This window comes from Kitasatospora sp. NPDC034035 (assembly GCF_055575755.1).
The window spans coordinates 1-55,322 of the sequence record NZ_JBVISA010000042.1; the positions used below are offsets into that span (position 1 = coordinate 1).

Here is a 55,322-nt window from a genome sequence, read left to right on the forward strand (position 1 = left end):
AGTTCTCACGCCGCGTGATGTGCACGTCGTAGCCCATAGCGAGCCAGAGTAGACCGCGAGACCGACATGATCGCGAAGTCACACTGGAGTACTAGTTGAGGACGTTCGGGTAGTACACCCGGGCGTCGACGTTGCCGTTGCCCTGCAGGGCGCCGATGTTCCCGCCGTTGCCGGTCACGGCGAGGCCGTTGTTCTGGTTGCTCGCGCCCGAACCGGTGGCCGTCTGCTGGGTGTTGACCACGTTGCCGTGGACGTTGCCGATGATGTTGTTGGAGCCGACGTTGTTCACGACGCTGCCGTTGGAGTGGTCGATCGCGCCGGCGCTGTTGTCGGCGTGCGCGGTGGCGGCACCGACGCCGACGAGGAGGAACGCCCCGAGGGCGGTGACGGCGGCGGCTGCGCGAATACGGGACACGCTGGTCTCCCTGACTGGAAGTGCGAATTGTGGCGCGCTTCGGAGTGGCCGCTCCGAGGCGCCGTTGCCTGACGTCGCCCGCTCAGCATTCACCAGCGATGTGGACGAACTCCATCGAATGGGTGGCAATTCCTCCGATGGTGGAGGCCTGGTCAATTGGGGTTGACCGCAGTTCGTCAGTCCGGAAGGCCGGCCGTCCGTCAGCCCGGAAGTCGGTCAAGAAGAAAGAAATGGTGGGCAGATTGTCGCACTGGCACACTGGGGACCCATGTCTGAAGGTGCCCCGCTCGAGCCCACCCCCGTCGAGGAACTGCGGACGACCGAGGTCGATCTCGGCGGCCTGGTGAACGTCCTCGCCACCCACCTCTACTCCACCCCGCTGGTCGCCCTGCGCGAACTCGTCCAGAACGCGCACGACTCGCACACCCGCCGGCTCCTGGAGGACCCGGAGGGCGACCACCGCCCGCTGATCCGGGTGCGTGCCGACGCCGCCCGGCGCACCGTCTCCATCGAGGACACCGGGGCCGGACTCACCGAGCCCGAGATCCACTCCTACCTCGCCACCGTCGGCACCGGCTACACCCGCATGCTGCGCGAACTGACCGGCAATCAGGAGCTGATCGGCGCCTTCGGGCTGGGCTTCCTGTCCGCCTTCTCCATCGCCGACGAGGTCACCGTCACCACCACCTCGCACCGCGAGCCGCGGCTCGGCCACCGCTACCGCAGCCGCGGCGGCGAGCAGTACCGGGTCGAGCCGGTGCCCGCCCGGCCCCGCCCGGGCACCGTGGTCGAGCTGGCGCTCAAGGCCGAGCAGGCCCACCTCGCCGACGAGCCCACGCTGCGCGAAGTCCTCGCCCGGTACTGCGTGCTGCTCCCGATCCCGGTCTACGTCGGCGACGACGAGCAGCCCGTCAACTCCGTCGAGGTGCCCTGGCGCCAACGGGTGGAGGGCGACCGGCACGCCGCCCGGATGCGCTTCGCCACCGCCTTCGGCCGCCGCTTCGAGCCGCTCACCGCCTTCCCGGTCCAGCCGGTCGACGGCGGCACCGACGCGATCGGCCTGCTCTGGGTCCAGGACGGCGGTACCTACGGCAGCAGCGACAACCGCGACCTCGCCGTCTACCTGCGCGGCATGCTGCTCGCCGAGGACGCCCGCGACCTGCTGCCCAGCTGGGCCGGGTTCATCGGCGGGGTGGTCGAGTCCAGCCGGCTCACCCCCACCGCCAGCCGCGAGGACCTCCAACGCGACGAGCACTACCGCGCGCTCCAGAAGGCCCTCACCGACGCCATCGTGGACGGCCTGTACGAGACGGCCCGGCTGCGACCCGCCGCCTGGCGCCGCATCCTCACCCGGCACGGCCAGGACCTGCTCGGCGCCGCGCTCTGCGACGAGCGGCTGTTCACCCTGCTCGCCGACGACGTCCCGGTGCCCACCTCGCAGGGCGACCTCACCGCCGGAGCGCTGCGCGCCGCCGGAGGGGGAGCGGTGCACGTCGCGCTCGGCAGCGGCGGCGGCTTCGAGGAGATGCTGTACCGGGCCATGCGGGTGCCGATCGCGCGCGGCGACCGCTACGCCGTGCTGCCCTTCCTGCGCCGCTACGCGCAGCTGCGCGGCTGCCGGCTGGTCGAGCTGGGCAGCGAGCAGGGCAACCGCGAGCTGTTCCGCGACCCGGAGCGGCCGCTGCCGGAGGGGGAGGCGGCCTGGCTGGCCGGCGCCCTCGCCGACCAGGGCGAGCAGCTCGTCCCGGCCCGCTTCGACCCGCCCGGCCTGCCGCTGGTGCTGGTCCCGGACCGCGAGGCCGAGCTGAAGGCCCGGATCGAGGACGACCAGGCGGACGCCCGGATCCCGTCCGCCGCGCTGCGGCTGGCCCGCGCCTTCACCGCCCGCACCGACGGCGAGGTCAGGGCCCGGCTCTACCTCAACCTGGCGTGCCCGGCCGTCCAGGACCTGCTCACCGCCTACCGCACCGGACACACCGGCAGCGCCACCGCCGCCGGGCTGCTCCGCTCGCTCAAGGTGATCATGGCCGCGGCCTCCTCCGGTCCCGCCGAGGGCGACCTCACCGCCGCGCTGACCGGCGTCGGCACCGCGGTGTCCGCCCTGACCGCCGCCGTCCCGGCCGGGCTGCCGGACGTCCCGGACAGCCCCGGCGCCCTGTCGGACGAAGCGTGACCGGCGAAGCCTGACGGACGAAGCCTGACCGGCGAAGCAAGACCGGCGAAGCAAGACCGGCGAAGCGTGACGGACGGATTGTCAGTGGTCCGCGGTAGACAACTCATCAGCACGACGCAGAGGGAAGAAGCATGACCACCGACATCTGGTCCTGGGTGCGCGACGCCCACCGGCAGTTGGTCGAGGCCGGTCACCACCGGCTGGCCGAGGCCATCGTCGACCTGCCCGAGCACGCCACCGAGGGCCGCAACGACCAGCTGGACGCGCTCTACCCGGAGGCCCTCGCCGCCGCGCGGTCGCTCGACCTGCCCTGGGTCGAGGTCTACCTGCGGCACTGGCGGATGCAGAACCTGCTGAACAAGCGCCAGCAGGGCGAGGCGGTCATGCCCGAGGCGATCGACCTGCTGGAGTTCGCCCACCGGGAGGAGACCGTCGGCTGCCCGCAGTCCGTCTGCGTGGTGCAGGACTTCGCGATCTGCCACGCCCGGGTCGACGGGCCCGGGTACGTGACGGAGCGGCTCGAGGTGGTCGGCGAGACGCTCGACCGGATCGAGCCCGGCCGCGCCTGCTACGACTGCCTCTCCCGCGAGTACTCCGACGCCCTGGAGGACGACGGCCGGGCGGCCGAGGCGCTCGACCACCTGGACACCGCCGCCAACCGGATGCGCGCGGCCGGTCAGCGGATCTCGCTCCGCTTCCACCAGGCCCGGGCCGGCACCCTGCACCTGCTGGGCCGGTACGAGGAGGTGCTGGAGCTGCTGGACACCGCCGAGCGGGCCGAGCAGGCGCAGGGGCACCGGCTCGACGAGCGCGACCAGCGCTGGGGCGCCCTGCTGCGGGCCCGCGCGCTCGCCGCGCTCGGCCGGACGGAGGAGGCGCTCGCCCTGCTCCCCGACCGGGCCGAGGCCGAGCTCCACGCCGACCTGCGGCCCGCCTGGACACAGACGGTCGAGCTGCTGGTCGCGGCCGGCGCATGGGAGAACGACGCCGACCTGGGCGCCGTGCTGGCCGGCTGGGTCGGCTACCTGGACGGCGCCGGCGCGCACCGTCCGTGCGTGGACCTGCTGCTGGCGGCGGGCCGGCTCGCCCTCGCCCGCGGCGCCCGCACGGTGGCGCTGACCCTCGCCGCGACCGGGGCGCGCAAGCTCACCCGGCTGCGCCGCACCGACGGTGTGGCCGAGGAGATCGCCGCCCTGCGCGCGGCCGCCGAGGCGCTGCCGGAGCCCGCGCTGCCCGTCCCGCCGGGCGAACTGACGGCGTACCTGGCCGAGGCCGAGGTGCCCTTCGAGGTCGGCGCCGACCTGCTCTCCGTCGCCCTGGACCGGTACCGGGATGAGCCGGCCGGCGCCACCGGGCTGACGGTGCTCCTGGCCACCGTGCTGGGCGGGCTCGGCCACGCCCGGGCCGCGGCCGACCTGCTGTGGCGGCGGCTGGAGGCCGACCCGGGGGCCGGCGAGCTGACCGGCACGCTCGGCGAGCTGCTGATCGACGCCCGGGACGCCGAGGGCGTGCGCCGCCTCGCCGACCGGCTGTCTCTCACGGCCCCGGCCGACGGGCACTGGATACGCGCCCGCTGGGCCGCCGCCGAGAGCCGCTGGAGCGAGGTGCTGGAGCAGTGCGAGGCGATCCTCGCGCTCGACGACGAGGTGCTCAACACCCGCCGCCTCGCCGCCCGCGCCGCCACCGAGCTGGGCGACCACGCCACCGCGCAGCGGCTCTACCAGGAGCTGCTGGAGCGCGCGCTGCCCGCCGAGCCCACTCCGGACGAGGAGGGCCCGGAGGCCGCGACCCCGGCCGCGAAGGCCTCGGACGAGGAGGACCATCGGACGGTCCGGGAACCCGACCTCTGGCACCTGATCACCGCGGCCAGCGCCAACCGGGACTGGGCGGTGGTCCGCTCCACCGGCGCGCTGCTCGGCATCGAGTTCGACGAGCCCGAGGGCCCGGTGGACGAGGAGTGGCAGCTGGTCACCATCCGGGCCACCCGCACCAACGGCGCGACGGCCGACCTGCCCGCCATCCGGACCGGACCGGCCACCGCCCGCGTCCTGCCGGTGCTCGGCGACGACCTGACGCTCAACCACGGCGACGTGGTGGTCTTCTCCCCGGCGCTGCTGGAGGGCCCGCCGGCCGAGGACGCCCCCGAGGAGGAGCGGCGGCGCTGGCGACCGGTGTTCGAAATGCTCACCCTGCTCGACCCGGCGGGGTACACCACCTACTGGATCGACGGCGGCTGGCCCGGCGACGAACCGTGGGGCACCCTGCGCGAGCGGCTGCAGGAGGCCGGCTACGCGGTCTGGGCGTACAGCGGGGAGCAGTACCGGATCACCGACCCGGCCGACGAGGACGAGACGCTGCCCGGCATCTACGCGGCCCTCGGGGTGCCGCCGGTCGCCTCGGCCGCCGAGGCGGACGCGCTGCTGCACCGGCTGACCGGCGGCTGGCCGCACCCGCTCGCCTGGCCGGCCCTGGCCGAGGCCGCCGGCGCGGACCTCGCCCGACACGAGGAGATCGTGGAGCGCTACGGCCTCTGACCGCTCCGGTACGACCGCCCCCGGCCCGACGCGGGCCGGGGGAACCTTTCCACTCCCGGTCGAGTCTTTGTCAATGCTTTACTTTTTCATGACCGAGACTCGACCTCCGGGAGTGCCCGCACCGTGACCAGCCTCGCCCTCGGCCCGTCCTGGCTCGACCCGACCGCCCTGATCTCCACCTTCGGTCCGCTCGGCATCCTGGCCATCGTCTTCGCCGAGTCCGGCCTGTTGATCGGCTTCTTCCTGCCCGGCGACTCGCTGCTGTTCACCACCGGCCTGCTGGTGGCCGGCGGCACCTACCTGCACCAGCCGCTCTGGGTGGTCTGCGCGCTGATCGTGGCCGCGGCGGTGGCGGGGGACCAGGTCGGCTACCTCTTCGGCCGCAAGGTCGGGCCGGGCCTGTTCCGCCGCCCCGACTCCCGGATCTTCCGGCAGGAGAACGTCGAGAAGGCCGCCGCCTTCTTCGACCGGCACGGGCCCAAGGCGATCGTGCTGGCCCGCTTCGTGCCGATCGTGCGGACCTTCACGCCGATCGTCGCCGGCGTGAGCAGGATGAACTACCGCACCTTCGTGGTGTTCAACCTGGTCGGCGGCGTGCTGTGGGGCGGCGGGGTCACCGTGCTCGGCTACTTCCTGGGGCAGATCCCGTTCGTCCGGGACAACATCGAGGCGATCCTGGTCGCCATCGTGCTGGTCTCGGTGATCCCGGTGGTGGTCGAACTGCTGCGGGCCCGCCGGTCCGGCGAGGTTCCCGCCACCCGCAACCGCGCCGGGTAGGCGCCCGCCGCCCAGGCCGTGGGACGTCGCGTACATGTGCGTCAGGCTGTTCGATCAGGCATGGTGTAACCCGAGATCGAGCGGTGGCCGGCGGCCACCAGGGGCGGCAAGGAGCGGAAGTGCCTAAGCGGGGCCGACCGGGTGCGGGCAAGCGGGCGAGGGGAGGCCGGGCAGTCCGCCGGGTGCGGCAGACACCCCCGAAGCCGGTGCACCCCTCCGAGGCCCCGCCCACCGAGGGCCTGCTCGGGCACCCCGCCCCGCCCGTCGATCCCACCATCGTCGTCCCGTTCGTCCTGCCCGTCCCGGAGACCAAGGGCCTGCTGACGCCCGAGCCCGAGCCGCTCCCCGAGCCCGAGCCGTTCCCGGAGCCCGAGCCGCTCCCCGAGCCCCGGACCGAGCCGCACCCCGAGCTCACCGTCGACGCGCGTCCTCAGGACGCGGGCCCTCAGGACGCGGGCCCCCGGGACGCGGGCACCGGGAGCGTCCGCCCGGCCCGTCGCCGTTCGGTCGCCGAGGACACCCTCACCCCCGAGGAGTGGCGGGCGGCCGGCTACACCCCGCCCGCCGGCATCCCGGTCGCGGACCTGACCCCCGGCGCCCCCGGCGAGGCGCCGTGGCCGGACCGCATGCGCACCCTGCTGCGCACCCCGATGTTCGAGCGCCCCGCGTTCGAGCGGACCGCCCGCGAGATGCACCCCTCCGCCGGTGCCGCCCGCAACGTCCCCCGCATCCTCGACCTGACCCTGCGCATCGGCGAGCTGCTGCTGGCCAGCGGCGAAGCCGCCGAGGACGTCGAGGCGGCGATGCTCGGCATCGCGCACGCCTACCGGCTGGACCGCTGCGAGCCGCAGGTGACCTTCACCCTGATCGGCATCTCGCACCAGCCCTCGCTGGTCGAGCCGCCGGTCACCGCCGACCGCGTGGTGCGCCGCCGCACCTCCGACTACACCCGGCTGAACGCGGTGTACGAGCTGGTCGCGGACATCACCGCGGAGAAGGTGTCGGTCAACGACGCCTACCGCCGGCTCGCCCTGATCCGCCGCAACCGGCACCCGTACCCGGCCTGGCTGCTCGCCCTGACCACCGGTCTGCTGGCCGGCGCGGCGACCTTCCTGGTCGGCGGGCAGATCGACGACAAGGCCTGGCTGGTCTTCGCCAGCGCCTTCATCGCGGCCGTCCTCGGCGACCGGCTGGCCTCCGGGCTGGCCCGGCGCCGACTGCCGGAGTTCTACCAGTTCGTGGCGGCCGCGATGCCGGCCGCCGCCTCCGGGATCATCCTGTCCTTCAACGACTTGGGCCTGCGCGGCTCGGTCGTGATCACCGGCGGCCTGTTCGCCCTGCTGCCCGGGCGTGCCCTGGTGGCCGCCGTCCAGGACGGCCTGACCGGCTTCTACATCACCGCCGCGGCCCGCCTGCTGGAAGTGATCTACCTGGTCGCGGGCATCGTGATAGGCGTCATGGTGATCCTCTACCTGGGCGTCGGCGCCGAGGCGAAGCTGCGGCCGGACGAGAGCCTGGCGGGGACCAGTACCCCGCCGGTCCAGCTGGTCGCCGCGATGCTGCTGACCCTGGCCTTCGCGACGCTGCTGCAGACCGACCGCCGCACGCTCGCCCTGGTCACGGCGAACAGCGGCATCGGCTGGGCCAGCTACGGCGCGCTGGTCTACAACGCGGGCGTCAACCCGATCGCGGCGACCGGGGTGGCGGCCGGCCTGGTCGGCCTCTTCGGCCAGCTGATGGCGCGCTTCCGCAACGGTTCGGCGCTGCCGTACGTGACCGCCGCGATCGGCCCGCTGATGCCGGGTTCGGCGCTCTACCTCGGGATGCTCGCCTTCGCCCAGGGGCATTCCAGCGCCGGCCTGGTGTCGGTCTTCCGGGCGGCGGCGATCGCGATGGCGCTGGCGGTCGGGGTGAACCTCGGTGGGGAGATAGCCCGGCTGTTCCTGAAGCTGCCGGTCGGTGCCGAGCTCCCGTCGCTCTACCCGGCGGTGCCGCGCCGGGCGGCCAAGCGCACCCGAGGGTTCTGACCGCGCGTTGACCCGTGTTGGACCCGTATTGGGCCCCGGGCCATGTCACGGCAGGCTGCACGCAGGACCAGGAACGAAGGTAAGACGCATGACCACACTGCTGGACAGCTACCGCGAGCACATCGTCAACGCGCAGAAGCAACCGCTGTTCCTGCTGCTGGTCGGCTTCATCACGTCCTTCGTCTTCATCCGGTTCAGCGTCCGGATGATCCGCGCCCAGGTGCGCTGGTGGCCCGGCAACGTGACCCCCGGCGGCCTGCACATCCACCACATGGTGTTCGGCCTGGGCTTCCTGCTGCTCGGCGGCATCGGGGTGTTCGCCACCTACGGCGGCCAGCCGTGGATGGACTGGTTCGGGCTGGCCTTCGGTATCGGCTGCGGCCTGGTGCTGGACGAGTTCGCGCTGATCCTGCACCTGGACGACGTGTACTGGGGCGAGCAGGGCCGCAAGTCGGTGGATGCGGTGATCTTCGGGATCCTGTTCACCGCCCTGCTGCTGATCGGGTACGTGCCGTTCGGCGCGCTGCCCGGCGAGGAGACCAGGTGGGGCCTGATCACGGTGATCTCGGTGAACGCGCTGGCCTCGGTGATCACCCTGCTCAAGGGCAAGGTGTGGACCGGGCTGCTCGGAATCATGGTTCCCGGCCTGTCCTGGATCGGCGCGATCCGGCTGGCCCGCCCGAGCAGCCCCTGGGCCCGCTGGCGCTACTCCACGCGCCCCCGGCGCCGGGCGCGTGCGCTGCGGCGCGAGCGCCTGCTGCACCGGCGCGCCGACCGGGCCCGCACCTGGCTCTTCGACCTGATCGCCGGCGCCCCCGACAAGGTGCCCGCCAACCATCCCGCCGCCCACCGGGTCGCCGAGCGGATGGCCGCCCGGGCCAGCGCCCACCTCGACGCGCACGCCGCCCGGGCGCTGGCCCGCCGTCAGGCCCGGCTGGCCGACCGCCGCTCGGCGGCCGCCGCCGGGGCGACGGCCAAGTCCACGACCGCGGCCGGCCCGGCGTACGCGGCCGGCCCGGGCCGCTCCCACCGGGCGCGGCAGCGCCGCCGTACGGTCCGGGCCGGGCGCAGCCGGACCTATGCCGTCGGCCCGACCGGGCTGGAGCGCCGGCCCGAGCGACACCCCCGGCTGCGGACGCACACCCGCCGGATCCACCGGTAGTTCGCATACCGCCTGCATCCGGCCGGAGCTGAATCCTGGTCGGATCATCTGATGATCACTCGACCGGCGGAGCGCTTTCCGGGTCTGAAGGCCGCCGGAATTGAGAATATGAGCGTCATGTGACCGTTCTGTCATGTGATGGGATGATTCGTCCGGACTTCCTGCCGCCCGGCCACCGCCTGCCCGTGCGCCGCGCGCCGTCCGCCGCCGTCCCCTCCGGACCCGTGAGAAGGGATGTCGCGTGGCGCGCAGGCTCCTGCCGACCCTCCTGTTGTCGCTCACCGCCCTGCTCGGGCTGCTCCCCGCCGCCCAAGCCGCCCAGGCCGCCCCGTCGACCGGCGAACCGCTGGGCGGCGAACCGGCGACGACCGAACAAGCCGGCCGCGAACCGGCCGGCCGCGGACCGGCTGTCGGTGAACCGGCGCTCGGCCGGACCCGCGGCGAGGAGCCGTACCCGAGCACCGAGGACATCGACCGCGCCCGGGCCGAGGCCGAGCGGAAGGCCTCCTCGACCGCCGCCCTGGAAGCCGCGCTCACCGCCGCCCGGACCGAGCTGGACCGGGCCGGACGCGGCGCCGAACAGGCCGTCGAGGCCTACAACGGCGCCCAGCTCGCCCTCACCCGGGCCCGCGCCGAGGAGGGCGCCGCCGTGCGGCGCGCCACCACCGCCGAGGCCGAACGGTCGGCCGCCGCCGAGGACGCGGCCCGGCTCGCCGCCGAAACGTACCGCCAGGGCGCGGGCGCCGAACTGTCCGCGCTCAACGCGCTGCTCGGCGCCCACGGCCCGCGCGAGGCGGGCGACCGCGCCGCCGCGGTCCGCCAGGTCAGCGAGCGCACCCGGCAGATCCTGGACGCCGCCACCTCCACCGCCGCCGCCGCCCGCACCGCCTCCGCGGCCGCCCGCACCGCCACCGGGACCGCCGAGAAGGCCGCCGCCGAAGTCGGTGCGGCCAGGGCACGGGCCGAGCAGCGGCTGGCCGCCCAGCAGGGCGAGGTGGCCGCCGCCACCCGGCACCGCGAGCAACTGCTCACCGAACTGGCCGCCGCCCGGAACACCACCGTCGAGCTGGAGCGCAAGCGCCGCGAGGCCCTGGAGGCGATCGCCGCCCGCGAGGCCGAGGCCGCCGCCCGCGCCGCCGCCGAGCAGGCCGCCCGGGAGGCCGAGGCCGCCGAAGCCGCGGCGGCCTCCGCCCAGGCCGCCGCCGTACCGCCCGCCGCGCGCCCGTGGTCCGCCGAGGGCGCGGCCGCCGCGGTCGCCTTCGCCAAGTCCAAGATCGGCCTGCCCTACATCTGGGGCGGCGAGGGCCCGGCCGGCTACGACTGCTCGGGGCTGACCATGATGGCCTGGCGCGAGGGCGGCCGGCCGCTCAACCACTTCGCCGCCGACCAGTACGCCCAGAGCACCCGGATCGGCTACCGCCAGCTGCGCCCCGGGGACCTGGTGTTCTGGACGGACACCGGACGCGCCGCCGACATCTACCACGTCGGGCTCTACATCGGCGACGACCAGATGATCGAGGCCCCGCGCGCGGGCATGCCGATCAAGCAGGCCAGCCTCTGGATCATGGGCACCCCGGACTTCTACGCCCGGCCGTGAGGCCCGGCCGGGTGCTCGGGTCGTGAGGGCCGGTCGCGAACTCGGGTCGTGAGGGCCGGCCGTGAACTCGGGTCGTGAGGGCCGGCCGTGAGCCCCGGCCGCCCGCAGGCTACCGGTCGAGCAGGGCGTCCGGTTCCTTCCGGCGGGCGCGCAGTCCCACGCAGGTCCAGATCCAGGCGGTGCAGAGCGGGAGCGTCAGGATGGCGACCGCGACCGCCTCGCCGATCCGGCCGATGACCTGGGAGTCGCAGACCTCCCGCAGGTGGAAGCCGGGCGGCTCGTAGAAGGCCGGCGAGCCGCAGTCCCCGCCGACCCGGGCGAGGATCAGCCAGGCCGCCCAGGCCCAGCCGAGGACCGTCAGCATGCCCAGCACCATCGCCGTGGTGCTCCGGGCCCCGTGCTCCTTCGACACTCGGAGTTGTTCGTCCTCCATGGCTCCCCCCGGGAGATCGTCCGTACCTGAACCGGCACGAGGATGGTGGCAGGAAGGGCGCCCCCACACCAGTGTCGGTGGTCGGCGTTAGCGTGGACGCTCGACCGTGGTGAGCCGACCGTACTGAGGAGGCGTCATGCTGTTGCGCGATGTTCGGGCAGGGGATGTCGAGGCGTACGTCCGGATGCGCTGCGACCCGGTGATGATGGCCGAGTTGGGCGGGCCGCTGCCCCGGGAGCGGGTGGAGGAGCGGCTGCGCAAGGACGTGGTCGAGGCGGCGGCGGACCGCTACTGGGCCAGGATGATCGTCCCGGACGGCACCGAGGACGGCGAGGTCGCGGGCACGGTCAACCTCTGGTCGGGCGAGGAGGACGGCCGGACGGTCTCCGAGATCGGCTGGATGGTGCTGCCCGAGTACCAGGGCCGCGGGCTGGCCAAGGCGGCCGTCCGCCGGGTGCTGGACGCCGCCGCCGAGGACGGCCGCTGGGGCGAGGTGCACGCCAACCCGGGGACGGGCAACGGCCCGTCCAACGGGATCTGCCGGGCGCTCGGCTTCCGGCTGCTCGGCGAGCGGGACCTGGGCTTCGCGGGCCGCGTCCTGCGGACCAACCACTGGGTGGTGGTCCCGGGGAAGCACCTCGGGGCGGGCACGGACTGACGTCGGGTACGGATCAGCGTCGGGTACGGATTAATCAGGTGCCGCTGCCGGAGGGCCGCCGTACGGTGGCCCCATGGGCAACAGCATCGATCACACGGCCGTCGACACCGTGAACGGGCTTCGGGTACGGGCGGTTGCCGAGGACGAGGTGGCGGCCTGGGACCGCGCGCTGACCTGTGGCTTCCTGCGTCCGCACGTGGCCAGCGCGGCGGAGGTGCGCCGCCGGCAGTGGGAGCCGGGCCGGATGCTGGCCGGCTTCGACGGCGACCGCCAGATCGCCACCTTCCGCAGCTACGACGCCGAGTTGACCGTCCCAGGCGGGGCCGTGATCACGGCCGACGCCATCAGCCACGTCACGGTCAGCGCCACCCACCGGCGCCGGGGCCTGCTCAGCACGATGATCCGCCGGGACCTCGCGGCCGCCGCCGAACGCGGCACGGCCGTCGCCATCCTGATCGCCGCCGAGTACGGCATCTACGGCCGGTTCGGCTTCGGCCCGGCCACCCGGTGCGCACGCCTGCGCGTCGACCTGCGCCGCGCCCGGGGCCTGCGCGAGGGGCTGCCGGGCGTGCCCGGCGGCCGGATCGACCTCGTGACGATGGCGGAGGTGCGCGAGCTCGGGCCCGGCCTGCACGAGCGCTGGCGGCGCACCCAACCGGGCGCGATCGACCGCGACAAGCTGTGGTGGCAGCGCGCCACCGGTGAGGTCCAGGTGCCGGGCTTCGACTTCAAGGAGCCGTTCGCGGCCGTCCACCGGGACGCCGACGGCACGGTCACCGGCCTGGTGGCCTACCGGATCGACGGCAAGTGGGACGGTGACTACCCCGACTCCACACTCACCGTCGAGGAGTTCACCGCTCTCGACCTGCCCACCACGATCGAGCTCTGGCGCTTCCTGCTGTCCGTCGACTGGGTGGCCAGGATCGCGATGCCCAACGCCTCCCCGGACGAGCCGCTGCCGCTGCTGCTCCGGGACCGGCGCGCGGTCACCCCGCACGAGGAGAGCTCCGACTTCACCTGGCTGCGGGTGCTGGACGTCGAGGCCGCGTTCGGCGCCCGGACGTACGGCGCCCCCGGCCGGGTGGTGCTGGAGGTCGATGACAAGCTCGGCTTCGCGTCCGGCCGTTGGGCGCTCGAGGTCGCCGCGGACGGCACCGGCCGCTGCACCCGCACCGGGGAAGACGCCGACCTCGCCCTCGGAGCCTCGGAGTTGGGCTCGCTCTACCTCGGCACGGAGACCGCCCCGAGGCTGGCTGCGGCCGCACTGGTCACCGAGCTGCGCCCGGGTGCGGCGGCCGCCGCGGACCTGCTGCTGCGCGCCCCGCTGCAGGCCTGGAACCCGGACATCTTCTGAGCCACGCGAACCTGCCTGGCTCTGCCTGGCTCCGCCCGGACGCGCCGGAGGCCGGCCCCACTGCGGGGCCGGCCTCCGGCGCGTCCGAGTCGCTTCCCTCGGGCGCTACTTGACCGCCGTCTTGCCGATGGTCGGCAGGATGAAGTCCTGGATCAGACCCTTGGCGTCGCGGACGATCGGCCGGAAGACCCGGTAGCGCGACAGGTTGATCACCCGGGCCGCCAGCGGCGTCGAGCGCCGCACGAACTCCCTGGTCCGCTCGGTGTCCGGGGTGCGGTCGAAGACCCAGTAGAGCACCACGATCATCAGGTGCAGCCACAGCACGTCGGGCAGCAGCTCGACCAGTTCGGCGTCCAGCTTGGGCGCCAGTTCCGAGCCCTGCAGGACCTCGCGGAACAGTTCGACGGCCGTCGCCCGCGCCGGGTGGGACTCGTTGGAGAACGGGCTCAACGAGCTGGTCGGATCGGCGGCGGTGCGGAAGAACTGCGCGGAGAACTCGTGGTACGGCGCGGCCGTGTCGAGCCAGGAGTCCAGCGCGATCTGCAGCCGCTCGGAGAAGTCCCGGGTGTGGGCCATGCGGCGTTTGGCGTCGGCCGCGTGGTCGTAGGTCATCCGGTCGTAGAACCCCTGGATCAGGAATTCCTTCGCCGAGAAGTAGTAGTAGGCGTTGCCCACCGAGACGCCCGCCTCGGTGGCGATCGCGCGCATGGTGGTCTTCTCGTAGCCCCGTTCCTGGAACAGCCGCATGGCCGTCTCCAGGATCAGCGCCCGGGTCGCCTCACTCTTGTCGGTCTTCGGCTGCGCCCGGCCGCCGGGCATGGGCCCGCCCTCCGCGCCGGGTGCGGCCGAAGCCTCGGTCGCACCGTTCTCGCCGTCCGTTCGGTTCGTCGCTGCCAGGTCGTCCACGGGCACGAGCCTAGCCGGAGACGAGGCTCCAGCCGGTGTCGGTGTTCGTGGCACCGGATGCCCCCTCCGCACCCGGTGCCACGCCCGCCACCCCCCGTGATTCGAACACGTTCAAAAGCTTGGCAGAACTGTAGACGCTTCGGTTGAACATGTTCAACTCATCTCTGTGGGAGGCTGGTCACATGATCAGTTCAGGGCAGACCGTTATCCGGCGGGGTGGCGCGCAGGACGCCGAGTCCATCGCCGAGCTGCACGCCCGCAGTTGGCGCACCACCTACCGGGGCATCGTCCCGGAGGAGGCGCTCGGCGACGGGATGATCGCCCAGCGGCGCGAACTGTGGCAGCTGCGCCTGGACGCGGACTACGGCGAGCCGGAGAACACGCCCGAGCTGCTGGTCGCCGAACGGGACGGGGAGACGGCCGGCTTCATCTACCTCGTCCCGCAGCCGGACGGCCGGGTGCTGATCGACAACCTGCACGTGCGCCCCGGCCTGACCAGCGGCGGCATCGGCCACGCGCTGCTGGCCGCAGCGCATGTCTTCGTCGCCGAGCGGCACCCCGGGGCCGAGCTCTTCCTGGAGGTGCTGCGCGACAACACCCGCGCGGTCGCCTTCTACGAGCGCGAGGGCGCCGTGCGGGTCCGGGCACAGGAGGGCGTTTTTCCGGGCGGGTTCCTGCTGCCCGAGTACGTGTACGCCTGGCCGGGCCGGTCGGAGTCCTAGACCGGTCGGGAGTGGCCCCGAGCCGGACGTGGCCCGAGCCGGATGTGGCCCGAGCCGGATGTGGCTCAGAGCCGGAGCCGGGGTCGGTCAGTCGACGTCGTAGACGGTCACCGGCACACCACGCGCCGTCAGTCGGGCGGTGACCAGCGGCTCGACCTTCGCCCAGCGCCCGCCCGCCAGTCCGCAGCCGAGCCGCGGCATGTGGACGGAGGCGCCGAGTTCGAGCGCGCGGTCGCCCAGCGCGGCCAGGCCGGTGTCGATGGCCTCGTACCGCACCGGCACCCCGGTGGAGCGCCCGGTCCGGATGCCGCGCTGGCCGACCAGGTTGGCCACCCAGACGTACGGCTCCACCTGCACCAACTGCAGGGCGCCGAGGCCGAAGTCGTTCTTCGCCCGCTCCCGGTGCCAGCGTCTGTACGCGGACTCGGGCTCGGGCCAGCGTCTGGAGAGCGCGAGCACGAAGCCCTTGCCCCAGCCGCCGAGGTCGTTGCAGATGTGCGCGATCACCTTCACGCCCTTGCCGAGCGGCGTGGTGGCATCGCCTCGGACGTAGGTGATTTCCGCCATGCCTCGAAGTTAGACCGAGGCACTGACAACGCGCTCGGAATTTTCCGGCGCCCGCTGTGCCTGCTGTGCCCCCAGCGCCTGCTGTTCCTGCTGTTCCTGCTGTGCCCGCCCGGCTGCCGTGGCCTTGCGCACCGTCAGGTGCCGCCGTCCGGCCAGCGCGATCAGCAGCGCGAGCGCGGCGGCCGTGGCCGGAAGCGCGTAGCCGGTGCCGGGGGCGGCCTGTTCGGCGAGCGTCCCGGCAAGCGCCGCACCGGCCGAGATGCCGACCACGATGCCGGACACCGCCATCGCCATGCCCTCGTTGAACTGGCGCTGCGGCAGCAGTTCCTGGATCAGCGTCATCCCGGTCACCATGGTCGGCGCGGTGGCCGTGCCGGCGGCGAACAGCCCCAGCCCGAGCACCCCGAGGCCGGCTCCGCCCAGCCCGGCGGCGAGCGGCAGCAGCAGCACCCCGGCCATCGCCGACGCCCCGATCAGGAAGCGCGTGCCCGGCGCCCGACGTGGTGTCAGCAGTCCGAACAGCAGCCCCGCCACGCAGGATCCGGCCGCGAAAAGGGCCAGCAGCACGCCGGCCGCCGCCTTGTGCCCGTGCGCGTCGGCGTACGCCACGGTGGTGATCTCGGTCGCGCCGAAGACCATGCCGGTCGCCAGGAAGGTCAGCACCAGCACCCGCAGCCCGGGCACCCCCAGCGGGGAACCGTGCCGCTGCCCGGCCGACGTCCGCGCCTTCGTCGAGGGGGCGGGAAGCGGCGGTTCGGTGCGCCGCTGGGCGGCGAACAGCAGGGCGCCGGTGGTGCCGAGCGTGCCGGCGGTGAGCAGCCCGGCCTCCGGGGCGAGCGTGGTGCAGAGCAGCATCGCGAGCACCGGCCCGGCCATGAAGCAGAGTTCGTCCAGCGCCTGCTCGAAGGAGTTGGCCAGGTGCCGGGCGGCCGGGTCGTCCCGGTACAGGTGCGCCCAGCGGGAGCGGGCCATGCCGCCGAGGTTGGGTGCGGCGGCGCAGGCCGCGTTGCTCAGGTACAGCGTCCAGTCCGGTGCGTCGAACCGGACGCCGAGCAGCAGGGCGGTGAGCGGGACGGCGTTGTACAGCGCGGCCGGTACCGTCACCCGCGTCTGCCCGTACCGGTCCACCAGGCGGCCGATCAGTGGCATCCCGATCGCGCCGGTGACCAGCCCGGCCGCCGAGACCGTCCCGGCCAGCCCGTACGAGCCGCGCCGCTCGGAGAGCAGCACCACCAGCGAGACGCCGGTCATCGACAGCGCGAGCCGGCCGAGCAGCCCGGCCAGGGTGAAGGCGAGGGCGCCGGGGGCCGCGAACAGCCGCCGGTAGGAGTAGGAGTGGGAAGCGATGAGGGCGCGCGAGGGCAAGCGGGCTCCTGGGAAGGAAGAAGGGGGGACGTCCGACAGCCTCGCCGTGGTGGCGGGCCGCCGTCCAACACCTGTTCCGCCGCACTGACAACGCGCTGTTGTTAATCTGCCGCCCATGCCCCGTGACCTGCACCCCCGCCTGCTCCGCGGCTTCGTCGCGACCGCCGAGACCCTGCACTTCGGCCGGGCCGCCGAGCGGCTGCACATCGCCCAGCAGGCACTCAGCCGGGACATCCGGACCCTGGAGGGGCTGCTCGGCACCACGCTGTTCACCCGCACCACCCGCAGCGTCGACCTCACTCCGGCCGGACGGCGGCTGCTGCCCCGGGTCCGCCGACTCCTCGCCCTGCACGACGAGATCCTCACCGAGGCCGGGACCGGAGCCGCCGCCCGGCCGCTGCTGCTCGACCTCAACAGCGACGTCACCGGCCCGGACCTCACCGCCGACCGGGTGCTCGGACGGGCCCGCGCCGCCTGGCCCGAGGGTGAGCTGCTGGCCCGCTTCCACGGCGGCCTCGCCGCGGCCGCCGCCGAACTGCTGGCCCACCGGCTGGACGCCTCGTTCGGCCGCTTCGCCGGGCTGCCCGCCCCGGTGCGCGCCCAACTCGTCCAGTTGCCGGTGCGGTTGGAGCGGATCTCGGTGATGATGGCGGACACCCACCCGCTGGCCGGCCGCCCGGCACTACGCCCGGCCGAGCTGGCCGGTCACCCCGTCGACATCTGCGCGGGCAACCCGGCCACCACCGAGTGGGCCGATCTCGGCGCCCGGCTGCTGCGCGAGCACGGCCTGACGGCGGCCGACCCGTACGTCCCCCCGGTGGGCGTGGACGAGACCGCCCGCTACCTCGCCCGGCACGGCGATCCGATGCTGACCACGGTCGGCGGGCCGAGGATCCCCGGCACGGTGAACGTGCCGCTGGTGGACCCGGTGCCGCTGAGCCTGGTCAGCCTGGTGCACCGGCCCGGCGAGCGCCATCCGGGGCTGCGCGCGCTGGCCGACGCGGCGGCCGGACTGGGCGCGGCCGAGGGCTGGCTGCGCCGCCCGCCGGGCAGCTGGCTGCCGGAGGCGGACGCGGCGCTGCTCCCGGTCGCCGGGTAACGGAGCGTGGCGACGAAACCGCCCCTGCCCAGGGGGGATGGGCAGGGGCGGCGTACGGGGGGCGGGTTCGGGCCCGCCTCGCGGGGCGTCCGGGTCAGGAGGCCTTGACGGCGGAGATGTCGAAGCTGAGCTTGACCTTCTCGCCGATCAGTACGCCGCCGGTCTCCAGCGCCGCGTTGTAGGTCAGCCCGAAGTCGGTGCGGTCGACGACGGCCTTGCCCTCGAAGCCGACCCGCTGGGCGCCGTACGCGTCGGTGGCGCTGCCGGTGTACTCGAGGTCCAGGACGACCGGGCGGGTGGTGCCCTTGATGGTGAGCTCGCCGGTCATCCGGTAGGCGTCGTCGCCGAGCGGCTCGGCGGAGGTGCTGCGGAAGCGGATCTCCGGGTGGGTCTCCGTGGCGAAGAAGTCACCGGTGCGCAGGTGCTCGTCGCGCTGGGCCTGGTTGGTGTCGACGCTCGCGACCTTGATCACCAGCTCGGCCGAGGAGTTGCCCGGGGCGCTGCCGTCCAGGTGCAGCTTGCCGTCGTACTCGGTGAAGCGGCCCTTGATGTTGGTCACCATGGCGTGGCGCACCGAGAAGCCGATCTCGCTGTGCGTGGTGTCGATCGCCCAGTCGCCGGTGAGGTGGGCGAGGTCGGGGCCGGCCGGCGTCTGGACGGCGGTGGTGGCGGGGACGTCGGTGGTCTTGGTGCGGTTGAAAAGGCCCATGGCTCCTCCTCGGGTCCGAAGCCATTTGTTTAGGCTTCAACTTGTTGGCTCCAGCGTAGGACTCTTTCGTTCAAATTTCAACCACAAGCTTCGAGGATCCCCCGAACGGCTCAGCGGACCCGCCTGTCAGCCCTCCCGACTAGGCTGCGAAGGACCGGTTCCCACCCGCCCGGAAGGCCCCCGATGTTCGTCCTGCACGCGTTCTGGCGGACGGACGGGCAGCTGGCGCTCTGGGCCGAGGACGCCCGCGCCCACCCCGGCACCGCCGAACCGCCGACGGACCGGCCCGCCCCGCCCGACCGGGCCGCCCCCCGCGCCCACCCCTACGCCTGCCCGGCCGGTGAGCTGGCCATCGTGCTCGGCGGCATCGGCCCGGGCCTCGGCTGGCTCGCCGGGCAGGCCCCCGAACGCTGGGCCACCCTGCTGCTGCCCACCATCGGCGCCGTCCCCGCGCCCTCGCCCGACCTGCCGGTCACCCCGCCGCGCGGCGGCGCCGTGCTCACCCCCTGGCGGGTACCGGCGCTGCTCTTCGACGCCGGGGCCGCCGCCCAGCTGCTCGGCGAGGTCTTCGACCCGCACTGGGCCGTCACCGACACCGACCTGCCCGGCGCCGGGCGCGTCGAGGTCGTCCACGGCCCCTCGCTGCGCTGGCTCACCGGGGTGCACGACCTCGCCTGGCGGACGGTCGGCCGGGGCCGGGTGCTGCCACAGCCCGTCCTCGCCGACGGCCGCCCGCAGGCCCGCTGGCGGCCGGACCCCACTCCGGCCGGCCGCCGCGAGGCCGCCGCACTGGCCGCCGGCTGCCCGCCCGTCCTGCTGGGGGAGTGGCCGCACGGCGCCGGTACCGGGGAGGCGCTGCTGGGCGCCGTGCTGGGCGCGCTGGTGGACGCCGAGGCCCGCGCCGCCCTGGCCACCGCCCCGCCCGCCTTTCCGGTCAAGGCCGGGGCCGCACCCGGGGCCGTATCCGGTTCCGCACCCGGGGTCGCACCCGTGTCCGCCCTCGGGGTCGCACCCGCGTCCGCACCCGGGGAGGCCGTCGCCGAGCGCTGGCTGCACGCCCTCACCACCCCCGACGGCCTCCTCGGCGACGTCCCGCCCGAGGACTTCGCCGAGCTGCGCCGCCGGGTCGCCGCCTGGTGCGCCGTCGCCGAGCCCACCGACCCCGCGCTGCGGCTCTGCTTCCGCCTGGTCGAGCCGCTCGGCCCCGACCCCGACGACCCCGATGGCCGCCCCTCCGACGACGCCTGGCAACTGGAGTTCCTGCTCCAGGCCGTGGACGAGCCGTCCCTGCTGATCCGCGCCGCCGACCTGCACGAGGGCGGCGCCGCGCACGCCGCCCTCGCCCGCAAGGCCGCCGGCCAGGCCGCCGACCCGGTCGACGTTCTGGTCGCCGAACTCGCCCGCGCCGCCCATCGCTGGCCCATCCTGGACGGGCTGCGCCACCGCTCCCGCCCGTCCGCCCTGCCGCTGGACCGGGCGGGCGCGCTGGACTTCCTGCGCACCGCCGCGCCCGCGCTCGCCGAGGGCGGCTTCGGTGTGCTGCTGCCCGCCTGGTGGCGCCGCCGCCCCCGCCTCGGGCTCGCCCTGCGCGCCACCACCCCGCCCGCGCCCGGCTCGCTCGCGGTCGCGAGCCAGGTGGACCGGGACGCCGTGGTCGCCTTCCGCTGGCAGGCCGCGCTCGGCCCGGACGGCGCCCCGCTCACCGAACAGGAGCTGGCCGAACTGGCCGCCGCCAAGCAGGGCCTGGTGCGGGTGCGCGGCACCTGGCTGGAGGCCGACCCGGCGCAGATCGCCGCCGCGCTCGCCTTCCTCGCCGACCGGCGCGACGGCGTGCTGGCCCCCGCGGACCTGCTGCGGCTCGCCCTCGACCCGCAGGCCTCGGTCGCCGGACTGCCGGTGACGTCCGTCCACGCGGACGGCCCGCTCGGCGATCTGCTCGCCGGGCGCACCGACGCCGCTCCCGCCCCGGAGCTGCCGCCGGACTTCCGGGCCGTGCTGCGCCCGTACCAGGAACGCGGACTGGCCTGGCTGCGGACGATGTCCGGGCTCGGCCTCGGCGCCGTGGTGGCCGACGACATGGGCCTCGGCAAGACCGTCCAGACCCTCGCCCTGCTGGCCACCGAAAGAGCTCTCGGAGCCACCGGCCCGACCCTGGTGGTCTGCCCGATGTCCCTGGTCGGCAACTGGCAGCGCGAGGCCGAACGCTTCGCCCCCGCCCTGCGACGGTACGTCCACCACGGCTCCGGCCGCCTGGGCGAGGAGCAACTCGCCGAAGCCGTACGGGAAACGGACCTCGTCATCACCACCTACGGGCTGGTCCAGCGCGACCTCGCCGCCCTGCGGGTGATCCGCTGGCGCCGGGTGGTCGCCGACGAGGCCCAGCACATCAAGAACACCGGCACCGCGCAGTCCCGGGCGATCCGCGCGCTGCCCGTCACCCGACACCGGGTCGCACTCACCGGCACCCCGGTGGAGAACCGGCTCTCCGAACTGCACGCCGTCCTGGACTTCGCCAACCCCGGCCTGCTCGGCTCGGCCGAGCGCTTCAAGGAGCGCTACGCGATCCCGGTCGAACTGCACCGCAGCCCCGAACGCACCGCCGAACTCCGGCGCCGCACCGCCCCGTTCGTGCTGCGCCGGCTCAAGTCCGACCCGGCGGTGGCGGCCGACCTGCCCGCGAAGCAGGAGATGACCGTCTGGTGCAACCTGACCGCCGAGCAGGCGGGCCTCTACCAGGCCGTGGTCGCCGACCTGCTGCGCCGGGTCGAGGGGATCCGGGGCGTGGAGCGGCGCGGCACGGTGCTGGCCGCGATCGGCAAGCTCAAGCAGGCCTGCAACCACCCGGCCCAACTGCTGCACGACGGCTCGGCGTTGGGTGAGCGCTCGGGCAAGGTCGCCCGGCTGGCCGAGCTGCTGGAGGAGGCGCTGGCGGAGGGCGACCGGACGCTGGTCTTCACCCAGTACGCCGAGTTCGGCACGATGCTCCGCCCGTACCTGGAGCGGCGGCTCGGCGAGGAGGTGCTCTACCTGCACGGCGGCCTGTCCCGGGCGCGCCGCGAGGAACTGGTCGAGCGCTTCCAGTCCCCGGACGGGCCACGGGTGTTCCTGCTGTCGCTGCGGGCCGGAGGCACCGGCCTCAACCTGACCGCCGCCAACCAGGTGATCCACCTGGACCGTTGGTGGAACCCGGCGGTCGAGGAGCAGGCCACCGACCGCGCCTTCCGGATCGGCCAGCGCCGGGACGTCCAGGTCCGCCGCCTGGTCTGCGTCGGCACCGTCGAGGAGCGGATCGACGAACTCCTCGCCGCCAAAAGGTCGTTGGCCGAGACGGTGGTGGGGGAGGGGGAACAGTGGCTCACCGACCTGCCCGTCGACGCACTGCGCGAACTGGTCGCCCTCACCCGGGAGGACGCCGTGGCCGAGGAGGACGTATGAGCGAAGAGCCGAAGCCCACGATGGTCAACGTCGCCGCCTACTGGCGCGGCGACTTCACCCTGCGCCCCGAGGCGCCGGAGGAAGAGCCGGACGAACCCTCGCCGCACCGCCTCGGCCGCTCCGGCATCACCGCGCACGGCCGCGACCTCGCCGTCCTGCTCGCCCCCGCCTACGACACTTTCCGCAGCTGAACCGGGCGTTGCACCAGGCGCCGAACCCCGGCGCCTACTGTGCGGTAGCGTCCCGAAGGTGACCGACACCTCCGACACCCGTCTCGCCGATTTCGAGCAGCACCGGCGGATGGTCTTCGGCATCGCCTACCGGATGCTCGGCAGCGTCGCCGACGCCGAGGACCTGGTCCAGGACACCTGGCTGCGCTGGAGCGGGGTCACCGGGCCGGTCGCCAGCCCCGGCGGCTTCCTGGCCCGTACGGTCACCAACCTCGCCCTCAACCGGCTGGACTCGGCCGCCGTCCGCCGCGAGTCCTACGTCGGCCCGTGGCTGCCCGAGCCGCTGGTCACCGAGCCGGACGCGACCGACGGCGTCGAGCGCGCCGAGACCGTCTCGCTCGCCCTGCTGGTGATGCTGGAGAGCCTGTCCCCGCTGGAACGGGCGGTGTTCGTCCTCAAGGAGGCCTTCGGCTTCTCCTACCTGGAGATCGCCGAAGCCCTGGACCGCACCGAGACGGCCTGCCGCCAGGTCGGCAGCCGGGCCCGGGCACACGTCCGCGCCCGCCGGCCCCGCTACGACGCCCCGCCCGAGCTGCGCCGCCGCGCCACCGACGAGTTCCTGGCGGCCTGCGTCGGCGGCGACCTCAACCGGATGCTCGAACTGCTCGCCCCCGACGTCACCACCTGGAGCGACGGCGGCGGCGTGATCCGCGCCGCGCTGCGGCCGGTCACCGGCGCCGAGAACGTGGCCCGCTTCACCCTCGGCGTGCTCCGGCAGCTGGGCGAGGGCGCTGTCGCCCGCCCGGTCCTGGTCAACGGCGAACCCGGCCTGCTGATCACCGTGGACGGCGCGGTCGACTCCGTCTCCGTGCTCGACTTCGTCGAGGGACCGGACGGCACGCTCCTGATCTCCGCGATCCGCGCCGTCCGCAACCCGCAGAAGCTCACCCACCTCGCCGACCTTGACCTCGCCCCCGCCCCCGACCCCGACGCCGGTGCCGCCCCCGCCTCCGACCCCGATGGCGCCCCCGCCCCCGACCCCAGCGGCATCGAGCGGGCTTGACCCTCGACCAGGTCGAGCCCACACAGTCACGGCATGGAGAGCGAGCTGCACAGCATCGGCGAGCTGGCCCGCGCCAGCGGCCTCGGCGTCGGCACCCTGCGCTACTACGACGGCGCCGAGGTGCTCACCCCCGCCTGGGTCGACCCGCACACCGGCTACCGCTGGTACCGCCCCGGCCAGCTCGCCGACGCCCGGCTGCTGGCCCGGTTGCGCCGGGTCGGCCTGCCGCTGGCCGGCATCCGCGCCGTGCTCGGCGCCGCGCCCGGCAGCGGCGAGGCCGGCCGGGTGCTCGACGCGCACCTGCGGCGCCTGGAGGACGGCCTCGCCGACGCCCGCCGCGAGCTCTCCCTGATCCACGCGATGATCGACCAGAGGGAGCAACCGATGACCGCCGACCCCGCCGACCCCGCCGACCGCCGCCTCGCTGCCCCGAGCCTTACCGTCCCGAGCCTCACCATCCCGGCCGACGGCCTGGCCGCCGCCCTGGACGCGGTCCGCTTCGCGGTCTGCGGCGACCCCGAGCTGCCCGCCCTCGCCGGGGTGCTGTTCGAGCCGGACGGCCCGGTGCTGCGCCTGGTCGCCACCGACCGCTACCGGATGGCCTTCGCCGAGGTGCCCGCCTCCGGAGACCTGCCCGAGCAGCCGGTAGTCGGCACGATCGTCCCGACCCCGCTGGTGGACGCGCTGCGCGCCCTGCTCGGCCCGGGGACCGACGAGGTCACCCTTACCCTCGGCGGCGGCCTGGTCCGCGCCGAGGCGGGCGGGCACCGGATCGAGGGCGCCGCCCTGGACTTCGACTACCCCGACCACCGAGTCCTGACCAGGCTCGAACCGGAGCACCGGATCACCCTCCCGGCCGCCGAACTGCGCGCCGCCGTCGAGAGCGGCGCCACCCGCACCCTGCCCTCCGGCCCGCACGGCGCCGACTGCGAGGTCACCGTCCTCACCCTGACCGGGGACGGCCGGCTGGCCGTCGCCGCCGACCCGGCCCCCGAGGAGGTCCGACTGGCCGTCAACCGGGACTTCCTCCTCGACGCCCTCGACGCCGGTCGGCCCGAACAGCTCCTGCTCGAACTCGGCGGCCCCATCGCCCCGCTGGCCATCCGCACCCCCGGCCGGGCGGGCACCTTCTCCGTCCTGATGCCCATCCGCCTCCCGTAGGTCGTCCTCGAGCCCCTGCCTGCGGGGGCTCTGGGAGGATCGCCGGATGAGCCAGCACACCGGTCGTCCTGTGTCCGAGGTCCACGTCCCCGCCCCCGGCGGAGGCGGGTTGTGGGCGGAGCGCGGCGGCGCCGGCAGCCCGGTGGTGCTGCTGCACGGCTCCGGCATGGATTCCCGGCTGTGGGACGCCGTCCTCCCGGAGCTCTCCAGCCACCACGACGTGATCCGTTACGACGCCCGGGGCCTGGGCCGGTCCACCGAGCCGGAGCAGCCGTTCGACGACGTCGAGGACCTGCGTGCCGTGCTGGACCACTTCGACCTGGCGAGCGCCGCGCTGGTCGGCCTCAGCATGGGCGGGGAGACCGCGCTGGACTTCGCCCTCGCCCATCCGGACCGGGTGACCGCGCTCGGCCTGGTGGGCGCCTCGGTCAGCGGCCACGACTGGCTGCCCTCCCCGGAGACCACCGCCTACGCCGAGGCCCGCCGACGGGGCGACGCGGCGGCCCTGGCCGAGCTGGAGCTGTCCGTCTGGGCCGCCCTGGGCCGGACGGCGCCCGGCGGCGAGCTGATCGCGGCGATGGTCGAGGAGAACGCGGCTCGCCGCATCGTCAGCGAGCGCCACCTCACCGGCACGCCCGGGCGGCCCGCCGAACCCCGCCTCGGTGAGGTCGCCGTCCCCACCCTGGTCGTCCACGGCGACCGGGACCACCCCGAGATCGCGGCGATCGCCCGGCGGCTCGCCGCCGACATCCCCGGCGCCCGGGGCCACCTCGTCCCGGACGCCGACCACTACCTCCCGCTGCGGACCCCCGAACGGCTCACCGAGCTGCTGCTCGCCCACCTGGCCTGACCGGCCCCGCCCGCGAGTGCGGGCGGACCCGACCGGAGCGCCACGTCGTCCATCCGGACGTCGCTGCGCAGTCGGTCCGGCTCGGTGTCGCAGGCTTCTCAGGGCTGTGCCGCGCGTTCGAATTCCTGGCGCAGGACGGGGAGCCCCGGCACCGGTCGAACGTCACCCGTCGAAGTTGGACCAGAAGATCCCGACGCCCGCGCCGCTCTCGTCCTGACCGACCAGGATGCTGTTCGAGGTGAAGCAACTGGTGGGGAAGACCAGGGAGTTCGCGCCGCAGTCCGGGTCGACGACGACGTCGAGCACGGGGGTCCGGGAGCCGCTCTCCTGCTGCGCCCGGAACTCGGCCACGGCATGGGCCTGGGGGTTGTCGGCCTGCGCGAAGCCGGCGGTCCGGCCGAGGGCCCCGCCGATGGCCAGGTTGCCCGGGGTGCTGGAGTAGATCGCCGACGCGCCGTCACTCAGCATGTTGACGTCGTCCGACGCCTCCTCCCAGCTCGCACCCGCCAGCGCCTGCGGGGTGGTACCGCCGGCGACCAGCGCGACTGCGGAGACGGTGGCTCCCTGCTCGTCGTCCCACTCGTACGCCAGGTACACCTCGTGCAGCCCGTCGGCGAGGACGGGGAACGTGTAGAACTCGGCACCGTCGAGCCCGCACACGGCGATCCCCCCGCGGCTCAACAGCCGCCCTGCCAGCGTGAACTCGCCCGGGTACCCGCCATGGTTCGCCTTCAGAACTGTCTCGATTGCTTCGATCATCTGCATGCTGGGGAGTGTGCCACTGCGCTCCGACAGGCCCCCCACGTCCGCCGATACCCTCGCCTCGAGCGCAGCTGCCCGACGGCACCGACCGCATCGAGTACGCCCTGCGCCCGGGTGGCTGAGCGCCGTGGAGGGCCAGAGTTCGCGCTGCTTGGCCCACGGGTGGGCACATCTTTGCTCCCGCTAGCACCCTGCTTGCATTTGCAAGCAGGGTGCTGCAGGCTGTCCGCATGGCCTCACTCAACGTCGGCTCGCTCGGCGAGTACATCCGGGAGCAGCGCCGCAACGCGCAGTACTCGCTGCGGCAGCTGGCGGAGGCCGCCGGCGTGTCCAACCCGTACCTCAGCCAGATCGAGCGCGGGCTGCGCAAGCCGAGCGCGGAGATCCTGCAGCAGATCGCCAAGGCGCTGCGGATCTCGGCGGAGACGCTGTACGTCCAGGCCGGGATCCTGGAGGAGCGGCGGGGCGAGGGCCTGGAACTTCGGGCCTCGATCCTGGCCGATCCGCTGATCAACGAGCAGCAGAAGCAGGCGCTGCTCGCGGTCTACGACGCCTTCCTCAAGGAGAACGCCGCTCCGGCCCCCGGTGCGACGACCGACGACTCAGCCACCCAGAACCCTCACCGGGAGGACCGGTAACCATGCCGATCACGGACGAGATCAAGAAGACCCTCAGCGACCCGACCCCGCTGTACGCCCTGGCCGGCGCCGGGGACCTCGCGTACGAGAAGCTGCGCGAGGTGCCGGGCAAGGTCGAGGCGCTGGCAGCGGACCGCAAGGGCACGCAGGAGAAGGCCACCGCCAGGCTCCAGGAGGCGCAGTCGCTGCTGGTCGGGGCGCCGGCCAAGGTCGGCGAGGCCGTCACCGCCCTGCCCACCGACCTCAAGGTCCTGCAGGAGCGGGCCCAGGGCTTCGCGCTGCAGCAGGTGGGCCGTGCGGTCGAGCTGGCGGTGAAGGCCAAGGAGGCGTACGACGAGCTGGCCGAGCGCGGCAAGGTCGTGGTGGAGAAGGCCCGCCCGAGCGCGCCGGCCGGGACCGCCGAGCTGGCCGAGCAGCCGGTCGACGTCGAGCCGGTCGAGGCCGAGCCGGTGGAGGACGGTGCCGCCGAGCCGGCGCCGAAGAAGTCCGCCCGTGCTCGGAAGGCGGCCTCCGCCGACGCGGAGTAGCAACGCGGAGTGAGGCCCTTCCTGGAGGGCACATCCGGTGACCACGGAACGTTGGCACCGGTGCGGACGGTCGCCGTGCCAGGATGGGCGGCGGTCGAAACGCCGGGAGTCGAGAGACAGAGGAGATCGCGATGGTCGGAGTGCTCCAGATTCTGGCCTTTTCCTACCTGAACCCGATCTGGTGGGCGACGATCGCCATCCTGGCCTACAAGTTGTTCGCCCTGGTCGACGCGGCCACCCGCAGGGAGGACGCCTACCGGGCGGCGGACAAGAAGACCAAGGGGTTCTGGATCGCGATCCTCGCGATCTCCTTCGGCTGGGATTTCCTGTTCGGGGTGAACTTCTTCACCGGCATTGGCACCCTGGCCGGTCTGGTCGCCTCGATCGTCTACGTGGTGGACGTCCGCCCCGCGATCCGGGCACTGACCGGAGGCGGCGGCCGAAGCAACACCGGCCCGTACGGGCCCTGGTAGGCGCGACAGCGGACAACGCGACGGCCCGGGCGGGGAGTTCACCCCGCCCGGGCCGCCGCACATCCGCACACCCACACATCCGCTCGGCCGCCAACCCGCTCGGCTGTCAGCCTGCCCGGCTGTCAGCCGAGGATCAGCTGCACCGGGTTGCGCTCCAGCAGCAGTACCGCGACGTCGTCGGTCAGCGCGCCGCCGTTCAGCTCCTCGACCTCGGCGATGGCGCTGTCGACGAGCCGCCCCCGGGTCAGCCCGGCGGCCTGGTGGTCGCCGATCAGGTCGGCGAGCCCGTCCTGGCCCAGGCGGCGCGACCCGGCCCCGACCCGGCCCTCGATCAGGCCGTCGGTGTAGAGCAACAGCCGCCAGCCGGCCCGGAGTTCGACCTCGTGGGCGGGCCAGGCGGCCTCCCCGTCGTGGCACGGCAGCAGGCCGAGCGCGGGCCCGGCGAGGTCGGCGGGCAGGCTGACCGGCTCGTGGTCGCGGCCGAGGAGCAGCGGGGCCGGGTGCCCGGCGAGGTAGAGCCGGGCCTTCTCGCCGGTGCCGAGCGAGTCGAGGTCGCTGTCGGTGCCACCCGGGCCGATGACGAGCATGCAGAGCGTCGCGAAGATCTCGTCGCTGCGCCGCTCGTGCTCCAGCACGTGCTGGAGGGTGGTGAGCAGGGCCTCGCCGGTGAGGCCCGCGAAGACCAGGGTGCGCCACGCTATCCGGAGCGCGACGCCGAGCGCGGCCTCGTCCGGGCCGTGGCCGCAGACGTCGCCGATCACGACGTGGACGGTGCCGTCGTCGGTGCGCACGGCGTCGTAGAAGTCGCCGCCGAGCAGGGCACGGCGGCGGCCGGGGCGGTAGCGGCGGGTGAAGGAGAGCCCGGCGCCGTCCAGCAGCGGGGTGGGCAGCAGGTGGCGCTGGAGGCGGGCGTTCTCCTGGCCGCGCAGCTCGGCCTCGACGAGACGGCGCTGGGACTCGTCGGCGCGCTTGCGTTCGACGGCGTAGCGCAGGGCGCGGGCCAGCAGTGGGCCGTCCGTCTCGTGCTTGATCAGGAAGTCCTGGGCGCCGGCGGCGACGGCGGCCGCGCCGAGTTCGGCCCCGGCGGCGTCGGTGAGCACCACGACGGGGATGTGCGGGGCCCTGCGGAGCAGTTCGTGCAGGCCCTCCAGCCCGTCGGAGGAGTCGGACGGGTGTGCGAGGTCGGCGGGCGCGGCGAGGTCGAGCAGCACGCAGCCGAACTCGGGGCCGCGGGAGCGTCCGCGCCGGGCGGAGTGCGCGGGGGAGGCCAGCAGTGCGATGGCCTGGTCGAGGCCGCGGGCCCACTGGATCGCGATGGAGGTGCCGCTGTCGGCCACCGCCGCCTTGATCAGCTGGGCGTCCGAGGCGTCGTCCTCGATGACCAGCAGTCGGAGCGGCGCGGCGCCGGCGGCGTTGTCCGGTCCTGGGCCCGGTCCTGGGCCTGGTCCTGCACCCGGCGACACCTCGGCGACGTGGGAGGGGTGGGCGGCGTGCGCCGCCCGGGCCGCCTGTGAGCGGGGGTGGGGTATCGGGGAAGTCGCCGTTGCCGGGCCGGTCGTGGCCAGGCGGTTGCGGGCATGGCCGACGGGGGCGCCGTGGGCGCCCGGCAGGTCCGCGGCACCCGGTGCCCGCCCGTCTCCCGTTGCGGGCATCGGTGGTTCCTCCCTTTCCCCGACTGCGTAACGGTCGACGTCCGTCCGCAGTGCCCGCCTGGCACCGTGCGCCGGGGAACTTCTCGCGACCATAACGTGATCTCCGGGGATTTCTTTGGCCGACCGGCGCCGTTGTGGTTATTGCCACGCCGGTGGGGGTGTGGTGATCGGACTCGGATGACGGCTGGGATGCCCGGCGCGGCGGTTGCCGTGCGGGGCGGAGAAGGGGGCAAACGGTGGTGGCACGTATCACCCTGGTCGAGGGTGACATCACGGAACAGCAGGTGGACGCGGTGGTGAACGCCGCGAACTCGTCCCTCCTGGGCGGCGGCGGAGTCGACGGTGCGATCCACCGCAAGGGCGGACCGCAGGTCCTTGAGGAGTGCCGTCGGCTGCGCGCCTCGCACTGGGGCAAGGGGCTGCCCACCGGGCGCGCGGTGGCGACGACGGCCGGACGGCTGCCGGCCCGGTGGGTGGTGCACACCGTCGGGCCGGTGTATCGGGCGGAGGAGTACGAGGAGCGGGCGGAGCTGCTGGCCTCCTGCTATCGCGAGTCGCTGCGCGTCGCGGCGGAGCTGGGCGCGCGCACGGTGGCCTTCCCGGCCGTGTCGGCCGGGATCTACGGCTGGCCGCCGGCGGACGCGGCCCGGATCGCGCTGGGCACCGTCGCCGAGGTGCTGGACGGCGGTGACCCGGAGGCGGGCGCGGAGCTGGCGGAGGTGCGGTTCGTGCTGTTCGGGTCGGAGATGTACGGGGTGTTCGAACGGGCCCGACAGGAGCTGCTCGGGCGGGACGACTGACGACACAACGGCTGACGGCGGGGCTGGGCGTGGTGCACACCGAGCGGCGTGTGGTGTCGCCGCTCGGTCGCGTCCATCGTCGCGTGACGGGGCGTCAACACGCCAGAGATATTCGATAACTCGTTCGAGTGAATGCGTCGGGTCGCTCACCAGCTCCCGCCCGGACCGCCCGTCCCGCTCGTGCCGCCGGTACCGCCCGCACGGCGGCTCGGGGCGGGCGGCTAGGGCCGTTCCCGCGGCTACGGCGCGAGCGCCGACCAGGGCACCGTGACCTCGCCCTGCCGCCACCGCCCGCGCGCGTCCACCAGCGGCCAGCTGCCCGCCAGCGCCGTGCAGGCCGCGACCCAGCGCTGCCGCGCCCCGAACGCCCCGTACGGCGCGGCCGCCGCCCAGGCCCGGTCGAAGTCGGCCAGGAAGGCGTGCACCGGCCGCCCCGGCACGTTGTGGTGGATCAGCGCCTTCGGCAGCCGTTCGGCGAGGTCGGAGGGCTGTTCCAGGCCGCCGAGCCGGGCCGCGAAGGTCACCGTCCGGGGTCCCTCCGGGCCGAGCGCGACCCAGACGTGCCGTCGCCCGATCTCGTCGCAGGTGCCCTCGACCAGCAGTCCGTCCGGGGCGAGCCGCGCGCACAGCCGCTCCCAGACCCCGGCCACCGCCGCCTCGTCGTACTGCCGCAGCACGTTGGCCGCCCGGATCAGCCGGGCCGGCGCGCCGCCGTCCAGCGGTACTTCGAAGCCGCCGCGCCGGAAGGTGAGCCGTGGCGGATCGGCGTACGGCAGCGCGGCCGCGACCCGCTCCGGTTCGATCTCGATCCCGACCACGCGGACGTCCGGCCGCACCGCGCGCAGCCGCGCGGCGAGCTCGACGGCCGTCCACGGCGCGGCGCCGTAGCCGAGGTCCACCGCCACCGGGGGGAGCTCGGCGGCGCGCAGCGCGCGGCCGAGGGTGTGGGCGATCCAGCGGTCCATCCGGCGCAGCCGGTTGGTGTTGGTGGTGCCCCGGGTGACGGTCCCCACCGGGCGTCCGGTCCGCCCACGGGAGGGCGCGGCGGTCGCGGGGTCGAAGGAGGCAGCCATGCCCAGAAGGGTAGTCGGGGCGCCGGCGGCACCGTGCTGACCTGGGACGATGCCGGCCCGCCCGACCCGTGCGCCGGACAGGCGAGGCCCGTGCGCCGAGCCGGCGATGTTCGTGGGCCGGGCCGGGAATGCCGAACGCCGCCCGCGTGGTTGGCACACTGGCGGTGATGTGTGCCAACCACGGGCAGCGCACACCGGACAACGGGCGGCCCGGTGCGGACCGCCTAGACGGGCCGCACAGAGGAGGCTTCAGCCAGGTGATCCAGCACCCCGCCCGGTCGGTACGCCGTGCCCAGTCGGCCGTGCCCGCGCGAGGCCGGCTCCAGTCGCTCGTCCCGGGCCGCCGCCGCCCGCGCCGGATAGCGATGCTGAGCGTCCACACCTCGCCGTTGCACCAGCCCGGCACCGGGGACGCCGGCGGGATGAACGTCTACATCGTCGAGCTGGCGAAGCGCCTGGCCGACCTCAACATCGAGGTCGAGGTGTTCACCCGGGCGATCTGTTCGGACGACGCCCCGACGGTCGAGCTGGCCCCGGGGGTGCTGGTCCGCCACGTCACCGCTGGCCCGTACGAGGGCCTGGTCAAGGAGGACCTGCCGGCCCAGCTGTGTGCCTTCACCCACGGGGTGCTGCGGACGGAGGCGGGCCACCGCCCCGGCCACTACGACCTGGTGCACTCGCACTACTGGCTCTCCGGGCAGGTCGGCTGGCTGGCCGCGCAGCGCTGGGGGGTGCCGCTGGTGCACACCATGCACACGATGGCGAAGGTCAAGAACGCCGCGCTGGCCGAGGGCGACACGCCCGAGCCCGCGGCCCGGGTGATCGGCGAGACCCAGGTGGTGGAGGCGGCCGACCGGCTGATCGCCAACACCACCGAGGAGGCCGCCGAGCTGGCTCTGCACTACGCCGCCCGGCCGGACCAGCTGGCCGTCGTCCACCCCGGGGTCAACCTGGACGTCTTCCGCCCCGACGGAGCGCGGGCAACGGCCGCCGCCCGGGCCCGCCTGGGCCTGCCGCAGGACGCCGCCGTGCTGCTCTTCGCCGGCCGGATCCAGCCGCTCAAGGCCCCGGACGTGCTGCTGCGGGCGGTCGCCGCGCTGCTGGCCCGCCGCCCCGAGCTGCGCGAGCGCCTGGTGGTGCCGATCGTCGGCGGCCCGTCCGGCACCGGGCTGGCCCGGCCGGAGAGCCTGCACAAGCTCGCCGCCCAGCTCGGCATCTCCGACGTGGTGCGCTTCCACCCGCCGGTCGGCCAGGAGCGGCTCGCCGAGTGGTACCGCGCGGCGACGGCCCTGGTGATGCCCTCGTACAGCGAGTCCTTCGGCCTGGTCGCGCTGGAGGCGCAGGCCTGCGGCACCCCGGTCGTGGCGGCCGCGGTCGGCGGCTTGCCGGTCGCGGTGCGGGACGGCGAGACCGGCAGCCTGGTGCGCGGCCACGACCCGCTGGACTGGTCGCACGCGCTGGAGCCGTACGTCACCGACCCGGCGCTGGTGGCCCGGCGCGGTGCGGCGGCGGCCCGGCACGCGGCCGCTTTCGGCTGGGACACCGCCGCGGCGACCACCGCCGAGGTGTACGCCGGCAGCCTGGCCCGCCCGGCCGGTCGGCTGGCCGCCGCCCGGCGCCGGCTGACCTGAGGCCGCGTACGGCGGGCCTGAGGTCGCGTGCCGACTGACCTGAGGGCCGCGTACGGCGGGCCTGAGGCCGCGTACCGAGCGACCTGAGGCTGCGCCGGGCCGGTACCGCCGAGTAACGTCGCCTCCATGGCAATCCGCACCAAGGACGAGGCCCTGACCCTCCTGCGCACCGCCCTGGACGACGCCGGGGTGGCCTGGGAGCCGGCCGCCACCGACCCGTACACGCTGGTGGCGACCCTCCCGGGCACCCGGAAGCTGAGCACCCCCTGCGCCCTGCGGGTCGGCGACCACACCCTCTCGGTGAACGCCTTCGTGATCCGCCGCCCCGACGAGAACCACGAGGCCGTCTACCGCCGCCTGCTGGAGCGCAACACCAAGCTGTACGGCGTGGCGTACGCGATCGACGCGCTCGGCGACGTCTACCTGGCCGGCCGGCTGCCGCTGGAGGCGCTCACCCCGGCGGTCGTGGACCGGCTGCTCGGGACGGTGCTGGAGAACGCGGACGAGCCGTTCAACACCCTGCTGGAGCTGGGCTTCGCCTCGGCGATCCGGCGCGAGTGGGAGTGGCGGACCAAGCGCGGGGAGTCCACCCGCAACCTGGCCGCCTTCGCCCATCTGGCCGCCCCGGCCGAGGCCGCAGCCCCGGACGACGCTCCGGCCGCCGGCTGACGGCTGACGGCGACCGGCCCGCCGACTGACGGCGGACCGGTCGCGGACGCTCAGGCGCCCGCCGGAGCCTTCTCGGGCTCCGCCGTGGGCGCCGACACCACGACGGTCCCGGCGGGTCCGGTGCCCTTTGCGGCGCCGGTCCGTTTGCCCAGCAGCGCGTACCCGACCGCGGCGACCGTGCCGCAGATTCCGCACGCGCCCCACAGCGTCCCGCTGCCGGCCCGCTCCAGGAGCACGCCGCCGACGGCGGGGCCGACGAACGAGGCGAGCGACCAGGAGAGTGAGTAGACGCCCTGGTAGCGCCCGCGGGCATGAGTCGGCGACAGCTCGGCGACCAGGCCCATCAGGGTCGGCGTGTAGAGGATCTCCCCGACCGTCCAGACCGCCACGGTGAGGGCGTAGAGCCAGGCGGACGACCCGGCCAGGGCCGTCAGCCCGAATCCCCAGCCGATGAACAGCGCGGCCGCGACCAGCATGGCCGACCAGCTGCGGTTCTCGACCCACCGGGTGAGCGGGATCTGCAGCACCACGATCAGGAGCCCGTTCAGGCCGATGACCAGGCCGTACTCGGTGGAGGTGATCCCCCACCGGCCCATGTCCACGGCGAGGGTGGTCGACCCCTGCTGGAGCACCAGGGCGAGCAGCAGGGTGAGCCCGACCACGGCCATGAAGCGGCGGTCGCGGAACACCGTGCCGAGGCCGACCGCGGGCCCGTCGGCCTTCGCCGCCGGTTCGTCGGGCTTCGTCTCCGGGATCCTGACGAAGATCACCACGGCGCAGAGCACCGTGGACAGCGCGTCCAGCAGGAAGAGCGTGAGGTAGCCGTGGGTGGCGATCAGGCCGGCGACCGCCGAGGAGAGGCCGAAGCCGAGGTTGATCGCCCAGAAGTTCAGCGAGTAGGCGCGGACCCGGTCGGCGGCCGGGACGATGTCCGCGATGATCGCCGAGATGGCCGGCCGGGTGGCGTTGTTGCAGAAGCCCACCAGGAAGGCGACCACCGCGATCGCCACCCGGCCGTCCGTGAAGCCGAGTACGGCGGTGAACAGCGCGGTGCCGAGCTGGGCGGCGAGCAGGGTCGGGCGGCGCCCGATCCGGTCGGTGAGCACCCCGGCGACGATCGCGGAGGCCGCCGAGCCGAGGCCGAACAGGGAGGCGACCAGGCCCGCGTAGGAGGCCGAGTACCCCCGGCTGCTGGTGAGGTAGAGCGCCAGGAAGGTGACCACGAAGGCGCCGAGCCGGTTGACCAGCGTCGAGACCCAGAGCCACCAGAACTGGCGTGGCAGGCCGCCCGCCGTCTCGCTCACCATTCTTCGGAACCGGGCGGCGTCGAGCATGTGGGGGCTCCCGAGGGCAGGCGTCCGCTGAGCGGCGCGGGCAGGCCCCGAATCAGCCGACGCATGTAAGTGGCAGATATGCGCGGCACACGTTACACAGCGGTCGAAGGTCCCCACCAGGGGTTTTCGGGCCCTCCACTAAGCTGGGGCCCATGGCTGACACGACGTACCGACTCATCCTGCTCCGCCACGGCGAGAGCCAGTGGAACCAGAAGAACCTGTTCACCGGTTGGGTCGACGTCGACCTCAACGAGAAGGGCGAGAAGGAGGCCGCTCGCGGTGGCGAGCTCCTGGCCGCCGAGGGCCTGCTCCCCGATGTGGTGCACACCTCACTCCTGCGTCGCGCCATCCGTACCTCGCAGATCGCCCTGGACAAGGCCGACCGCCACTGGATCCCGGTCAACCGCAGCTGGCGCCTGAACGAGCGCCACTACGGCGCGCTGCAGGGCAAGGACAAGGCCCAGACCCTGGCCGAGTTCGGCGACGAGCAGTTCCAGCTGTGGCGCCGCTCGTACGACACCCCGCCGCCGGTGCTGGCCGACGACTCCGAGTACTCGCAGGCCGGTGACGCCCGCTACGCCGAGATCCCGAGCGAGCTGCGTCCGCGCACCGAGTGCCTGAAGGACGTCGTCGACCGGATGCTCCCGTACTGGTACGACGCCATCGTCCCGGACCTCGCCTCCGGCCGGACCGTCCTGGTCACCGCCCACGGCAACAGCCTGCGCGCGCTGGTCAAGCACCTCGACGGCATCTCCGACGAGGCCATCGCCGGCCTGAACATCCCCACCGGCATCCCGCTGGTGTACGAGCTGGACGCCGACTTCAAGCCCGTCGCCAAGGGCGGCCGCTACCTCGACCCGGACGCCGCCGCCGCGGCCATCGAGGCGGTCAAGAACCAGGGCAAGAAGTAAGCGCGAGAAGTAAGCGCGAGAAGTAGTAAGTCCGACCGGGCGAGCAGCAAGCCCGGGGACGAGAAGGCCCCGCCACCGGTTCGCCGGTAGTGGGGCCTTTTCATTCAACCGGCTTGTCGGGCAGGCCAGTTGGGCGGAGCTGAAAGTGGTTCAGACCATTGACGGGCAGTGGCGGCGGCTCCTACCGTGAGGGCACCGGGCAGGCGCGGGCATGCCATGGATCTCCCCGTCCGGGCCCGCACCCCCACGTGCGTGTCCGCGCCCCGGCGCACTCTCCATCCACCCCCACGGAGGAGCACCATGCGCACACGTCACATCGTCGGGGCGGCGGTCGCCGCGCTGGCGATCCCGCTCACCTTCGCCTTCCCGGCGTCGTCACACGGGTACATCACGACCCCGCCCAGCCGGGCCGCGCTCTGCGCCGCGGACACGGTCCCCTGGGACTGCGGTGAGATCCAGTGGGAGCCGCAGAGCGTCGAGGGTCCGAAGGGCTTCCCCGCCGGCGGCCCGTCCGACGGCACCATCTGCGCCGGCGGCAACGCGCGCTTCGCCGAGCTGGACGACCCGCACGGCGGCGCCTGGCCGACCACGCCGGTGACCGCGGGTCGGCAGCTCACCTTCACCTGGAGGTTCACCGCCCGGCACGCGACCACGAACTTCAAGTACTACCTGACCAAGCCGGGCTACGACGCGAGCCGGCCGGTCAGCCGGGCCGACCTGGAGCTGACGCCCTTCCTGACCGTCCCGTACGGCGGGAAGCAGGTGCCGAGCACGCTCAGCCACACCGCGACCGTCCCGAGCGGGCGCACCGGCCACCAGGTGATCGTCGCTGTCTGGGAGATCGCCGACACCGGGAACGCCTTCTACTCCTGCACCGACGTCACGTTCTGACGTCACGTTCCGAGGTCCGGCGCGGGCCCGGCCGGGGCTGCCGGGTGCACGGCCGTCTCCCTCGGCGGTCGTGCACCCGAGGCCGTCAGTGGCCGCCGCAGCAGCCGCCGTCCGCGCCGCCGCACTGGCAGGGCGCGCCGGACTGGCAGCCGCAGCCGCAGCCCGGGCCGCAGCCGCAGCCGGCGGCGAGGACGGGCAGCAGCTTCGGGGCGGGCGGCTCGACGGTGTCGCGGGCGGGGGCCGGGCGGGTCGGGTTGGCCTTCATCGAGCTGTTCCCTCCGTGAAGCGGGCACACTCCGGCGCCCGATACTTCGAGTGAAACCGCCGAACGGAGGGAGCGTCAACGGGCGCGCAGTGGTGGGACGTACGGAGAACCGTGCGCCCGCACCACCGTCGCCACAGGTTTACTCACCCCTCGGGGGGAGCGGCCGTCGGAACGGAGCTCACTCCGCCGCCGCGTCGGCCTCGGTGGCGGCCACGAACTCGGCCACGTGCTCGCCCGTCACCAGGTACACCACGCGCTTGGCGACCGACACCGCGTGGTCCGCGAAGCGCTCGTAGTAGCGGCCGACCAGGGTGATGTCGACGGCGGTCTCGATGCCGTGGTGCCAGCGCTCGTCGATCAGGTGCGACAGCAGCTCGCGGTGCAGGGTGTCGATGGCGTCGTCGTCCTGCTCCATCTCCAGGGCCTTTTCGACGTCCTTGGTGGCGATCACCAGACCGGCCTTGGCCACCAGGCGCTGGGCGAGCTGGCCCATCTCCAGGACGGTGGAGTGCAGGTCGCGCGGCACGGCCGTGTCGGGGTAGCGCATCCGCGCGACCTTGGCGACGTGCCGGGCGAGGTCGCCACAGCGCTCCAGGTCGGCGCTCATCCGCAGCGAGGTGACGACGATGCGCAGGTCGGTGGCGACCGGCTGCTGCCGGGCGAGCAGGTCGATCGCCCGGTTCTCCAGCTCGTGGTGCAGGTCGTTGATCTTCTCGTCGGCGGCGATCACGTTCTCCGCCAGCGCCAGGTCCGCGTCGAGGAGGGCAGTGGTGGCGCGGCCGAGGGCAGAGCCGACCAGCCGGGCCATCTCGACCAGGTTGTCGCCGATGGCATCGAGTTCCTCGTGGTACGCGTCGCGCATGTTCTCTCCTCAGTAGCTGTGTCGGTGGCGGTGCCGACCGGCCGGCCCGTCCGACCGTCGTTCCGGCGTCCGGGTGACCGCTGCTGGTGGCGCGCATTGTACGCGCACACCCGAGCCGGCGCCCGCTGTTCGGCACACCGGTCTCTCCCACACGGGCTGCCCGGCCAACTTTCCGCTGCCAGGGCGACGGTGTTCGGCCGCTACGGTGAATCGGCAGCCACATGAAGGTGAATTCTCGGCAACGTGCGGTCGATGCCTTGATCCAGCCCTTGGGGAGTGCCCTGGCCGTGCGCTTACGCTGGCCACATGGACGTGAACGTGGCCGCCGCCGCTGCCTGCGCCATTGCCGGGCTCGGCGTCGGCCTCACCGCCTCCATCGCCTTCCGTTGGAGCGAGCGCGAGCAGGCCAAGGGCAAGCACAGCGGCACCAGCGGCAGAAACCACAGCCGGCACCAGGCACTGGGCACCGGCAACCCCGAGCCGCCCCTGCCGCCGGGGGTCGACACCGTGCTCTCCGTGCTGCGCTCCTGCGCGATCGTGCTGGGCGAGGGCGACGAGGTGGTCAAGGCCAGCTCGGCGGCGTACGCGATGGGCCTGGTGCGTGGTGGCGCGGTCGCCGTGGACCAGATGCTCGCGCTGGCCCGCGCCACCCGCCGGGACGGCGAGATCCGCCAGGTCGAGCTGGAGGTGCCCCGTCCGGGCGCGGCCCGCGCGGTCGAGCCGCTCGCGGTCTCCGTCCGGGTCGCCCCGCTGGGCTCCCGGCTGGTGCTGGTGCTGGTCGAGGACCAGACCGAGCGGCGCCGGGTGGAGGCCGTCCGCCGGGACTTCGTGGCCAACGTCAGCCATGAGCTCAAGACCCCGGTCGGCGCCCTGTCGCTGCTCTCCGAGGCGGTCGCCGACGCGTCCGACGACCCGGAGGCGGTGCAGCGCTTCGCCGGCCGGATGCAGGTCGAGGCGACCAGGCTGGCCAGCCTCGTCCAGGAGATCATCGACCTCTCCCGGGTCCAGGACGACCGGCTGATGGTCGACCCGGAGCCGGTCGCGGTGGACGAGCTGATCGCCGAGGCGATCGACCGCTGCCGCCAGCAGGCCGCCGCCAAGCAGATCCTCATCGCCGCGGGCGGCATCGCCGGCCTCTACCTGCACGGCAACCGCGGCCAGCTCGCCGCCGCGCTCGGCAACCTGGTCGAGAACGCCGTCAACTACAGCCCGCCCCGCACCCGGGTGGCGATCGCCACCCGCCGGATCTCCAGCGCCGCGGCGCTCGGCGAGGCGGACGGCGAGCTCATCGAGATCTCGGTCACCGACCAGGGCATCGGCATCTCCGAGAAGGACCGCGAGCGGGTCTTCGAACGCTTCTACCGCGTCGACCCGGCCCGCTCCCGGGCCACCGGCGGCACCGGCCTCGGCCTCTCCATCGTCAAGCACGTCGCCGCCTCGCACGGCGGCACGGTGTCGGTGTGGAGCGTCGAGGGACAGGGGTCGACCTTCACCGTCCGCCTGCCCGCCGGACTGGCGCCCGTCGACGACGAGCCGGACGACGACCCCGACGCCACCGAGCACGACCCCGACGCCACCGAGCACGACCCCGACATGACCGGCCACGACCGGGACGCGACCGGCCACGAGCCGGACGCCGCCGGGCCCGCCGCGACACCCCGAACCCTCACCACGAACCGCACGAACCGTTCGCTCCCCGCTCGGGAGCGGGAACCACACCTGTCAGACACAACCCCTCAGCTTGCCCCGGAGGCCTGATCGTGACCCGAGTACTGGTGGTCGAGGACGAGGAGTCGTTCAGCGACGCCCTCTCGTACATGCTTCGCAAGGAGGGCTTCGAGGTGGCCGTCGCCGCCACCGGCCCCGACGCGCTGGAGCAGTTCGAACGCAACGGTGCCGACCTCGTCCTGCTCGACCTGATGCTGCCGGGCCTGCCCGGCACCGAGGTCTGCCGCCAGCTCCGGGTGCGGTCCAACGTCCCGGTGATCATGGTGACCGCCAAGGACAGCGAGATCGACAAGGTCGTCGGGCTGGAGATAGGCGCTGACGACTACGTCACCAAGCCGTACTCCACCCGGGAGCTGGTCGCCCGGATCCGCGCGGTGCTGCGCCGCCGCGGCGAGGACGGTGGCGCGGGCGAGAACGGCGGCGGCCCGGGCGCCCTGGAGGCGGGCCCGGTCCGGATGGATGTGGACCGGCACGTGGTGACCGTGGACGGCGCCAAGGTCGACCTGCCGCTCAAGGAGTTCGACCTGCTGGAGATGCTGCTGCGCAACGCGGGCCGGGTGCTCACCCGCATGCAGCTGATCGACCGGGTCTGGGGCGCGGACTACGTCGGCGACACCAAGACCCTGGACGTCCACGTGAAGCGCCTGCGGGCCAAGATCGAGCCGGACCCGGGTGCGCCGCGCTACCTGGTCACCGTCCGCGGCCTGGGCTACAAGTTCGAGCCGTAAACCGTAGGGACTCCGCCCACGCGGAAGGCCCCCGCCGGCCGGAGCCGGAGGGGGCCTTCGCGTTGCCTCCGGCAGGCCCGGGCGGGCCCGCCGGAGGCGGTGTGCGGCGTCAGTGGGCGGCCGGGACCGCCGGGGTGGTTGCGCCGGCCGGGACGGCCGCGCCGGTGGCCGTGGCGCCCGGGGTGGCCGTGGCGCCCGGAGTGGTGGTGGCACCGGGGGTGGCGGCACCGGAGGTCGGGGCGGTGGCGGCGGGGGAGCCGCTCTTGACGGGCGTGGCGCTCGCCGAGGGGGTCGGGCCGAAGCCCTTGTACAGGCCCTTGCCGTCCGGGCTCACGCCGGCCTGGGCGTCGACCTTCCGGCCGTCCTTGAACGTGAAGGTCGTGGGGGCGAAACCGCCGACGTGGACAGAAGCGGCGGCGACGGCGGCGGTCGGGTTGCCCTGACCGCCGATCGCCACCGCGCCGCCGGCCGGGATGACGATGCTGGTCAGCGGGGCACCGGCGGCGTCCGCGAAGGACGCGGCGGAGGTGCCGACGGTGATGGACTGCAGCTCGGCCGGGATCTCCGCGGTGTTCGCGATGTTCACGACCACGTTGGCGGGCCCGGTGTAGTCGCCCGAGGTGCCCTCCCCGGTGACGATCACGATGTTGTTCAGTCGAAGGTTCGTCCCGAGGGTTGCCGCCGCGTTGTCGGGCTTGATCTGCAGGGTGTCCGGCGTATTGCCTGCAGCGCAGGAGGACAGCGAGGCGATGGCGATGGCGGCGATTGCGGCGATGCTGCCGCGTCGAAGGCTGCGGCTCACGGCGGCGGCTTCTCCTAAGTCACGTGTCGGTAGGTCAGGTCTCAGATTATCGACCTCACTTATGCGCTCCTCACGGGGTGGTCCCCGTGTCGCACTCCCGGGGGCCCCGGGGGGCCGTCCGGCGGTACCTCCGTCATGTCCCGGTCACATCGTGGACAAGCTTCGACCAAGATCGAATAACGATTGGGCCGCGACCGGAAAAAGGGTGAAAGCTCAAGATCCAATCATGGCTGCGGGGGTGTTGCGCAAGGGTTTCGTCGAACCCCGGAACCGCCTCCGACCTGCGGGAAGCCCCTCTCGAACATCGGTCGCAGCACGTCATGGGGGTGCTTGTCAAGCCCCGAGACCCGCCCTGACCTGCGAAAACGCCCTTCGGGTGCGCCGAGAAGCGTGTTATTCTGGAAAGCCACGGAAGGGGTCCTGTCACATGACGTTCAAGGTTGGCGACACGGTGGTCTACCCCCATCACGGGGCCGCGCTGATCGAGGCCATCGAAACTCGCCAGATCAAAGGTGTGGACAAGACCTACCTGGTGCTCAAGGTGCAGCAGGGAGACCTGACGCTCCGCGTGCCCGCCGAGAACGCGGAGTTCGTCGGTGTGCGCGATGTAGTCGGCCAGGAGGGTCTGGACCGGGTCTTCGAGGTGCTGCGCGCACCGTACACGGAAGAGCCGACCAACTGGTCCCGTCGCTACAAGGCGAACCTGGAGAAGCTCGCCTCGGGCGACGTTATCAAGGTCGCCGAGGTTGTGCGCGACCTCTGGCGTCGCGAGCGCGAGCGCGGCCTCTCGGCCGGCGAGAAGCGGATGCTCGCGAAGGCGCGCCAGATCCTCGTCAGCGAGCTCGCGCTGGCGGAGAACACCAACGAGGACAAGGCGGAAACGCTGCTCGACGAGGTCCTCGCCTCGTAGCGCACGCGTCACCGCATGCGGTCGGGCTACCGCCCAACGCTCACAGCGCCCGGTGCCGGCGCGCCGCTCCTCGGACGAACTGTCCGGGAGTGGTGCAGTGGCACTTCGGGCGCTGAGGCGTGTCCGGACGACGCCTCCCACCCGAGCCGGTCCAGGCCTGCAAGACCGTTTCTGCACCCGCCCTTTCGCGCATTCCGCGGAGCGCGGACCCTGCAGAACCGTGCGGCGGGCAGCGGACCGTGGTTCTTCGGAAGGGGCCCGGTGCGCCCGCCGGGCACGCCAAGGCCATACCCACTTCGCCGAAGGAGTGAAACCTGAACGCGTCAGCAGCAGTCGCAGCAGCAGTGGTGCCCGCCGCCGGACGCGGTGAGCGGCTGGGGCCGGGGGCCCCGAAGGCCCTGCGGGAGCTCGGCGGTGTGCCGCTCCTGGTGCACGCCGTCAGGGCGCTGGCCCGCAGCCGGGCCGTCGGCCTGGTCGTGGTCGCCGCACCCGCCGACGGGGTGGCCGAGGTGGTCGCCCTGCTGGACAGCCACGGGCTGGACGGCAAGGACATCCGCGTGGTGGCCGGCGGCGCGACCCGCCAGGAGTCGGTCCGGCTGGGCTTGGCCGCGATCCCGGAGGACGTGGAGATCGTCCTGGTGCACGACGCGGCCCGTCCGCTCGTGCCGGTCGAGGTGGTGGACGCCGTCGCGGCCGCCGTCCGGGCCGGGGCGCGGGCCGTGGTGCCCGCGGTGCCGCTGGCCGACACCGTGAAGCGGGTCGAGCCGAACCCCGGCCGACCCGAGCCGGTGCTCGACACGCCCGAGCGGTCCACCCTGCGCGCGGTGCAGACCCCGCAGGGCTTCGATCGCGCCACCCTGGTCGAGGTGCACGCCAAGGCGCTGGCCGAGGAGAGCGCGGGCACCGCCGACGCGCCGCCGGTCACCGACGACGCCGGGCTGGTCGAGCGCTACGGCGGCCAGGTCGTCGTGGTGCCCGGCCACGAGGAGGCGTTCAAGGTCACCCGTCCGCTGGACCTCGTGCTCGCCGAGGCCGTACTCGCCCGCCGGAGGGCCGCCGATGCCTACTGACCCGCAGACTCCCGTGATCCCCCGTATCGGGATCGGCACCGACGTGCACGCCTTCGAGCCCGGCCGCCCGCTCTGGGTGGCCGGACTGGAGTGGCCGGACGCCGAGGTCGGGCTCTCCGGGCACTCGGACGCCGACGTCGCCGCGCACGCCGCCTGCGACGCGCTGTTCTCGGCGGCCGGGATCGGCGACCTGGGCGCGCACTTCGGCACCGACCGTCCGGAGTGGGCGGGCGCCGCCGGGGTGAAGCTGCTCGGCGAGGCCGCCCGGCTGGTCCGCGAGGCGGGCTTCGAGATCGGCAACATCGCGGTCCAGGTGATCGGCGTCCGACCGAAGATCGGCAAGCGGCGGGCCGAGGCGCAGGCCGCGCTGTCGGAGGCGGCCGGCGCCCCGGTCTCCGTCTCCGGCACCACCACCGACGGGCTGGGCCTGACCGGCCGGGCCGAGGGGCTGGCCGCGATCGCCACCGCCCTGGTGTACGAGCGGCGTTGAGGCCGGCGGTCCGGTGAGGTGAGCGGGCGAGGTGGGCGGGCGAGGAAGAATCCGTTCCTGACGGGTGTTCACCGGGTGCCGCGGGGCCCGAGTCGATACTGTTCGGTTTCGGGCCCGCGCGGGGTTCCCCCCGGGCCGTTCCCGCCGCCGACGAGATGAGGTTCGCCAGATGACTTCCCAACTCTCCGACCGTGCCAAGGCGTTGATCGACGGCAAGAGCTTCGCCGTGGTCTCCACGATCCAGCCCGACGGCAGCCCCCAGTCCTCGGTGGTCTGGGTCAAGCGGGACGGCGACGACATCCTCTTCTCCACCGTCGAGGGCCGCCGCAAGCACCTCAACCTGGTGCGGGACCCGCGCGTGTCGATCCTGCTCAACCCCGCGGACAGCCCGTACGAGTACCTGGAGGCGCGCGGGGAGATCACCATGACCACCGAGGGCGGCCGCGAGCTGATCGACGAGCTGGCCGCCAAGTACCGCGGGGTGGACAAGTACACCTGGGACGGCCCGGACGACGTCCGGGTGGTGGTGCGGCTCACGCCGCGCAAGGTGGTCGGCAGCATCTGACCTTCCGCCCGCGACCTGCCGTTCCCCGGGATCACGGCACCGTTGTCCCGGGGAATGTAGCGGGGCACCCCCCACCGCCCACTACGCTTGACGCTGTGAGCATTCGTCTGTACGACACCAGCACCCGCCAGGTACGCGACTTCGTCCCGCTTGTACCGGGTTGTGTCTCGATCTACCTGTGCGGCGCTACCGTCCAGTCGGCGCCTCACATCGGGCACATCCGGTCCGGCCTCAACTTCGACATCATGCAGCGGTGGTTCGCCCACCGCGGCTACCAGGTGACCTTCGCCCGGAACGTCACCGACATCGACGACAAGATCATCGCCAAGGAGCGCGAGCTCGGCACGCCGTGGTGGCAGATCGCCTACGAGAACGAGCGCGCCTTCAACGACGGCTACAACGCCCTCGGCTGCCTGCCGCCGACCGTCGAACCGCGGGCCACCGGGCACATCCCCGAGATGGTCGAGATGATGCAGGGGCTCATCGAGAAGGGCCACGCCTACGCGGCCGACGGCAACGTCTACTTCGACGTGAAGTCCTACCCGGACTACCTCGCGCTCTCCAACCAGAAGCTCGAGGACCTGCGCCAGCCGAGCGGCGACGGCGAGACCGGCAAGCGGGACCAGCGCGACTTCGCGATGTGGAAGGCCACCAAGCCGGGCGAGCCCAGCTGGGAGACCCCGTGGGGCCGCGGCCGTCCGGGCTGGCACCTGGAGTGCTCGGCGATGGTCCACAAGTACCTGGGCCCGGCCTTCGACATCCACGGCGGCGGGCTGGACCTGATCTTCCCGCACCACGAGAACGAGATCGCCCAGTCCAAGGCCTACGGCGACGGCTTCGCCAACTTCTGGGTGCACAATGCCTGGGTCACCATGGCCGGCGAGAAGATGAGCAAGTCGCTCGGCAACTCGGTGCTGGTCTCCGAGATGGTCCGCGCGTGGCGGCCGATCGTGCTCCGGTACTACCTGGCGGCCCCGCACTACCGCTCGATGATCGAGTACAGCGAGGAGTCGCTGCGCGAGGCCGAGGCCGGGTTCGCCCGGATCGAGGGCTTCATCCAGCGCGCCGTCGAGCGCTGCGGCACGGTCGACGCGGCGCCCGAGGTGCCGCCGGCCTTCGCCGAGGCGATGGACGACGACTTCGGCGTTCCGCAGGCGCTGGCCGTCGTGCACACCGCCGTCCGCCAGGGCAACAGCGCCCTGAACGCGGACGACAAGGAGAGCGTGGTGGCGCGACTGGCCGAGGTCCGTGCGATGCTCGGAGTACTGGGCCTCGACCCGCTCGACCCGCACTGGGCCGGGACGGAGCGCGGCGAGGACCTCCACGGTGTGGTCGACTCGCTGGTCCGCCTGGTCCTGGACCAGCGGCAGGCGGCGCGCGAGCGCAAGGACTTCGCCACCGCGGATGCCATCCGCGACCAGCTCGGCCTGGCCGGGCTGGCGATCGAGGACACCCCGTCCGGCCCGCGCTGGACGATCAACAACCAGTAACCCCATCCGACGATCGGGGTGATGGGTGGGCCGTACCGGACCGGTGCGGCCCTCCCGCATGACGTAGCGCATGCCGTCGGCCGCCGCCGGACAGAACGGGGCGGCCGGGGCATGCCGGACAGACAGGAAGTACAGCCATGGCCGGCAACAGCCAGCGCAGGAACCGTCGCAACCCCGGATCGAAGAAGGGTGCGGCTGTCGGTACCGGCGGGCACAGCCGGAAGGCGCTCCAGGGCAAGGGCCCGACCCCGCCCGGGGAGGAGCGCAAGGGCCACCCGAAGCAGCGCGCCGCCAACGCCGCGATCAAGCGCGAGCGGGACGCCAAGGCCCGCGCCGGCATGCGCCGGGCCGGTGCCGGCGGTCGCGGTGGCCGCGGCGGCGCGGGCAGCGCCGAACTGGTCTTCGGCCGCAACTCGGTGGTCGAGGCCCTGAAGGGTGACGTGCCGGCCAACGCGCTGTACGTCCAGCAGTTCATCGACACCGACGACCGGGTCCGCGACGCCTTCCAGGCCGCCAACGACCGCGGCATCCCGCTGATGGAGGCCCCGCGCCCCCAGCTCGACCAGATGACCGGCGGGATGAACCACCAGGGCCTGGTGCTCCAGGTCCCGCCGTACGAGTACGCGCACCCCGAGGACCTGCTGGCGGAGGCCGCCGACGCCGGCCAGGACGCGCTGATCATCGCGCTGGACGGGGTCACCGACTCGCGCAACCTGGGCGCCGTGGTCCGCTCCGCCGCCGCCTTCGGCGCGCACGGCGTGGTCATCCCCGAGCGCCGCGCGGCCGGCATGACCGCCGGTGCCTGGAAGACCTCCTCCGGCGCCGCGGCCCGGCTGCCCGTCGCCCGGGCCACCAACCTGACCCGCACCCTGGAGGCGTACCAGAAGGCCGGCCTGATGGTGGTCGGCCTGGCCGCCGACGGCGAGGCCGAGCTGGGCGACCTGGAGCTGCTGAAGGGTCCCGTGGTGATCGTCGCGGGCAGCGAGGGCAAGGGCCTGTCCCGGCTGGTCTCGGAGACCTGCGACATGCGGGTGCGGATCCCGATGTCCGGCCTGACCGAGTCGCTGAACGCCGGTGTCGCGGCGGGCATCGTGCTGTACGAGGCCGCCCGGATGCGCGCCAAGCGCTGAGCACGTTTGACGGGCGGGGCGCAGGCGATCTTCCGAATTGCCCGCAACCCGAGTGAAAGGCGATCGGGCCCGACCGGGTCCGATCGCTTTTTTCATGATCACTTCAAGTGTGCGCCGGACATCCACCCGGGAGAGTGTCCTAAGCGGCCGTCACCCGGTTAGACGGGCGTGGACACCAGAACACCTCGGCGCCCCCTGTTCGGCGGCGGCAGCACCGGGATAGACGCGGGCCCGGGCCTCAACACGGTCAAGGTGGAGTCGGACCCGGCGCGGCTCAGCATCACCCAGGCGAGCTTCCGGCTCCGGCTCGGCGCTCCGGTGGCGCCGCTCATCGAGGCTCCGGCCGGACTGCTGTCCACCGGCGCCGCGTTCGGCGACCCGTACGCCAACCAGGGCCTGATCCGCCGTCCGCTGGTCACCCCGCAGGTCGTCGTGCCCGCCTCCGCCGTCCCGGCGCTGGCCGGGGCCGGGGCAGTGGCCGGCGGCGCACCGCGCCGCAAGGGCCGGGTCACCGCCGTCACCTGGACCGGCCAGGCGCCCCCCGGCGACCTCGCGGCCACCCAGCTGCTGGAAGCGGTGCGCCAGGGCGGCGCTCCGGGGCGCGGCGGCGTCGGCCTGGCCGAGGCGGACACCCAGGTGATCCCGTCCCTCGTCGGCGCCCGGACCGTCCCGCGCCAGCCCCGCGAGGGCAACGGCACCGCCACCGACGCGGGCGTCGGCCCGGTCGGCGAGCCGCACGGCTGGACCCCGAGCGGCGAACTGCCCGAGGTCTGCGCCGCCGACGCCGAAGGCAAGCAGCCCTGGTACCCCGGCCGACGGGTCGACCTCGGCCTGGTGCTGCTGCCACTGCGCGCCGTCCTCGGCTCGCTCTCGGTCTACGCCGGGTTCAGCAAGCTGTGCGACCCGGTGTACTTCGACGGCGGCGAGCGCGGCTCGATGATGCGCTGGCTCTCCTCGCTGCACCCCTGGAAGGTCGCCGAGCCGCTGCTGGCCTTCGCCATGGCGCACCCCGTGGGCGCCGGCCTGGTGGTGTCGTTCACCGAGATCGTGGTCGGCGTGCTGACCGTCCTCGGCCTCTGGCAGCGGCTCGCGGCCGGGGCGGCGATGACGCTCTCCGCCGTGCTGCTGTTCACCGTCAGCTGGCGGTCCGTCCCGGTCTACGACACACCCGACCTGATCTTCCTCGCGGCGTGGAGCCCGCTGCTGATCGCCGGGGCGCCGTTCGCCTCGCTCGACGGCCGGCTCAACCTGGAGGCCTGGCGGCGGTTCGGCGCGGACGCGCCCGGGGCACTGCGCCGCCGGGTGCTGCGCCGGGGCACGGTGGTCACCACGGTCGTCGTCGGCCTGACCCTGCTGCTCGGCTCGATGCTCGGCGCCGCCGTCCGCACCGGCGCCCGCGCGCACCAGGCGCCGACCCGCCCGGCCACCGACTACGGCACCCCGGTGTGGCCGGCCGGCGGCCCGTCCGGCGCCCCGGCCGGCAAGGCCCCGTCCACCTCGCCCTCGCCCGCCGCCCCGCGCCCGGCCACCCCGACGCCGAGCGCCACCGCGCCGGCCACCAAGCCGGCCACCCCGACGCCGAGCGGCAAGACACACTCCGGCAGGGCGGAGACCGGGACGGGCGCCTCCCCGGCACCCGCCGCCCCGTCCGCCGGGTCCGGCGGCTCCGCGCCCGTCCAGCGCAGCACCCCGGGCCCCGGCGGCTCGGGCTCGGCGCCCAAGTCCAGTCCGAGCTCCGGCGCCGGGCTGCTCGGCGGGGTGCTGGGCAGCGCGCCGCTGGCCGACCTGTCCGGCGACGGCCGCGCCTCCCGCCCGGGGGCCCCGACCGCGACCTGAGGCCCCGGTCACGCCGGTCGGCCGGGTGCTCCGTGGGGGAGCACCCGGCCGACCGGCGTTTCGTGGCGCCGCCGTTGTCGCGCCCTGGTTGCTGAAGGCCGTTGCTACTGGGGCGCGCGGCCGGCGCCGGCCGCGAGCTCCTTGGCCGCCTCGGTGAGGTCCTTGGCGGTGTCGATCGCGCGCCAGTACACGCCCTGCGGCAGCTGGTAGCCCGCCAGCCGCTTGCTGCGGGCGAGTTGGGGGAAGGTCGTGCGCTCGTGGTCGCCCACGTCCGGCAGCAGCTCGGCGAACTCCGGGCTGAACACGTACAGGCCGGCGTTGATCAGGAAGGGCGAGGGCGGCGCCTCGATGAAGTCCAGCACGTTGCCGAACTGGTCGGTCTCCACGGCGCCCCACGGGATCCGCGGCCGGGCCAGCGCGAGCGTCGCGACGGCGTCCCGCTCGTGGTGGAAGGCCGCCATGTCGCGCAGGCTGAAGCGGGTCCAGATGTCGCCGTTCGTGGCGTACCAGGGCTCGTCCGAGCGGGGCAGCGCCTTGGCCGCGTACTTGAGCCCGCCGCCGCGCCCGAGCGGCTCCGCCTCGACCACCGTACGCACCCGCAGCGGCAGGTCCGCCTTGTCCAGCCACTCCTCCAGCACGTCGGCGAGGTGCCCGCAGGAGACCACGACATCGGTGACGCCCTCGGCGGCGAGCCAGGCCAGCTGGTGCCCGAGGATCGGCGTACCCGTCCCCGGGATCTCGACCAGCGGCTTCGGGCGGTCGTCCGTGTAGGGGCGCAGCCGGGAGCCCTGGCCGCCGGCCAGGATGACGGCCTGGGTGACCGGCGTCGAGGTCGGCCGGGGTGGGTGCGGCTGCGGGGAGTTCGCGGACTGGAGGGAGTTCGCGGACTGGGGGGAGCTCGGGGACGTGAGGTCGGCGGTGGGGCCGGAGTCAGCGGTCATGTCTGAACAATAGGGCCGCCGCTCCGGCCACGGACCGGACGAGCGTCAACCCACCACGCCCGCCGCGAACGCCCCGTCGCAGACCGGGCGGGCGAAGGAACGGGCCCGCTGGACGTCGCCCTGGTACTTGCGCACCGCCGCCTTGCCCAGTTCGGTGGCCAGCGAGGTGCAGTACGGCGTCAGCGAGGGCTGCTCGCGCATCGAGCGCTCCAGCAGGTCCAGCGCGGCGGACGGGTTCTTCGCCCGTAGCTCGTCCAGCAGGGCCACCCGCAGGGACTCCTGCGGGGCGAGCCCGTCGGCGGTCTTGGCCGCGGTGGTGGAGCGTCCGATCCCGGCGCCGTCGCCGCTGGACGCCGCCACCACCTGCTGGTCTAGCCCGGTCGGCGGGGCCCACGGGACCCGGGTCACGGCGAGGGTGCCGGTGGTCACCAGGACGACCGGCAGGGTCAGGGCGACGGTCTGGCCGATACGGCGCACAAGCTGCTTCACCCTCAGGAGAGTAGCGGTGGGTACGGGCCGGATCGCCCTCCGTTACACCATCGAGTGACACGGTGTCCGGGTTCGTCCCCACGTCGTGTTGACGCGGGGGTGTACGGACGGAGCCCGCCGGACCGGGGAGGGTCCGACGGGCTCCGTCGTGCTCATCAGCCGAGTCGGCAGTTGCCGGCCGGGTCGGCTGCGTCAGTCGCAGACGCTCAGGCGCTTGCCGGTGCCGGTCGCGAAGACGTGGGTCTCGTTGGCGATCGGCACCACGTGGATGGTCTCGCCGCGGGCCGGGATCTGGCGGCCGGGCACGCGGACGACCAGGTCCCTGTCCTCGCCGCCGATCTTGGTGGTGCCGTAGACGAAGCCGTCCGAGCCGAGCTCCTCGACCACGTTCACGGTCACCGCGACGCCCTCGATGCCGCCCGCCGGGACGATCTCGAAGTGCTCGGGGCGGACGCCGACGGTCACCGTCTTGTCGGAGCCGGCGCCGGCCAGGTTCTCGCGCGAGATGTTGACGACCGAGCCGCCGAACTTCACGCCGCCGTCGACCAGCGGCACCTCGACCAGGTTCATGGCCGGCGAGCCGATGAAGCCGGCCACGAACAGGTTGGCGGGCTTGTCGTACATGTTGCGCGGGGTGTCGACCTGCTGCAGCAGACCGTCCTTGAGCACCGCGACCCGGTCGCCCATGGTGAGCGCCTCGGTCTGGTCGTGGGTGACGTACACCGTGGTGATGCCCAGACGGCGCTGCAGGCCGGCGATCTGGGTACGGGTCGAGACGCGGAGCTTGGCGTCCAGGTTCGACAGCGGCTCGTCCATCAGGAAGACCTGCGGCTGGCGGACGATCGCCCGGCCCATCGCGACACGCTGGCGCTGACCGCCGGAGAGCGCCTTCGGCTTGCGGTCCAGGTACTCGGTGAGGTCGAGGATCTTCGCGGCCTCCTCGACCTTGGTGCGGATCTCCGACTTGTTCACGCCGGCGATCTTGAGCGCGAAGCCCATGTTCTCGGCGACGGTCATGTGCGGGTAGAGCGCGTAGTTCTGGAACACCATCGCGATGTCCCGGTCCTTCGGCGGCAGGTGGGTGACGTCCCGGTCGCCGATGCGGATCGAGCCCGTGTTGACGTCCTCCAGACCGGCCAGCATGCGCAGGCTGGTCGACTTGCCGCAGCCCGAGGGGCCGACCAGCACGAGGAACTCGCCGTCCGCGATCTCCAGGTCCAGCGCGTCCACGGACGGCTTGTCCGCCCCGGGGTAGATGCGGGTCGCCTGGTCGTACGTGACAGAAGCCATGGTTGTTGCTCTCCTTCACCGGCAGGAACGTGCCGGACGATCCGAGTAAAGGGGTGTGTGCTTGCTCCGTCGCCCCGTCAGTGGTCTGAACCACTACACGAACCGACTCCCGGCGACGCTACCTGCGCTTCCGCGGCTTGTCAGCCCCCACCGACCCGATTTCGGCATCGGTTCCATCACGCCCGCCCCACCCCACCAACCCCCGGATATCCCACCACGCCGCCACCGCGGCCCGGTAGACTGCCCCCGGTGCCGCCGTGATCCCTCGCGGACGGTCACCGTGCCTCCTTAGCTCAGTTGGCCAGAGCACCGCTCTTGTAAAGCGGGGGTCGTCGGTTCGAACCCGACAGGGGGCTCAGTGCCGGACACGGCAGAAGGGCCAGCTCGCCGGGGTGATCCGGTGGAGCTGGCCCTTCGTCGTTGCTGCGGTCCTACTCGGGCTGTGCCACGGGCGTGCCAGAAGCGCACGGCAGGTGACGGGAACGGCCGGTCGCAGCCAGGCCGAGGAGCCTAGGATCCGGGCATGACCCAAGAGAAGCTCGGCAGGATCCTCAGCTCCGTGGCCAAGCGGATGCGCGCCGACTTTGAGCAGTCCAGGAACTTCAACCACAACGGTGAGGCTGGAACCTCGCGAGAAGCGCTCATTCGCGAGTTTCTCTCAGGCTATTTGCCGTCGCACGTTGAAGCGGTTCACAATGCCGAGATCGTGGCTTCCGCTGGGGAGGTGTCGCCTCAATGCGACGTTGTGCTCATCGATAGAGGGACGCCGCCATTTACTACCCTCAATGGCTACCGCATCATTCCGAACGAATGCGTGTATGGCGTTGTCGAGGTGAAGACAAAGCTAGACAAGGCGCAATTGTTGGATGCCTGTGAGAAGATTGCCAAGGTCCGCCGAATCAGTAAAACCGCCTACAGGCCTATTCCCGGCCTAATTCCTCGTTCTGCATCTGCCTACGGCAGGACGTTTGACTTCTTTCCGACGTCAGGCATGATCGTGGCCTTTGGTAGTCTCGACCTTGAGACCATCGGCGGCCACTTGATCGAGTGGTGCAAGGGGCGCGACCCTATCGAGTGGCCCGACAGTGTCTGGGTTCTCGGAAAGGGGCACCTGCAATGGATGGATCCGAGGAGCGGAAATCTGGACAGATCTCCATCGCCTGGAGCCTCCTTGCTGCAAATCGATGCAATGCCAGAGGATGACATCCTGATGCCGCTGGCTCTCCATCTGAATATCCACTTCTCGGACGCATGGATGAACCCGCTTGATCTGGTGCCATATTCTGGGGCGGCGCCATTGGGTCTCGGCGTCAGGAAATGGGATTCACAGTAGCTGGCGAGCGTTGCTCCGCTTCGAGTATGAGACGGAGCAACGCCTTCGCTGGCTAGCCCAGCTCTGGAGCGTCCGGGCCGACGAACTGGCCGTCGTCTGATTGGTAGACCAATCCGATCCGATGGCGGGCCAACAGGGCCTGCATGTCCGCGGCGGGAGGTGCGGGCAGAAGCACGACCATGCGGGGCTCGTGCTGCCGGGCCGGCGTCTTCACATAGCGGCTGTAGTCGAGCAGCTGGCCAATCGCCATTCGTACATCCTCGCGAGAGCCTGAGCCCTTGGCTTCGTAGAGGACGTGATCAGTGGCGTCATAAAGGTCGGTGCGGAGTGTTGAACTCATTCCCTCGACTTTGATCTGGAATGCACCAGTTTCATGCCCAAGTGACTCCAGCGCAGCCCGGTAAGTCTTTGTCAGTTCAGCCTCGCGCCGAACAGCAATGCTTGCCGCCGTAGCTGCCCGCAGGCTCATCTTGGTAGTAAATTCTTCGGACGCGACAAAGACGCCTTCGGTCGACGCGTGCAGCGCCTTCTTTGTGGCGTTTCGCTTGGGCTTGGTCCGCTGCTTGGGTAGGGAGAGGGCTCCCGTAGTTGCCGGGCCAGAATTCAGCATCGATGCCAGGATTGGCTGAAATGGAACGAACTCTGCCGCAGTTTCCTCGGCTGCCGGGATGGCATCCTTTGGGGAGTTCTCGAATTCGCCATCTGGGCGTAGCCGGAAGACAATGACGTTGCGGAACGTGTCGTTATCGCCACGTACTTTCCGCCAGACGTACGGGAGAGCCTGATCAAGGCTAAAGATGCCTACATAGCGATGCTTCTTGGGTCCATCGCTCTTTGGCTTCTCTGCGAGGACAAAAACGCGAAGCTTGCGGTTCTGCTCAGCATGGCGAAGGACGGCCCGGTTTCCGGTGCCGAAGGCGCCCTCAAACGTCTGGTCGCCAACCTGTCCAGCTCCGGTGTATTCGAAAACCGGGCCCTGGTCATCTTCTTCTGCTAGCCAGCCGTCATAGTAGCCGTACTGCTCGCCGACGGTCGGATCAGAATAGAGATTAACGCTCTCCTTTTCATCGGAGGGGCAGATGCCGCCCTGAGGGCTTCCGCCGAACTCCTGCCGGATCTCCGCCCGAGTGCGGACGTCGCCGGGAACGATCGGGCTGAGGCTAGTCGTCATGGCCAGACCCTAGATCATGGTTCCGACAGGTTGGGGTGCGAGCTACAGATCCATGGCAGTGTCTTCGACGCGAAGAAGCCGGTCCCGCTGGTGGGAACCACGCCAGCGGGACCGGTGGACGGTGATGTCAATCAACCTACGTAGAAGGCGTTGTTTCGGTCGATAGGCCAGGAGCCGCGGGCGGATCGTTGTCCCCGCCGAGCGCCTTGCGGGCGGTCTCGCCCATCTTGTCGGCGATGGCACGGTCCCGGTCGCTGGTCATGTGCTGGTAGATCAGCGCGGCCCGGGTGGTGCTGTGACCCATCCTGGTCATGAGCTCCCGGGTGCTGGCCCCGTTCTGCGCGGCGATGTTGTTGCCGGTGTGTCGGACGTCGTGGAAGTGGATGTCCGGGGAGACGCCGGCCTTGGCCTTGGCGGCCGTCCAGTCGTCCCGGAAGTTGCTCCGGCGGAGCTTGCCGCCCCGGGGACCGACGAAGAACAGCCCGTCCTGCCCCTTGCCTGCGTGGCGCTCCAGGTGGCGTTCGAGGTCCGGGACGATCAGGTCTGGGAACGAGACCGGGCGGAAGCCGGCGCGGCTCTTGGGTGCCTTGGTGATCAGCTTGCCGCTGCTCAGCTCGGCCTGATTCCGGCGGACCCAGAGGATTCGGGCGTCCAGGTCGACGTCCCGGCGGTGGAGCGCGGCCAGCTCGCCGAGCCGGAGTGTGGTGAACGCGGTCAGCAGCACGAGCGCCCGCCACTGCGGCTGGATGGCCGCCGCTACGGCGTACACCTCGGGGACGGTCAGGACGGGCCGTTCCGGGACGTCGTAGGTGTCGGCGCCCTTGATCCGGCACGGGTTGCGCTTGATCAGCTCATCGTCCACGGCTGTGGTCATGATGCTGCGGAGGAGCTGGTACGCCTTGACGACGGTCGGCTCACCAACTCCCGCTTCCAGGAGTCGAGTTCGCCACGTGCGGACGCGGGCGGCCGTGATCTCGGAGATGAACTTCCCGCCGAGTACAGGCTTGATGTGCAGCCGAAGGACGCCCTCGTAGCGCTCCCTGGTGGTGTCCTCCAGCTTCCGTTCCTTGAGCCACTTGTCGGCGAAGTCGCCGAACTTCACCTTCCCGGCATCTGGGTCTGTCCACTGCTCGCGCTTGATGTCCGCCTCGATGAGCGTGAGCGCGACCTCGGCGTCGGTCTTGGTGGGGTAGGTCTCCTCGCCGGGGCGCATCACACCGGTGACGGGATCGGGGTAGCGGATCTGGAAGCGGCCAGACGGGAGCTTGCGGACCGAGCCGAAGCGCCGGCGGTTGCCCCTGGAGTTGGCCATTAGGCCACCACCCGCAGTCGACGGGACCGGGCAGCCGGCTGGACGGTGTTCGCGGACACGTAGGCGGCGAGGACGCTTTCCGTGATGCGGACGTGGTGGCCGACCTTGACGAAGGCGATCCGGCGTTCCGCGACCAGGCGCCGGGGGAATCGCTCCCCGCTGGTCTCCCAGGTGCCGAGGCGTTCGGCGACTTCCTTGACGGTCAGCAGGCGGTCCATGCCTGTTCCCCCTCTTCTCGCGCGAGTTGTGCGCGCATCTCCTGTCGGTCGGTGGTCTGGCGTTCGTGCAGGTCCCGGGCGATGCGGGCAGCGAGCATGGACTCACCCGGGGAGTTCCCGGCGCCGGCGAAGGCCCAGTGGGCGACGACCAGAG

The 55,322-nt window shown here is 72.9% G+C and carries 53 protein-coding genes and 1 tRNA gene (1 of these 54 running past the window's edge); 34 read left to right on the forward strand and 20 right to left on the reverse strand.

Going from position 1 to position 55,322, the window contains the following annotated elements:
- Positions 1-91: 91 nt before the first annotated feature.
- Positions 92-415, reverse strand: coding sequence for a hypothetical protein (locus tag ACZ52J_RS37390; protein ID WP_465625280.1), 324 nt, complete (start codon positions 413-415; stop codon positions 92-94).
- A 268-nt stretch (positions 416-683) separates the two neighbouring features.
- Between ACZ52J_RS37390 and ACZ52J_RS37395 the strand changes: the two genes are divergently transcribed.
- The 6 genes from ACZ52J_RS37395 to ACZ52J_RS37420 all read left to right on the forward strand — a co-directional run bounded on the left by ACZ52J_RS37395 (position 684) and on the right by ACZ52J_RS37420 (position 10,685).
- Positions 684-2,588: an ATP-binding protein gene (locus ACZ52J_RS37395; protein WP_465625282.1), complete on the forward strand. Its 1,905-nt coding sequence runs from the start codon at positions 684-686 to the stop codon at positions 2,586-2,588.
- 131 nt (positions 2,589-2,719) lie between these two features.
- Positions 2,720-5,122, forward strand: coding sequence for a coiled-coil domain-containing protein (locus ACZ52J_RS37400; RefSeq protein ID WP_465625284.1), 2,403 nt, complete (start codon positions 2,720-2,722; stop codon positions 5,120-5,122).
- A gap of 123 nt (positions 5,123-5,245) precedes the next feature.
- On the forward strand, positions 5,246-5,899 hold the full coding sequence (locus ACZ52J_RS37405; RefSeq protein ID WP_465625286.1) for a DedA family protein: 654 nt from the start codon (positions 5,246-5,248) through the stop codon (positions 5,897-5,899).
- 182 nt (positions 5,900-6,081) lie between these two features.
- Positions 6,082-7,926: a threonine/serine exporter family protein gene (locus tag ACZ52J_RS37410; RefSeq protein WP_465625288.1), complete on the forward strand. Its 1,845-nt coding sequence runs from the start codon at positions 6,082-6,084 to the stop codon at positions 7,924-7,926.
- An 88-nt stretch (positions 7,927-8,014) separates the two neighbouring features.
- Positions 8,015-9,088, forward strand: coding sequence for a hypothetical protein (locus tag ACZ52J_RS37415; protein ID WP_465625290.1), 1,074 nt, complete (start codon positions 8,015-8,017; stop codon positions 9,086-9,088).
- Positions 9,089-9,329: 241 nt separating this feature from the next.
- The gene (locus ACZ52J_RS37420) at positions 9,330-10,685 is read left to right on the forward strand and encodes a C40 family peptidase (RefSeq protein WP_465625292.1); all 1,356 of its coding nucleotides are present in this window, start codon (positions 9,330-9,332) and stop codon (positions 10,683-10,685) included.
- 109 nt (positions 10,686-10,794) lie between these two features.
- Here ACZ52J_RS37420 and ACZ52J_RS37425 read toward each other — a convergent pair whose 3' ends face one another.
- Positions 10,795-11,118 carry a hypothetical protein gene (locus tag ACZ52J_RS37425; RefSeq protein WP_465625294.1) on the reverse strand — a complete coding sequence of 108 codons (324 nt, stop codon included), beginning with the start codon at positions 11,116-11,118 and terminating at the stop codon, positions 10,795-10,797.
- A 136-nt stretch (positions 11,119-11,254) separates the two neighbouring features.
- Between ACZ52J_RS37425 and ACZ52J_RS37430 the strand changes: the two genes are divergently transcribed.
- Complete coding sequence (locus tag ACZ52J_RS37430) at positions 11,255-11,776, forward strand: GNAT family N-acetyltransferase (protein ID WP_360495959.1); 522 nt, start codon at positions 11,255-11,257, stop codon at positions 11,774-11,776.
- Positions 11,777-11,849: 73 nt separating this feature from the next.
- A complete protein-coding gene (locus ACZ52J_RS37435; RefSeq protein WP_465625297.1) occupies positions 11,850-13,130 on the forward strand; it encodes a GNAT family N-acetyltransferase in 1,281 nt (426 codons plus the stop codon).
- A gap of 105 nt (positions 13,131-13,235) precedes the next feature.
- Here the strand turns inward: ACZ52J_RS37435 and ACZ52J_RS37440 are convergent, their stop codons facing one another.
- On the reverse strand, positions 13,236-14,036 hold the full coding sequence (locus ACZ52J_RS37440) for a TetR/AcrR family transcriptional regulator (RefSeq protein WP_360495953.1): 801 nt from the start codon (positions 14,034-14,036) through the stop codon (positions 13,236-13,238).
- Between the two features lie 182 nt (positions 14,037-14,218).
- Between ACZ52J_RS37440 and ACZ52J_RS37445 the strand changes: the two genes are divergently transcribed.
- The gene (locus tag ACZ52J_RS37445; RefSeq protein ID WP_465625300.1) at positions 14,219-14,758 is read left to right on the forward strand and encodes a GNAT family N-acetyltransferase; all 540 of its coding nucleotides are present in this window, start codon (positions 14,219-14,221) and stop codon (positions 14,756-14,758) included.
- 87 nt (positions 14,759-14,845) lie between these two features.
- Here ACZ52J_RS37445 and ACZ52J_RS37450 read toward each other — a convergent pair whose 3' ends face one another.
- Both ACZ52J_RS37450 and ACZ52J_RS37455 read right to left on the reverse strand, forming a co-directional pair.
- Positions 14,846-15,325 carry a macro domain-containing protein gene (locus tag ACZ52J_RS37450; RefSeq protein ID WP_360495947.1) on the reverse strand — a complete coding sequence of 160 codons (480 nt, stop codon included), beginning with the start codon at positions 15,323-15,325 and terminating at the stop codon, positions 14,846-14,848.
- A 9-nt stretch (positions 15,326-15,334) separates the two neighbouring features.
- The gene (locus ACZ52J_RS37455; protein ID WP_465625302.1) at positions 15,335-16,690 is read right to left on the reverse strand and encodes an MFS transporter; all 1,356 of its coding nucleotides are present in this window, start codon (positions 16,688-16,690) and stop codon (positions 15,335-15,337) included.
- Positions 16,691-16,805: 115 nt separating this feature from the next.
- Here ACZ52J_RS37455 and ACZ52J_RS37460 point away from each other — a divergent pair, with 115 nt between their 5' ends.
- On the forward strand, positions 16,806-17,789 hold the full coding sequence (locus ACZ52J_RS37460) for a LysR family transcriptional regulator (protein ID WP_465625304.1): 984 nt from the start codon (positions 16,806-16,808) through the stop codon (positions 17,787-17,789).
- A 94-nt stretch (positions 17,790-17,883) separates the two neighbouring features.
- Here the strand turns inward: ACZ52J_RS37460 and ACZ52J_RS37465 are convergent, their stop codons facing one another.
- Complete coding sequence (locus ACZ52J_RS37465) at positions 17,884-18,498, reverse strand: YceI family protein (RefSeq protein ID WP_360495938.1); 615 nt, start codon at positions 18,496-18,498, stop codon at positions 17,884-17,886.
- A 183-nt stretch (positions 18,499-18,681) separates the two neighbouring features.
- Here ACZ52J_RS37465 and ACZ52J_RS37470 point away from each other — a divergent pair, with 183 nt between their 5' ends.
- Genes ACZ52J_RS37470 through ACZ52J_RS37490 form a run of 5 tightly spaced genes read left to right on the forward strand, consistent with a single transcriptional unit; the run spans position 18,682 to position 25,177 of the window.
- Positions 18,682-21,933 (forward strand): SNF2-related protein, encoded by a 3,252-nt coding sequence (locus tag ACZ52J_RS37470; protein ID WP_465625307.1) that lies wholly within the window; start codon positions 18,682-18,684, stop codon positions 21,931-21,933.
- Positions 21,930-22,124, forward strand: coding sequence for a hypothetical protein (locus ACZ52J_RS37475; protein ID WP_465625309.1), 195 nt, complete (start codon positions 21,930-21,932; stop codon positions 22,122-22,124). Before ACZ52J_RS37470 ends, ACZ52J_RS37475 begins: the two co-directional genes overlap by 4 nt.
- A gap of 58 nt (positions 22,125-22,182) precedes the next feature.
- On the forward strand, positions 22,183-23,166 hold the full coding sequence (locus tag ACZ52J_RS37480) for an RNA polymerase sigma-70 factor (RefSeq protein WP_465625311.1): 984 nt from the start codon (positions 22,183-22,185) through the stop codon (positions 23,164-23,166).
- A 33-nt stretch (positions 23,167-23,199) separates the two neighbouring features.
- A complete protein-coding gene (locus ACZ52J_RS37485; RefSeq protein WP_465625313.1) occupies positions 23,200-24,327 on the forward strand; it encodes a DNA polymerase III subunit beta family protein in 1,128 nt (375 codons plus the stop codon).
- A 46-nt stretch (positions 24,328-24,373) separates the two neighbouring features.
- Entirely contained in the window at positions 24,374-25,177 is an 804-nt protein-coding gene (locus tag ACZ52J_RS37490) for an alpha/beta fold hydrolase (protein WP_465625315.1), read from the forward strand.
- A gap of 162 nt (positions 25,178-25,339) precedes the next feature.
- On the opposite strand, the gene ACZ52J_RS37495 is transcribed toward ACZ52J_RS37490, so the two are convergent.
- Positions 25,340-25,942, reverse strand: coding sequence for a hypothetical protein (locus tag ACZ52J_RS37495; RefSeq protein WP_465625317.1), 603 nt, complete (start codon positions 25,940-25,942; stop codon positions 25,340-25,342).
- Between the two features lie 227 nt (positions 25,943-26,169).
- Between ACZ52J_RS37495 and ACZ52J_RS37500 the strand changes: the two genes are divergently transcribed.
- The 3 genes from ACZ52J_RS37500 (at position 26,170) to ACZ52J_RS37510 (ending at position 27,577) form a co-directional block, all read left to right on the forward strand.
- The gene (locus ACZ52J_RS37500) at positions 26,170-26,577 is read left to right on the forward strand and encodes a helix-turn-helix domain-containing protein (RefSeq protein ID WP_465625319.1); all 408 of its coding nucleotides are present in this window, start codon (positions 26,170-26,172) and stop codon (positions 26,575-26,577) included.
- Positions 26,578-26,579: 2 nt separating this feature from the next.
- The gene (locus tag ACZ52J_RS37505; protein WP_465625321.1) at positions 26,580-27,104 is read left to right on the forward strand and encodes a hypothetical protein; all 525 of its coding nucleotides are present in this window, start codon (positions 26,580-26,582) and stop codon (positions 27,102-27,104) included.
- Positions 27,105-27,235: 131 nt separating this feature from the next.
- Positions 27,236-27,577, forward strand: coding sequence for a DUF2516 family protein (locus ACZ52J_RS37510; protein WP_360495912.1), 342 nt, complete (start codon positions 27,236-27,238; stop codon positions 27,575-27,577).
- Positions 27,578-27,699: 122 nt separating this feature from the next.
- Here ACZ52J_RS37510 and ACZ52J_RS37515 read toward each other — a convergent pair whose 3' ends face one another.
- Positions 27,700-29,229 carry a PP2C family protein-serine/threonine phosphatase gene (locus ACZ52J_RS37515; protein ID WP_465625323.1) on the reverse strand — a complete coding sequence of 510 codons (1,530 nt, stop codon included), beginning with the start codon at positions 29,227-29,229 and terminating at the stop codon, positions 27,700-27,702.
- A 239-nt stretch (positions 29,230-29,468) separates the two neighbouring features.
- Between ACZ52J_RS37515 and ACZ52J_RS37520 the strand changes: the two genes are divergently transcribed.
- Complete coding sequence (locus tag ACZ52J_RS37520; protein ID WP_465625395.1) at positions 29,469-30,029, forward strand: O-acetyl-ADP-ribose deacetylase; 561 nt, start codon at positions 29,469-29,471, stop codon at positions 30,027-30,029.
- Between the two features lie 239 nt (positions 30,030-30,268).
- On the opposite strand, the gene ACZ52J_RS37525 is transcribed toward ACZ52J_RS37520, so the two are convergent.
- Positions 30,269-31,102 (reverse strand): methyltransferase domain-containing protein, encoded by an 834-nt coding sequence (locus ACZ52J_RS37525; RefSeq protein ID WP_465625325.1) that lies wholly within the window; start codon positions 31,100-31,102, stop codon positions 30,269-30,271.
- 257 nt (positions 31,103-31,359) lie between these two features.
- On the opposite strand from ACZ52J_RS37525, the gene mshA reads away from it, so the two are divergent.
- Positions 31,360-32,733 carry a D-inositol-3-phosphate glycosyltransferase gene (gene mshA / locus ACZ52J_RS37530; protein ID WP_465625327.1) on the forward strand — a complete coding sequence of 458 codons (1,374 nt, stop codon included), beginning with the start codon at positions 31,360-31,362 and terminating at the stop codon, positions 32,731-32,733.
- A 126-nt stretch (positions 32,734-32,859) separates the two neighbouring features.
- Positions 32,860-33,402: a type III secretion system chaperone family protein gene (locus ACZ52J_RS37535; protein ID WP_465625329.1), complete on the forward strand. Its 543-nt coding sequence runs from the start codon at positions 32,860-32,862 to the stop codon at positions 33,400-33,402.
- A gap of 50 nt (positions 33,403-33,452) precedes the next feature.
- Here ACZ52J_RS37535 and ACZ52J_RS37540 read toward each other — a convergent pair whose 3' ends face one another.
- Positions 33,453-34,736 carry an MDR family MFS transporter gene (locus ACZ52J_RS37540; protein WP_465625331.1) on the reverse strand — a complete coding sequence of 428 codons (1,284 nt, stop codon included), beginning with the start codon at positions 34,734-34,736 and terminating at the stop codon, positions 33,453-33,455.
- Between the two features lie 152 nt (positions 34,737-34,888).
- On the opposite strand from ACZ52J_RS37540, the gene ACZ52J_RS37545 reads away from it, so the two are divergent.
- On the forward strand, positions 34,889-35,647 hold the full coding sequence (locus ACZ52J_RS37545) for a phosphoglyceromutase (RefSeq protein ID WP_360495893.1): 759 nt from the start codon (positions 34,889-34,891) through the stop codon (positions 35,645-35,647).
- Positions 35,648-35,947: 300 nt separating this feature from the next.
- On the forward strand, positions 35,948-36,538 hold the full coding sequence (locus tag ACZ52J_RS37550) for a lytic polysaccharide monooxygenase auxiliary activity family 9 protein (RefSeq protein WP_465625333.1): 591 nt from the start codon (positions 35,948-35,950) through the stop codon (positions 36,536-36,538).
- Positions 36,539-36,623: 85 nt separating this feature from the next.
- On the opposite strand, the gene ACZ52J_RS37555 is transcribed toward ACZ52J_RS37550, so the two are convergent.
- Together ACZ52J_RS37555 and phoU are read right to left on the reverse strand one after the other, a co-directional pair.
- Positions 36,624-36,803 carry a hypothetical protein gene (locus ACZ52J_RS37555; protein WP_350521682.1) on the reverse strand — a complete coding sequence of 60 codons (180 nt, stop codon included), beginning with the start codon at positions 36,801-36,803 and terminating at the stop codon, positions 36,624-36,626.
- A 178-nt stretch (positions 36,804-36,981) separates the two neighbouring features.
- Positions 36,982-37,665, reverse strand: a complete 684-nt coding sequence (gene phoU / locus ACZ52J_RS37560) for a phosphate signaling complex protein PhoU (RefSeq protein ID WP_465625336.1) — start codon at positions 37,663-37,665, stop codon at positions 36,982-36,984.
- 306 nt (positions 37,666-37,971) lie between these two features.
- On the opposite strand from phoU, the gene ACZ52J_RS37565 reads away from it, so the two are divergent.
- Positions 37,972-39,423, forward strand: a complete 1,452-nt coding sequence (locus ACZ52J_RS37565; RefSeq protein WP_465625338.1) for a sensor histidine kinase — start codon at positions 37,972-37,974, stop codon at positions 39,421-39,423.
- 2 nt (positions 39,424-39,425) lie between these two features.
- Positions 39,426-40,121 carry a two-component system response regulator PhoP gene (gene phoP / locus ACZ52J_RS37570; RefSeq protein WP_030061050.1) on the forward strand — a complete coding sequence of 232 codons (696 nt, stop codon included), beginning with the start codon at positions 39,426-39,428 and terminating at the stop codon, positions 40,119-40,121.
- Positions 40,122-40,230: 109 nt separating this feature from the next.
- Here phoP and ACZ52J_RS37575 read toward each other — a convergent pair whose 3' ends face one another.
- Positions 40,231-40,923, reverse strand: a complete 693-nt coding sequence (locus ACZ52J_RS37575) for a DUF461 domain-containing protein (RefSeq protein WP_465625340.1) — start codon at positions 40,921-40,923, stop codon at positions 40,231-40,233.
- A 427-nt stretch (positions 40,924-41,350) separates the two neighbouring features.
- Here ACZ52J_RS37575 and ACZ52J_RS37580 point away from each other — a divergent pair, with 427 nt between their 5' ends.
- The 7 genes from ACZ52J_RS37580 (at position 41,351) to ACZ52J_RS37610 (ending at position 48,414) form a co-directional block, all read left to right on the forward strand.
- Complete coding sequence (locus ACZ52J_RS37580; protein ID WP_014136563.1) at positions 41,351-41,833, forward strand: CarD family transcriptional regulator; 483 nt, start codon at positions 41,351-41,353, stop codon at positions 41,831-41,833.
- 344 nt (positions 41,834-42,177) lie between these two features.
- Positions 42,178-42,903, forward strand: coding sequence for a 2-C-methyl-D-erythritol 4-phosphate cytidylyltransferase (gene ispD / locus ACZ52J_RS37585; RefSeq protein ID WP_360495879.1), 726 nt, complete (start codon positions 42,178-42,180; stop codon positions 42,901-42,903).
- The gene (gene ispF, locus ACZ52J_RS37590; RefSeq protein WP_465625343.1) at positions 42,893-43,393 is read left to right on the forward strand and encodes a 2-C-methyl-D-erythritol 2,4-cyclodiphosphate synthase; all 501 of its coding nucleotides are present in this window, start codon (positions 42,893-42,895) and stop codon (positions 43,391-43,393) included. The genes ispD and ispF overlap by 11 nt, the downstream gene beginning before the upstream one ends.
- Before the next feature lie 169 nt (positions 43,394-43,562).
- A complete protein-coding gene (locus ACZ52J_RS37595; RefSeq protein ID WP_360495873.1) occupies positions 43,563-43,958 on the forward strand; it encodes a PPOX class F420-dependent oxidoreductase in 396 nt (131 codons plus the stop codon).
- Positions 43,959-44,053: 95 nt separating this feature from the next.
- The gene (gene cysS, locus ACZ52J_RS37600; protein WP_360495870.1) at positions 44,054-45,448 is read left to right on the forward strand and encodes a cysteine--tRNA ligase; all 1,395 of its coding nucleotides are present in this window, start codon (positions 44,054-44,056) and stop codon (positions 45,446-45,448) included.
- A gap of 137 nt (positions 45,449-45,585) precedes the next feature.
- Entirely contained in the window at positions 45,586-46,578 is a 993-nt protein-coding gene (rlmB, locus tag ACZ52J_RS37605) for a 23S rRNA (guanosine(2251)-2'-O)-methyltransferase RlmB (RefSeq protein WP_360495867.1), read from the forward strand.
- A 168-nt stretch (positions 46,579-46,746) separates the two neighbouring features.
- Positions 46,747-48,414, forward strand: a complete 1,668-nt coding sequence (locus ACZ52J_RS37610; protein WP_465625346.1) for a DoxX family protein — start codon at positions 46,747-46,749, stop codon at positions 48,412-48,414.
- Positions 48,415-48,518: 104 nt separating this feature from the next.
- Here ACZ52J_RS37610 and ACZ52J_RS37615 read toward each other — a convergent pair whose 3' ends face one another.
- The 3 genes from ACZ52J_RS37615 to ACZ52J_RS37625 all read right to left on the reverse strand — a co-directional run bounded on the left by ACZ52J_RS37615 (position 48,519) and on the right by ACZ52J_RS37625 (position 51,134).
- Positions 48,519-49,355 (reverse strand): nucleotidyltransferase family protein, encoded by an 837-nt coding sequence (locus tag ACZ52J_RS37615; protein WP_360495861.1) that lies wholly within the window; start codon positions 49,353-49,355, stop codon positions 48,519-48,521.
- A gap of 45 nt (positions 49,356-49,400) precedes the next feature.
- On the reverse strand, positions 49,401-49,844 hold the full coding sequence (locus ACZ52J_RS37620) for a hypothetical protein (protein WP_360495858.1): 444 nt from the start codon (positions 49,842-49,844) through the stop codon (positions 49,401-49,403).
- A 192-nt stretch (positions 49,845-50,036) separates the two neighbouring features.
- Positions 50,037-51,134, reverse strand: coding sequence for an ABC transporter ATP-binding protein (locus ACZ52J_RS37625; protein ID WP_465625349.1), 1,098 nt, complete (start codon positions 51,132-51,134; stop codon positions 50,037-50,039).
- A 282-nt stretch (positions 51,135-51,416) separates the two neighbouring features.
- On the opposite strand from ACZ52J_RS37625, the gene ACZ52J_RS37630 reads away from it, so the two are divergent.
- Positions 51,417-51,490: transfer RNA gene (locus ACZ52J_RS37630), tRNA-Thr, on the forward strand.
- Between the two features lie 167 nt (positions 51,491-51,657).
- On the forward strand, positions 51,658-52,467 hold the full coding sequence (locus tag ACZ52J_RS37635; protein WP_465625351.1) for a DUF6602 domain-containing protein: 810 nt from the start codon (positions 51,658-51,660) through the stop codon (positions 52,465-52,467).
- Positions 52,468-52,519: 52 nt separating this feature from the next.
- Here ACZ52J_RS37635 and ACZ52J_RS37640 read toward each other — a convergent pair whose 3' ends face one another.
- From ACZ52J_RS37640 to repSA, 4 genes are all read right to left on the reverse strand, one after another.
- Entirely contained in the window at positions 52,520-53,638 is a 1,119-nt protein-coding gene (locus tag ACZ52J_RS37640; RefSeq protein WP_465625353.1) for an SRA domain-containing endonuclease, read from the reverse strand.
- A 136-nt stretch (positions 53,639-53,774) separates the two neighbouring features.
- Positions 53,775-54,950: a tyrosine-type recombinase/integrase gene (locus ACZ52J_RS37645; RefSeq protein ID WP_465625355.1), complete on the reverse strand. Its 1,176-nt coding sequence runs from the start codon at positions 54,948-54,950 to the stop codon at positions 53,775-53,777.
- On the reverse strand, positions 54,950-55,168 hold the full coding sequence (locus ACZ52J_RS37650; RefSeq protein ID WP_465625357.1) for an excisionase family DNA-binding protein: 219 nt from the start codon (positions 55,166-55,168) through the stop codon (positions 54,950-54,952). Before ACZ52J_RS37650 ends, ACZ52J_RS37645 begins: the two co-directional genes overlap by 1 nt.
- Positions 55,153-55,322 carry the 3' portion of a replication initiator protein RepSA gene (gene repSA, locus ACZ52J_RS37655; protein ID WP_465625359.1) on the reverse strand. It continues 1,246 nt past the right edge of the window, so the window shows 170 of its 1,416 coding nt (coding positions 1,247-1,416); the start codon falls outside the window, past its right edge; it ends in the stop codon at positions 55,153-55,155. The genes ACZ52J_RS37650 and repSA overlap by 16 nt, the downstream gene beginning before the upstream one ends.

Bases quoted from the DNA above. Each gene is read 5' to 3' on its own strand.
- ACZ52J_RS37395 (WP_465625282.1), top strand. From the start codon at position 684: ATGTCTGAAGGTGCCCCGCTCGAGCCCACCCCCGTCGAGGAACTGCGG.
- ACZ52J_RS37400 (WP_465625284.1), top strand. From the start codon at position 2,720: ATGACCACCGACATCTGGTCCTGGGTGCGCGACGCCCACCGGCAGTTG.
- ACZ52J_RS37415 (WP_465625290.1), top strand. From the start codon at position 8,015: ATGACCACACTGCTGGACAGCTACCGCGAGCACATCGTCAACGCGCAG.
- ACZ52J_RS37425 (WP_465625294.1), bottom strand. From the start codon at position 11,118: ATGGAGGACGAACAACTCCGAGTGTCGAAGGAGCACGGGGCCCGGAGC.
- ACZ52J_RS37430 (WP_360495959.1), top strand. From the start codon at position 11,255: ATGCTGTTGCGCGATGTTCGGGCAGGGGATGTCGAGGCGTACGTCCGG.
- ACZ52J_RS37435 (WP_465625297.1), top strand. From the start codon at position 11,850: ATGGGCAACAGCATCGATCACACGGCCGTCGACACCGTGAACGGGCTT.
- ACZ52J_RS37445 (WP_465625300.1), top strand. From the start codon at position 14,219: ATGATCAGTTCAGGGCAGACCGTTATCCGGCGGGGTGGCGCGCAGGAC.
- ACZ52J_RS37450 (WP_360495947.1), bottom strand. From the start codon at position 15,325: ATGGCGGAAATCACCTACGTCCGAGGCGATGCCACCACGCCGCTCGGC.
- ACZ52J_RS37460 (WP_465625304.1), top strand. From the start codon at position 16,806: ATGCCCCGTGACCTGCACCCCCGCCTGCTCCGCGGCTTCGTCGCGACC.
- ACZ52J_RS37465 (WP_360495938.1), bottom strand. From the start codon at position 18,498: ATGGGCCTTTTCAACCGCACCAAGACCACCGACGTCCCCGCCACCACC.
- ACZ52J_RS37470 (WP_465625307.1), top strand. From the start codon at position 18,682: ATGTTCGTCCTGCACGCGTTCTGGCGGACGGACGGGCAGCTGGCGCTC.
- ACZ52J_RS37475 (WP_465625309.1), top strand. From the start codon at position 21,930: ATGAGCGAAGAGCCGAAGCCCACGATGGTCAACGTCGCCGCCTACTGG.
- ACZ52J_RS37485 (WP_465625313.1), top strand. From the start codon at position 23,200: ATGGAGAGCGAGCTGCACAGCATCGGCGAGCTGGCCCGCGCCAGCGGC.
- ACZ52J_RS37490 (WP_465625315.1), top strand. From the start codon at position 24,374: ATGAGCCAGCACACCGGTCGTCCTGTGTCCGAGGTCCACGTCCCCGCC.
- ACZ52J_RS37495 (WP_465625317.1), bottom strand. From the start codon at position 25,942: ATGCAGATGATCGAAGCAATCGAGACAGTTCTGAAGGCGAACCATGGC.
- ACZ52J_RS37500 (WP_465625319.1), top strand. From the start codon at position 26,170: ATGGCCTCACTCAACGTCGGCTCGCTCGGCGAGTACATCCGGGAGCAG.
- ACZ52J_RS37505 (WP_465625321.1), top strand. From the start codon at position 26,580: ATGCCGATCACGGACGAGATCAAGAAGACCCTCAGCGACCCGACCCCG.
- ACZ52J_RS37510 (WP_360495912.1), top strand. From the start codon at position 27,236: ATGGTCGGAGTGCTCCAGATTCTGGCCTTTTCCTACCTGAACCCGATC.
- ACZ52J_RS37515 (WP_465625323.1), bottom strand. From the start codon at position 29,229: ATGCCCGCAACGGGAGACGGGCGGGCACCGGGTGCCGCGGACCTGCCG.
- ACZ52J_RS37525 (WP_465625325.1), bottom strand. From the start codon at position 31,102: ATGGCTGCCTCCTTCGACCCCGCGACCGCCGCGCCCTCCCGTGGGCGG.
- ACZ52J_RS37535 (WP_465625329.1), top strand. From the start codon at position 32,860: ATGGCAATCCGCACCAAGGACGAGGCCCTGACCCTCCTGCGCACCGCC.
- ACZ52J_RS37540 (WP_465625331.1), bottom strand. From the start codon at position 34,736: ATGCTCGACGCCGCCCGGTTCCGAAGAATGGTGAGCGAGACGGCGGGC.
- ACZ52J_RS37545 (WP_360495893.1), top strand. From the start codon at position 34,889: ATGGCTGACACGACGTACCGACTCATCCTGCTCCGCCACGGCGAGAGC.
- ACZ52J_RS37550 (WP_465625333.1), top strand. From the start codon at position 35,948: ATGCGCACACGTCACATCGTCGGGGCGGCGGTCGCCGCGCTGGCGATC.
- ACZ52J_RS37555 (WP_350521682.1), bottom strand. From the start codon at position 36,803: ATGAAGGCCAACCCGACCCGCCCGGCCCCCGCCCGCGACACCGTCGAG.
- phoU (WP_465625336.1), bottom strand. From the start codon at position 37,665: ATGCGCGACGCGTACCACGAGGAACTCGATGCCATCGGCGACAACCTG.
- ACZ52J_RS37565 (WP_465625338.1), top strand. From the start codon at position 37,972: ATGGACGTGAACGTGGCCGCCGCCGCTGCCTGCGCCATTGCCGGGCTC.
- ACZ52J_RS37580 (WP_014136563.1), top strand. From the start codon at position 41,351: ATGACGTTCAAGGTTGGCGACACGGTGGTCTACCCCCATCACGGGGCC.
- ispF (WP_465625343.1), top strand. From the start codon at position 42,893: ATGCCTACTGACCCGCAGACTCCCGTGATCCCCCGTATCGGGATCGGC.
- ACZ52J_RS37595 (WP_360495873.1), top strand. From the start codon at position 43,563: ATGACTTCCCAACTCTCCGACCGTGCCAAGGCGTTGATCGACGGCAAG.
- rlmB (WP_360495867.1), top strand. From the start codon at position 45,586: ATGGCCGGCAACAGCCAGCGCAGGAACCGTCGCAACCCCGGATCGAAG.
- ACZ52J_RS37615 (WP_360495861.1), bottom strand. From the start codon at position 49,355: ATGACCGCTGACTCCGGCCCCACCGCCGACCTCACGTCCCCGAGCTCC.
- ACZ52J_RS37625 (WP_465625349.1), bottom strand. From the start codon at position 51,134: ATGGCTTCTGTCACGTACGACCAGGCGACCCGCATCTACCCCGGGGCG.
- ACZ52J_RS37635 (WP_465625351.1), top strand. From the start codon at position 51,658: ATGACCCAAGAGAAGCTCGGCAGGATCCTCAGCTCCGTGGCCAAGCGG.
- ACZ52J_RS37640 (WP_465625353.1), bottom strand. From the start codon at position 53,638: ATGACGACTAGCCTCAGCCCGATCGTTCCCGGCGACGTCCGCACTCGG.
- ACZ52J_RS37645 (WP_465625355.1), bottom strand. From the start codon at position 54,950: ATGGCCAACTCCAGGGGCAACCGCCGGCGCTTCGGCTCGGTCCGCAAG.
- ACZ52J_RS37650 (WP_465625357.1), bottom strand. From the start codon at position 55,168: ATGGACCGCCTGCTGACCGTCAAGGAAGTCGCCGAACGCCTCGGCACC.